This window comes from Pseudomonas sp. GW823-FHT06B06 (assembly GCF_058795195.1).
This window is the reverse complement of sequence record NZ_JBXAHO010000044.1, coordinates 1-51,874: the sequence shown is the minus strand read 5'-3', so window position 1 is coordinate 51,874 and position 51,874 is coordinate 1. Positions and strand designations below refer to the sequence as shown.

The 51,874-nt window shown below is 60.8% G+C and carries 44 protein-coding genes and 1 tRNA gene; 26 read left to right on the top strand and 19 right to left on the bottom strand.

Going from position 1 to position 51,874, the window contains the following annotated elements; genetic code table 11:
- Positions 1 to 290: 290 nt before the first annotated feature.
- The gene (locus AC1Q8Q_RS27830) at positions 291 to 488 is read right to left on the bottom strand and encodes a YbdD/YjiX family protein (RefSeq protein WP_020801269.1); all 198 of its coding nucleotides are present in this window, start codon (positions 486 to 488) and stop codon (positions 291 to 293) included.
- Entirely contained in the window at positions 478 to 2,547 is a 2,070-nt protein-coding gene (locus AC1Q8Q_RS27825) for a carbon starvation CstA family protein (RefSeq protein WP_168757916.1), read from the bottom strand. The genes AC1Q8Q_RS27830 and AC1Q8Q_RS27825 overlap by 11 nt, the downstream gene beginning before the upstream one ends.
- 382 nt (positions 2,548 to 2,929) lie before the next feature.
- On the opposite strand from AC1Q8Q_RS27825, the gene AC1Q8Q_RS27820 reads away from it, so the two are divergent.
- The 3 genes from AC1Q8Q_RS27820 (at position 2,930) to AC1Q8Q_RS27810 (ending at position 5,470) form a co-directional block, all read left to right on the top strand.
- A complete protein-coding gene (locus AC1Q8Q_RS27820) occupies positions 2,930 to 4,297 on the top strand; it encodes a cache domain-containing protein (RefSeq protein WP_020801266.1) in 1,368 nt (455 codons plus the stop codon).
- Between the two features lie 28 nt (positions 4,298 to 4,325).
- Complete coding sequence (locus AC1Q8Q_RS27815) at positions 4,326 to 4,958, top strand: response regulator (protein WP_020801265.1); 633 nt, start codon at positions 4,326 to 4,328, stop codon at positions 4,956 to 4,958.
- Positions 4,959 to 5,068: 110 nt separating this feature from the next.
- Positions 5,069 to 5,470, top strand: coding sequence for a hypothetical protein (locus AC1Q8Q_RS27810; RefSeq protein WP_083348885.1), 402 nt, complete (start codon positions 5,069 to 5,071; stop codon positions 5,468 to 5,470).
- Between the two features lie 357 nt (positions 5,471 to 5,827).
- Here AC1Q8Q_RS27810 and AC1Q8Q_RS27805 read toward each other — a convergent pair whose 3' ends face one another.
- Genes AC1Q8Q_RS27805 through AC1Q8Q_RS27795 form a run of 3 tightly spaced genes read right to left on the bottom strand, consistent with a single transcriptional unit; the run spans position 5,828 to position 9,067 of the window.
- A complete protein-coding gene (locus AC1Q8Q_RS27805; RefSeq protein WP_020800969.1) occupies positions 5,828 to 7,174 on the bottom strand; it encodes a glutamine synthetase family protein in 1,347 nt (448 codons plus the stop codon).
- A gap of 23 nt (positions 7,175 to 7,197) precedes the next feature.
- The gene (locus AC1Q8Q_RS27800; protein WP_020800970.1) at positions 7,198 to 7,752 is read right to left on the bottom strand and encodes a helix-turn-helix domain-containing protein; all 555 of its coding nucleotides are present in this window, start codon (positions 7,750 to 7,752) and stop codon (positions 7,198 to 7,200) included.
- A gap of 25 nt (positions 7,753 to 7,777) precedes the next feature.
- Positions 7,778 to 9,067: an NAD(P)/FAD-dependent oxidoreductase gene (locus AC1Q8Q_RS27795; RefSeq protein WP_492615770.1), complete on the bottom strand. Its 1,290-nt coding sequence runs from the start codon at positions 9,065 to 9,067 to the stop codon at positions 7,778 to 7,780.
- Positions 9,068 to 9,420: 353 nt separating this feature from the next.
- On the opposite strand from AC1Q8Q_RS27795, the gene purU reads away from it, so the two are divergent.
- The 7 genes from purU (at position 9,421) to AC1Q8Q_RS27760 (ending at position 17,570) form a co-directional block, all read left to right on the top strand.
- Entirely contained in the window at positions 9,421 to 10,287 is an 867-nt protein-coding gene (purU, locus tag AC1Q8Q_RS27790) for a formyltetrahydrofolate deformylase (RefSeq protein ID WP_151142470.1), read from the top strand.
- Positions 10,284 to 11,180 carry a bifunctional methylenetetrahydrofolate dehydrogenase/methenyltetrahydrofolate cyclohydrolase FolD gene (folD, locus tag AC1Q8Q_RS27785; protein ID WP_020800973.1) on the top strand — a complete coding sequence of 299 codons (897 nt, stop codon included), beginning with the start codon at positions 10,284 to 10,286 and terminating at the stop codon, positions 11,178 to 11,180. The genes purU and folD overlap by 4 nt, the downstream gene beginning before the upstream one ends.
- Entirely contained in the window at positions 11,162 to 12,403 is a 1,242-nt protein-coding gene (locus AC1Q8Q_RS27780; protein ID WP_033042854.1) for an FAD-dependent oxidoreductase, read from the top strand. Before folD ends, AC1Q8Q_RS27780 begins: the two co-directional genes overlap by 19 nt.
- Positions 12,404 to 12,416: 13 nt before the next feature.
- A complete protein-coding gene (locus tag AC1Q8Q_RS27775) occupies positions 12,417 to 12,716 on the top strand; it encodes a sarcosine oxidase subunit delta (protein WP_033042852.1) in 300 nt (99 codons plus the stop codon).
- Positions 12,713 to 15,610, top strand: coding sequence for a 2Fe-2S iron-sulfur cluster-binding protein (locus tag AC1Q8Q_RS27770; protein ID WP_492615769.1), 2,898 nt, complete (start codon positions 12,713 to 12,715; stop codon positions 15,608 to 15,610). Before AC1Q8Q_RS27775 ends, AC1Q8Q_RS27770 begins: the two co-directional genes overlap by 4 nt.
- A 3-nt stretch (positions 15,611 to 15,613) precedes the next feature.
- A complete protein-coding gene (locus AC1Q8Q_RS27765; RefSeq protein WP_492615768.1) occupies positions 15,614 to 16,243 on the top strand; it encodes a sarcosine oxidase subunit gamma in 630 nt (209 codons plus the stop codon).
- A gap of 82 nt (positions 16,244 to 16,325) precedes the next feature.
- Positions 16,326 to 17,570 carry an NHL repeat-containing protein gene (locus tag AC1Q8Q_RS27760; protein WP_033042847.1) on the top strand — a complete coding sequence of 415 codons (1,245 nt, stop codon included), beginning with the start codon at positions 16,326 to 16,328 and terminating at the stop codon, positions 17,568 to 17,570.
- 75 nt (positions 17,571 to 17,645) lie between these two features.
- Here the strand turns inward: AC1Q8Q_RS27760 and AC1Q8Q_RS27755 are convergent, their stop codons facing one another.
- Positions 17,646 to 18,467: an AraC family transcriptional regulator gene (locus AC1Q8Q_RS27755; protein ID WP_080725346.1), complete on the bottom strand. Its 822-nt coding sequence runs from the start codon at positions 18,465 to 18,467 to the stop codon at positions 17,646 to 17,648.
- Between the two features lie 96 nt (positions 18,468 to 18,563).
- Between AC1Q8Q_RS27755 and AC1Q8Q_RS27750 the strand changes: the two genes are divergently transcribed.
- The gene (locus tag AC1Q8Q_RS27750; RefSeq protein WP_042955904.1) at positions 18,564 to 19,781 is read left to right on the top strand and encodes an MFS transporter; all 1,218 of its coding nucleotides are present in this window, start codon (positions 18,564 to 18,566) and stop codon (positions 19,779 to 19,781) included.
- Here the strand turns inward: AC1Q8Q_RS27750 and AC1Q8Q_RS27745 are convergent.
- Positions 19,778 to 20,515: a DUF72 domain-containing protein gene (locus tag AC1Q8Q_RS27745; RefSeq protein ID WP_492615767.1), complete on the bottom strand. Its 738-nt coding sequence runs from the start codon at positions 20,513 to 20,515 to the stop codon at positions 19,778 to 19,780. The genes AC1Q8Q_RS27750 and AC1Q8Q_RS27745 overlap by 4 nt on opposite strands.
- A 192-nt stretch (positions 20,516 to 20,707) precedes the next feature.
- Between AC1Q8Q_RS27745 and AC1Q8Q_RS27740 the strand changes: the two genes are divergently transcribed.
- On the top strand, positions 20,708 to 21,358 hold the full coding sequence (locus AC1Q8Q_RS27740) for a glycosyltransferase family 2 protein (protein ID WP_492615766.1): 651 nt from the start codon (positions 20,708 to 20,710) through the stop codon (positions 21,356 to 21,358).
- Here AC1Q8Q_RS27740 and AC1Q8Q_RS27735 read toward each other — a convergent pair.
- Genes AC1Q8Q_RS27735 through AC1Q8Q_RS27725 form a run of 3 tightly spaced genes read right to left on the bottom strand, consistent with a single transcriptional unit; the run spans position 21,344 to position 23,750 of the window.
- The gene (locus AC1Q8Q_RS27735; RefSeq protein WP_454865737.1) at positions 21,344 to 21,958 is read right to left on the bottom strand and encodes an SAM-dependent methyltransferase; all 615 of its coding nucleotides are present in this window, start codon (positions 21,956 to 21,958) and stop codon (positions 21,344 to 21,346) included. The genes AC1Q8Q_RS27740 and AC1Q8Q_RS27735 overlap by 15 nt on opposite strands.
- Positions 21,955 to 22,725 (bottom strand): PIG-L deacetylase family protein, encoded by a 771-nt coding sequence (locus AC1Q8Q_RS27730; RefSeq protein ID WP_492615765.1) that lies wholly within the window; start codon positions 22,723 to 22,725, stop codon positions 21,955 to 21,957. Before AC1Q8Q_RS27730 ends, AC1Q8Q_RS27735 begins: the two co-directional genes overlap by 4 nt.
- The gene (locus AC1Q8Q_RS27725) at positions 22,722 to 23,750 is read right to left on the bottom strand and encodes an acyl-CoA dehydrogenase family protein (protein WP_492615764.1); all 1,029 of its coding nucleotides are present in this window, start codon (positions 23,748 to 23,750) and stop codon (positions 22,722 to 22,724) included. The genes AC1Q8Q_RS27730 and AC1Q8Q_RS27725 overlap by 4 nt, the downstream gene beginning before the upstream one ends.
- Before the next feature lie 209 nt (positions 23,751 to 23,959).
- Here AC1Q8Q_RS27725 and AC1Q8Q_RS27720 point away from each other — a divergent pair, with 209 nt between their 5' ends.
- A complete protein-coding gene (locus tag AC1Q8Q_RS27720; protein WP_151142477.1) occupies positions 23,960 to 24,484 on the top strand; it encodes a cupin in 525 nt (174 codons plus the stop codon).
- Between the two features lie 82 nt (positions 24,485 to 24,566).
- Positions 24,567 to 24,722, top strand: a complete 156-nt coding sequence (locus AC1Q8Q_RS27715) for a hypothetical protein (RefSeq protein ID WP_191994402.1) — start codon at positions 24,567 to 24,569, stop codon at positions 24,720 to 24,722.
- Between the two features lie 12 nt (positions 24,723 to 24,734).
- On the opposite strand, the gene AC1Q8Q_RS27710 is transcribed toward AC1Q8Q_RS27715, so the two are convergent.
- From AC1Q8Q_RS27710 to AC1Q8Q_RS27695, 4 genes are all read right to left on the bottom strand, one after another.
- The gene (locus AC1Q8Q_RS27710; protein ID WP_492615763.1) at positions 24,735 to 25,679 is read right to left on the bottom strand and encodes a methyltransferase; all 945 of its coding nucleotides are present in this window, start codon (positions 25,677 to 25,679) and stop codon (positions 24,735 to 24,737) included.
- Positions 25,680 to 25,696: 17 nt separating this feature from the next.
- Complete coding sequence (locus AC1Q8Q_RS27705) at positions 25,697 to 27,079, bottom strand: iron-containing redox enzyme family protein (protein WP_492615762.1); 1,383 nt, start codon at positions 27,077 to 27,079, stop codon at positions 25,697 to 25,699.
- A gap of 48 nt (positions 27,080 to 27,127) precedes the next feature.
- Positions 27,128 to 27,337: a hypothetical protein gene (locus tag AC1Q8Q_RS27700; protein WP_020800991.1), complete on the bottom strand. Its 210-nt coding sequence runs from the start codon at positions 27,335 to 27,337 to the stop codon at positions 27,128 to 27,130.
- Between the two features lie 230 nt (positions 27,338 to 27,567).
- On the bottom strand, positions 27,568 to 27,888 hold the full coding sequence (locus AC1Q8Q_RS27695) for a DUF6124 family protein (RefSeq protein ID WP_020800992.1): 321 nt from the start codon (positions 27,886 to 27,888) through the stop codon (positions 27,568 to 27,570).
- A 520-nt stretch (positions 27,889 to 28,408) separates the two neighbouring features.
- Between AC1Q8Q_RS27695 and AC1Q8Q_RS27690 the strand changes: the two genes are divergently transcribed.
- The 3 genes from AC1Q8Q_RS27690 to AC1Q8Q_RS27680 all read left to right on the top strand — a co-directional run bounded on the left by AC1Q8Q_RS27690 (position 28,409) and on the right by AC1Q8Q_RS27680 (position 33,620).
- The gene (locus AC1Q8Q_RS27690; protein ID WP_492615761.1) at positions 28,409 to 31,117 is read left to right on the top strand and encodes a glycoside hydrolase family 19 protein; all 2,709 of its coding nucleotides are present in this window, start codon (positions 28,409 to 28,411) and stop codon (positions 31,115 to 31,117) included.
- Between the two features lie 71 nt (positions 31,118 to 31,188).
- Positions 31,189 to 32,382, top strand: coding sequence for a hypothetical protein (locus AC1Q8Q_RS27685; RefSeq protein ID WP_141195470.1), 1,194 nt, complete (start codon positions 31,189 to 31,191; stop codon positions 32,380 to 32,382).
- Positions 32,383 to 32,507: 125 nt separating this feature from the next.
- The gene (locus AC1Q8Q_RS27680) at positions 32,508 to 33,620 is read left to right on the top strand and encodes a hypothetical protein (RefSeq protein WP_492615760.1); all 1,113 of its coding nucleotides are present in this window, start codon (positions 32,508 to 32,510) and stop codon (positions 33,618 to 33,620) included.
- Positions 33,621 to 33,765: 145 nt separating this feature from the next.
- Here AC1Q8Q_RS27680 and AC1Q8Q_RS27675 read toward each other — a convergent pair whose 3' ends face one another.
- From AC1Q8Q_RS27675 to AC1Q8Q_RS27660, 4 genes are all read right to left on the bottom strand, one after another.
- Positions 33,766 to 35,442, bottom strand: a complete 1,677-nt coding sequence (locus AC1Q8Q_RS27675; RefSeq protein WP_020796412.1) for an MFS transporter — start codon at positions 35,440 to 35,442, stop codon at positions 33,766 to 33,768.
- Between the two features lie 331 nt (positions 35,443 to 35,773).
- Positions 35,774 to 35,848 (bottom strand) — tRNA-Gln (locus tag AC1Q8Q_RS27670).
- A 121-nt stretch (positions 35,849 to 35,969) separates the two neighbouring features.
- Complete coding sequence (locus AC1Q8Q_RS27665; RefSeq protein ID WP_083348878.1) at positions 35,970 to 36,968, bottom strand: bile acid:sodium symporter family protein; 999 nt, start codon at positions 36,966 to 36,968, stop codon at positions 35,970 to 35,972.
- A 227-nt stretch (positions 36,969 to 37,195) separates the two neighbouring features.
- The gene (locus AC1Q8Q_RS27660) at positions 37,196 to 37,588 is read right to left on the bottom strand and encodes a GFA family protein (RefSeq protein WP_020796415.1); all 393 of its coding nucleotides are present in this window, start codon (positions 37,586 to 37,588) and stop codon (positions 37,196 to 37,198) included.
- A gap of 216 nt (positions 37,589 to 37,804) precedes the next feature.
- On the opposite strand from AC1Q8Q_RS27660, the gene AC1Q8Q_RS27655 reads away from it, so the two are divergent.
- The 5 genes from AC1Q8Q_RS27655 (at position 37,805) to AC1Q8Q_RS27635 (ending at position 46,003) form a co-directional block, all read left to right on the top strand.
- The gene (locus AC1Q8Q_RS27655; RefSeq protein WP_020796416.1) at positions 37,805 to 39,178 is read left to right on the top strand and encodes a glutamine synthetase family protein; all 1,374 of its coding nucleotides are present in this window, start codon (positions 37,805 to 37,807) and stop codon (positions 39,176 to 39,178) included.
- Positions 39,179 to 39,185: 7 nt separating this feature from the next.
- Positions 39,186 to 40,577 carry an aldehyde dehydrogenase family protein gene (locus tag AC1Q8Q_RS27650; protein ID WP_492615759.1) on the top strand — a complete coding sequence of 464 codons (1,392 nt, stop codon included), beginning with the start codon at positions 39,186 to 39,188 and terminating at the stop codon, positions 40,575 to 40,577.
- Positions 40,578 to 40,580: 3 nt separating this feature from the next.
- A complete protein-coding gene (locus AC1Q8Q_RS27645; protein WP_432669444.1) occupies positions 40,581 to 41,744 on the top strand; it encodes an iron-containing alcohol dehydrogenase in 1,164 nt (387 codons plus the stop codon).
- 265 nt (positions 41,745 to 42,009) lie between these two features.
- Positions 42,010 to 43,563 carry an amino acid permease gene (locus AC1Q8Q_RS27640; protein WP_168757902.1) on the top strand — a complete coding sequence of 518 codons (1,554 nt, stop codon included), beginning with the start codon at positions 42,010 to 42,012 and terminating at the stop codon, positions 43,561 to 43,563.
- Positions 43,564 to 43,876: 313 nt separating this feature from the next.
- Positions 43,877 to 46,003 (top strand): TonB-dependent receptor family protein, encoded by a 2,127-nt coding sequence (locus AC1Q8Q_RS27635; RefSeq protein ID WP_492615758.1) that lies wholly within the window; start codon positions 43,877 to 43,879, stop codon positions 46,001 to 46,003.
- Between the two features lie 271 nt (positions 46,004 to 46,274).
- On the opposite strand, the gene AC1Q8Q_RS27630 is transcribed toward AC1Q8Q_RS27635, so the two are convergent.
- A complete protein-coding gene (locus AC1Q8Q_RS27630) occupies positions 46,275 to 47,060 on the bottom strand; it encodes a FadR/GntR family transcriptional regulator (protein WP_033043139.1) in 786 nt (261 codons plus the stop codon).
- Positions 47,061 to 47,222: 162 nt separating this feature from the next.
- Between AC1Q8Q_RS27630 and AC1Q8Q_RS27625 the strand changes: the two genes are divergently transcribed.
- The 4 genes from AC1Q8Q_RS27625 to otnC are packed head-to-tail and all read left to right on the top strand — an operon-like array spanning position 47,223 to position 51,461.
- The gene (locus AC1Q8Q_RS27625) at positions 47,223 to 48,533 is read left to right on the top strand and encodes an MFS transporter (RefSeq protein WP_020796424.1); all 1,311 of its coding nucleotides are present in this window, start codon (positions 47,223 to 47,225) and stop codon (positions 48,531 to 48,533) included.
- 15 nt (positions 48,534 to 48,548) lie between these two features.
- Positions 48,549 to 49,523, top strand: a complete 975-nt coding sequence (denD, locus tag AC1Q8Q_RS27620) for a D-erythronate dehydrogenase (RefSeq protein WP_168757900.1) — start codon at positions 48,549 to 48,551, stop codon at positions 49,521 to 49,523.
- Between the two features lie 10 nt (positions 49,524 to 49,533).
- Entirely contained in the window at positions 49,534 to 50,826 is a 1,293-nt protein-coding gene (otnK, locus tag AC1Q8Q_RS27615) for a 3-oxo-tetronate kinase (RefSeq protein ID WP_020796426.1), read from the top strand.
- Complete coding sequence (otnC, locus tag AC1Q8Q_RS27610) at positions 50,823 to 51,461, top strand: 3-oxo-tetronate 4-phosphate decarboxylase (RefSeq protein WP_492599175.1); 639 nt, start codon at positions 50,823 to 50,825, stop codon at positions 51,459 to 51,461. The genes otnK and otnC overlap by 4 nt, the downstream gene beginning before the upstream one ends.
- Positions 51,462 to 51,874: the final 413 nt, after the last annotated feature.

The window sequence follows — 51,874 nt, the reverse complement described above, 5'->3', positions numbered from 1 at the left end:
AGGGGCAAGAGCCCTTGGTTACTTGGGGCCGGGCGGCGTTCCGTTTTTCCAAGTGACTCGCCGTAAGGGCGAAACCCTAAGTGGCCGTTACCGCAGCAACGGATATGTACACCTGAAAGACAATTATCGCCTGCCAGGACGCCTTCGCCGGCAAGCCTGGCTCCTACAGTTCAAATAACAGGTCCGGCTGTCAGGCCACCTTCGCGAGCAAGCACCCACATCTGAACTGAACACGCGAAATCCCAAGCAAAAAACCCGGCTTTTTCAGCCGGGTTTCTTGATTCATTCATTCAACAACACTTCGGTCCGGACTTGCTGCCGTAACGGGCTTCCTGGCGTTCCCGAAAGAACGCCTCGTAATCCATCACCGGCTTGTCCGGGTGCTTGTTTTGCATATGCTCGACGTAGTTGTCGTAATCGGGCATACCCACCATCAGGCGCGCGGCCTGACCGAGGTATTTGCCCAGGCGACTCAGGTCATTGAACATGATCAGGCATCGGCAGCGCTTGGAACGGTGCTTCCTTGTCCGTTCGTTCCTTGGTGCCCCAGGCGGCGATACCGACCTTGAGTGCGAAGAACAGGATGCTGAACACCACGAACAGGAACAACGCGGTCAGCGTGGCGTTGGTGTAGGCGTTGAAGATCACGTGCTGCATCTGGTCAATGCTCTTGGCCGGCGCCAGCACCTGACCGTTGGCCAGGGCATCGCTGTATTTTTTAGCCAAGGCCAGGAAGCCAATGGCCGGGTTGGCATCGAACAGTTTGATGAAACCGGCGGTGGTGGTGCAGATCAGCAGCCATACCGCTGGCAGCAGAGTCACCCACACATACTGCTGACGCTTCATTTTGATCAGCACCACGGTGCCAAGCATCAGGGCAATACCCGCCAGCATCTGGTTGGAGATGCCGAACAATGGCCACAGGGTGTTGATACCCCCCAGCGGATCGATCACGCCCTGATACAGCAGGTAACCCCACATGGCCACGCAACCGGCGGTGGCGATCAGGTTGGCGGTCCAGGATTCGGTGCGCTTGAGCGATGGTACGAAGGAGCCGAGCAAATCCTGGAGCATGAAACGCCCGGCACGAGTACCGGCGTCCACAGCGGTCAGGATGAACAGTGCTTCGAACAGGATCGCGAAGTGGTACCAGAACGCCATGGTGTTCTCACCCGGCAGCACGTGGTGCAGGATCTGCGCGATACCCACGGCCAGCGTCGGCGCACCGCCGGCACGGGCCAGGATGGTGGTTTCACCGATGTCCTTGGCCACTGCTTGCAGCGCCTCCGGAGTAATCGCAAAGCCCCAGCTGCTGACGGTCTGAGCAACCGAAACAGCATCGGAACCCACAATGGCCGCAGGACTGTTCATGGCGAAGTACACGCCCGGATCGATCACCGAGGCAGCCACCATGGCCATGATCGCCACGAACGATTCCATCAGCATGCCGCCGTAACCGATGTACCGGGCATGACCTTCGCTGGCGAGCAATTTTGGCGTGGTGCCAGAAGCGATCAGCGAGTGGAACCCCGATACCGCGCCACAGGCGATGGTGATGAACAGGAACGGGAACATACCGCCCTTCCACACCGGTCCCGTGCCATCGACGAATTGGGTCAGTGCCGGCATTCTCAGCTCGGGCATGGTCACCAGGATACCGATGGCCAAGGCGACGATGGTGCCGATTTTCAGGAACGTGGAGAGGTAATCACGGGGTGCCAGGATCAGCCAGACCGGCAGAACGGCAGCCACGAACCCGTAACCGATCAGCATCCAGGTGATCTGGATACCGGTGAAGGTAAAGGCCTTGGCCCACACCGGGTCAGCAGCAATCTGCCCACCCAGCCAGATCGAGCCCAGCAGCAGGAACACGCCGATGATCGAGATTTCACCGATGCGGCCCGGACGGATGTAGCGCATGTAGATGCCCATGAACATCGCGATCGGGATGGTCGCCATGACCGTGAACATGCCCCACGGGCTCTCGGCCAGGGCCTTGACCACGATCAGCGCCAGCACCGCGAGGATGATGATCATGATCAGGAAGCAGCCGAACAGCGCGATGGTGCCGGGGATGCGGCCCATTTCTTCGCGGACCATGTCGCCCAGCGAACGGCCGTTGCGGCGGGTGGACATGAACAGGACCATGAAGTCCTGCACGGCACCGGCCAGCACCACGCCGGCAATCAGCCACAGCGTGCCGGGCAAGTAGCCCATCTGCGCCGCCAGTACCGGACCGACCAGCGGCCCCGCGCCGGCGATGGCCGCGAAGTGGTGACCGAAGAGCACGTGCTTGTTGGTCGGCACGAAGTCCAGACCATCGTTGTTGAGCACAGCGGGCGTGGCGCGATTGGGGTCCAGTTGCATCACTTTGTTGGCGATGAACAGGCCGTAGTAGCGGTACGCAACGAGGTAGATGGCGACGGCTGCAACGACGATCCACAGGGCGTTGATCGCTTCGCCGCGGCGCAGGGCCACGACACTCAGCGCAATCGCTCCCAGGACAGCCACGGCAAACCAGGCGAGGTGTTTAGCCAGACGGGGCATAGAGGGTCTCCTGCCGACAGCTCGTGACTGCGGCGGTAATTTTTATAATTGTGTCCGCTGTGCGGAGCTGGGCCAATATCCGCGCATGTCGTCCACAAATAAATCCGCGTTACTACGTACGCGGCGTCTACGTAGTTCTACGTAGACGCCGCCGATCTTTCTGTGTGGCGAGCCTTTGTGGCGAGGGGATTTATCCCCGTTGGGGCGCGCAGCGGCCCCAAAAAATCGAGACTGCTACGCAGTCCAACGGGGATAAATCCCCTCGCAACAAAGGCTTCCACAGATCGTGGATTACCCCCGTCAGTCATTCCGTCCAGCAACGCTACAGGTCTGGCGTATCTTTGGCATATGATGCCGGCCCCTCGCGCGGGCAGGAGCAACCATGCAGCTCAAACACAAGATCGTCGCCCTCGGCATTTTGCCGCTGGTGTTGGCCATTGCCGTCATCTGCGCCTTGGTGATTTCCCTCAATCGCCAACTGGGTGATCAACAGGCGCAGCTGATCGAAGACAGCATCCTGATGAGCAAGCGCGCGGAACTGAAAAACTACGTCGAAATGGCGAAAAGCCTGATCGAGCCGCTGTACGACAACGGCCAGGGCGACGCTCGCGCCCAGCAACAGGTGCTCGAGGAACTGCGCAAGCTCAGCTTTGGCATCAATGGCTACTTCTTCGTCTACGACCATGAAGGCCGCAGCCTGATGCACGCGCGACAGTCGGAACTGGTGGGCAAATACCTGTGGGACATGAAAGACCCGCACGGCCTGCCGGTGATCCAGGCGCTGCTCAAGAGTGCGCAATCGGGCGAAGGTTTCCAACGCTACGCCTGGAACAAACCCTCCTCCGGCCAGGTGACCGACAAACTGGCCTATGTGGTAATGCTCGATCGCTGGGGCTGGATGCTCGGTACCGGCATTTACCTTGAAGATGTCGAGCGCGCCACCCAGCAAGCACGAGCCGAAGTGGCCCAGGGCATCCGCAAGACCATGGTGGCAATTGCCGTGGTGGCGCTGGTGGCGGTGCTGTTTGTCTTCGCCACCGGCATGACCCTCAATGTCAGCGAACATCGCCTGGCGGACAAGAAACTGCAGCGCCTGACCCAGCGGATTGTCAGCCTGCAGGAGGAAGAGCGCTCGAGGGTGTCCCGCGAGCTGCACGACGGCATCAGCCAGGTGCTGGTCTCGATCAAGTTTCAGTTCGAACTCGCCAGCCACTTGCTGGAAAGCGGGCAAAACCACGACAAGGGCCTGGGCGCGTTGAGGGATGCCACCGCGCGCCTGGGTGATGCGATTGGCGAAGTGCGCAGCCTCTCCCACGACTTGCGCTCATCGTTGCTCGATACCCTCGGCCTGTCGGCGGCAATCGGTCAATTGGCCGCTGAGTTCGAACAGCGCAGCGGCCTTACCGTGACCTATGACGACAATGAATTCGACTGCCAACTGGTCGACGGCGCAGCGGTCTCGTTGTTTCGCATCGTCCAGGAAGGCCTGACCAATATCGAGCGCCACGCCCGGGCCAGGCACGTATCCATTACGCTGCGCGGCTGCGAACAATCGGTGCGGCTGACGGTGGTCGACGACGGAGTCGGTTTCAACGTCGCCCAGGTCGAACGTCGCCACGTCGGCATTGGCTTGCGTAATATTCGTGAACGCGTCGAACATTTTGGTGGCCGCTTCGAACTGATCTCGACGCCCGGACGCAGTGAGCTGGATGTTCTGCTACCGATGAAGCTGCCTGCCAGCAAACGCTGATGCCCCAAAAACAAGAGTGAAGCCTGCAATGAACCTGCCCTCCCCGATCCGCGTCGCCTTGGTCGACGATCACGCCCTGGTCCGTGACGGAATAAAGGCGCTGCTGTCCGTCATGGCCCCCCTGGAAGTGGTTGGCGAAGCCGAAAGTGGCGCCGAAGCCATCGAGATGGTCGGACGCTGCCAGCCCGACCTGCTGCTGGTCGACATCAGCCTGCCGGACATCAACGGCCTGGAACTGACCCGCGTGCTGCGCAGCCAGTACCCGTCGCTAAAGGTATTGGTGCTGAGCATGTACGATAACTATGAGTACGTGAGTGAATCACTGCGCTCGGGCGCCAGTGGCTACGTGTTGAAGAATGCCCCTTCACGGGAAATCATCGCGGCCATCGAAGCCATCTCCAGCGGCGGGACCTTCTACAGCGCCGACATCGCCCAGCGGCTGATCGCCGACAAAAACACCGACAACGAACTGACCCCCCGTGAAAGCCAGGTTTTGTCGAAGATGGCGCAAGGGCTGAACAACAAGGAAATGGCACGGGAACTGGATATCAGCGTGCGCACGGTGGAGACACACCGCTTGAGCATTCGGCGCAAGCTCAACATCGACAAGCCGGCAGCGCTGGTCAAATACGCGATCGATCACGGGCTCATTTCGCGCTAGCGATCATTGACTGCGTCAATAGTCACCATTAACTCAATGAAGTTCTCTTAAAAATTCCACGGCGTAACATCAGCTCCATACCAACCAACAACACCCCGGAGCACACGATCATGAAACGCCAAACCCTCCTCAGCATCGCTTTCTCGGTTTTCGCAATTAACGCTTTTGCCGCAACCTCTGTTCAGCCTGTCGTGGCGGAAGGTGGCTCGGATCGTCTGATTGAAAGCCGAGTGGCTGAAGGTGGTTCGGATCGTTTGATCGAGAATCGTGTAGCTGAAGGCGGTTCGGATCGCCTGATCGAGAATCGCGTCGCTGCCGATGGTTCGGATCGCCTGCAAGGCAACACTGTCGCCGCCGATGGCTCTGACCGCCTGCAAGGCAACACCGTCGCCGCCGATGGCTCGGATCGCCTGCAAGGCAACACCGTCGCCGCCGATGGCTCTGACCGCCTGCAAGGCAACACCGTCGCTGCCGATGGCTCGGACCGCCTGCAAGGCAACACCGTCGCCTGAACCCATCGCTTCACCGCACCCACAAAAAGCCCGGCCTGATCAGCCGGGCTTTTTTACGTCTGCGCCGCAGGTATCCCGCGTCATCGTTGACGTCCATCGTCGGAACGCCGCCCGGAGCATGCTCGCTCCTACAGAGAAACCAACTGAATGACACCGAATTTCAGGCAAAAAAAATCCCGGGCAGCTGATGGACGCCCGGGACTTAAAAATGCATAAACCGTGGTGGTGAACGCGGGGCGGATATTACGCAATGTTTCGCCCTGTAACAAGATATTTTGATTAACCGTTCAGTTACTAAAATCTGTAACCTGTTAAATAACCAGATATTTTTTACGGTTAACCTCGAAATAACCTTAACTACAGGAACCAGCGATATTCCCGTGCACTGATGTCGTTCAGGAACGCCAAGTGGTCCTGCCGCTTGTTCTCGCAATACACATCGACGAATTCCGCGCCCAAACCTTCACGCAGTTTTTGATGGCCTTGCATGGCTCGCACGGCGTCGAGCATTTCCAGCGGAAAGTCGATGCCGCTGTTGCGGTCATCGTTGAGTGGGGCGATCGGCTCGCGCTCCTGTTCAAGGCCTTGCTCCAGGCCCACCAGGATCGCGGCGAGCACCAGATACGGGTTGGCATCGGCGCCAGCGAGGCGATGTTCGACCCGCAGGTTCCTGGCGTCAGACTCCGGCACCCGCAGGCATGCGTCTCGATCCTCGAAACCCCAACTGGCGCGCGAGGCGACGTTGACCGTGGCGCTCAAGCGGCGCAACGCGTTGTGGTTTGGCGCGAAAATCGGCATGCAGTGCGGCAACACATCCAGGCAACCGGCCACCGCATGGCGCAACGCGCGTTGCCCGTTCGCCGCCAGCAGGTTGTTGCCGGCCTTGTCGTAAAGACTCACGTGCACATGCATGCCGCTGCCGGGGTGCTGCAGGTAAGGCTTGGCCATGAAACTGGCGCGGTAGTTGTGCTTGAGTGCCACGCCTCGCGTGCTGCGGCAGAACAACGCAGCCCAGTCGGCAGCGCGCAGACCATCGTCCAGATGACCGAAATTGATCTCGAACTGACCGGGGCCCAATTCGGCGGTGATCACCGTCGCATCGATGCCTTGCGCACGCGCGGTCTCGACCATTTCGTCGAGCACCGGGGCAAATCGCGAGAGGCGTTCAATGTGCATGTTCGGCTGATCGTCCGCATCGCCGGTCAGCGGGTCGCGGGCAAACTGCGGCAAGCCATCGCGCAACTGACTGTCGAACAGGTAGAACTCAAGTTCGAACGCCACCACCGGAAAAATGCCTTTGCTTCCAAGCCGCGCCAACACCTGCGCCAGGACTTCACGGGGTTCGAAGACGATCGGTTTTTCCGTGCCATCGGAAGTAATCAACATCTGCCCCAGCGGTTGCTTCTCCCAACTCACCAACTTGAGCGTGCCCGGTACCAGGCGACGCAGCGCGTCCGGATCGCCATCGTTGAAGCAGTAGTCGCCAATCTTGAACAGCCCGCCCTGGGTGCCGAGCAACACGCAGTTTTGCGGCAACTTGAGGGCGCTGCCGGCGGCGACTTTTTCGAGCATTTCGATCGGGTAGCGCTTGCCGTAGAAATGCCCCGGAATGTCCAGGGATATCAGGTCGACGAAGCGCACATCGGGGTAGCGCTGACGAAACCCACGCACTTCGGCCAACAAATCAGAGCACACAGCATCCATCGTTTTGTTCCTTGTTGTTTTTATCAGGTGTAGACCCAAAGTACGCGGGTCATTTGGTCTGAGAGGTTGCCGTAGCGGCAGTGGGCATGACTGGCCAGTTGAAAACTGTCGCCAGCGTGCAGGGTCACCGGTTCGTTCTGGTCGAGCCACAAGGTCAGTTCCCCTTCCAGCACATAGCCGCCCTGCTCCGAGCTGTCCTTCATGTGCCGGTCGCCGCTGCTGGCACCGGGCTCCAGCTGGCTTTCGAGCATGGAAAAGGACGCACGCATCTTTGGCGAGACCATGATGTCGGTGATGCCATCGGCGTAATACAACGTGCGGCGCTCATCCGGCCGGGTCACCCACGGTAGGGCCATGGGTTTGGGCAGGCTATAGAAATAGGTGGTTGGCACGCCGAGGGTCTCGCTGATGGCGGTCAGGTCCGCCACCGTCGGGCGGGACAAGCCGCGTTCGACCTGGGAAAGAAAACCCACGGATCGGCCGATCTTGTCGGCCAGATCCTTCAAGGTGTACTTCTTGTGCTTGCGCAGATCCTGGATCAGGATCGCCAGCGCCGAAATTTCTTCTTGCATGTCCATCTAAAGGCTTCCAGAAGTGGCCGATTCAAATGCTGTCGCGCAGCCTGTACCAGGCTTTGCCGATGGCTTCCAGCGGTGCTGCCATGTATTTGCCGCCGGGAAAACTGGGGTTGGTCAAACCCTGGTACAGCCCCAGCTCATCCGGCTGGCCGAGAATAGCGTCAGACACCGCCCGTGCCCCGGCCAGGGTCGGCAGCACGCCGTGCCCGGAATAGCCCTGCAACCAATACAAGTCACCGCGCCGACCGATGTCGGGCGTGCGTTTGAGCGTCAGGTCGATGTGACCGCCCCAGGCAAACTCCAATTCAATGCCTTTCAATTGGGGGAACACCCTTTCCAGGCACGGCCGTGTGGCACCGGCGATGTCCTTGGGCATGCCCCCCAGATAGGTGCAACCGCCGCCGAACAGCAGCCGGTTGTCTGGCGTGCGGCGGAAATAGTCGAGCACGAACTGGTTGTCGGTGACGCAGACATTGCTGGGTAGCAGAACGGCTGCCTGGGCCTCGGACATCGGCGCCGTGGCCACCTGATAGGTACCAACGGGTAGTACGCAACTCGATAGCTGTGGGTCGAGCCGGTCAAGATAGGCATTGCAGGCCAATACCAGGACATCGGCGCGAATGTGTCCGCGTTCAGTCGTCACCACGTAGCCGTTCGAGTCCTCGCGATAATTCAACGCCATGCTTTGTTCATGAATCACACCACCGGCCTGCTCGATCGCGGCGGCCAGTCCCAGTGCCAGTTTCAGCGGGTTCAAATGCCCGCCTTCGGGGTCGTACAAACCGGCCTGGTAACGCTCGCTGGCCACCCATTCGGGCAACTGGGCGCGCTCGATGAAGCGCAAACCGTCATGCCCCCATTTGTGGCTGGCCTCGTGCTGCCACTCGGTCAACAACCCCACCCGCCGTGGCATCACCGAAGTCCAGAGGTGCCCGGGCCGGTAGTCGCAATCGAAACCATGGCGCCTGGGCAATTCGCGCACCTCTTTTGCCGCCCAGCGCATGCCGTCCCACAACCGCCGCGCGCGCTCATGGCCCAGTGCGGCTTCCAGCGGCGGCATGTCGCAGGACCAACCGAGTATGGCCTGGCCGCCATTACGTCCCGACGCGGCCCAGGCGACCCGGCTGGCCTCCAGCAGTGTCACGCGCTTGCCGGCCAGGGCCAGGCGCAACGCCGTGTGCAAACCGCTGAAGCCGGCACCGATGATCAGCACGTCGGTGTCCTGCTCGCCCTCCAACGCCGCTCGATTGACCAGGCGATCGGCGCACGTATGGGCGTAATAGCTGGCGACATGCTGGGTGGATTGCTGAAACATACCGGCTCCATGAAATTTTATAGTTTTAATTTCATGAAAAAATACAGGTTTAATTTCATGCGCGCAAGCGGTGTGGCCAGGGTGGTTGTGAGGAGCCTGACGCCCCGCGGTGTTCTCGGGTTTTTCGCGAGCATGCTCGCTCCTACAGGGCACGTCGGGTTGCCCAATAAAATTCCCAGCAGTTAAAAAACTTTCACAAAACCTCTGGACGTGCCCCCTGCATTTCCCCTATAAAGCCACTAACAGGAATATATTATTCCTGACAAGAAACCGCGCTCATGGAATGAGCCTCGCTGTCCGCTGACATTTTTTCGCTATGCGATGAGCTGCCGCCATCATCCCGAGGACGTGTCATGCAACACGAAAAAAACCATTTCATCATCAAGATCACCTGTCCCGCGGTGTCCGGCATTGTCGCTGCCGTCACCACCTACCTGGCGGACAACAGTTGCTACATCGGGGAGATGGCGCAATTCGACGACGATTTCAGCGGGCGCTTTTTCATGCGTGCGGTGTTCCGTTTCAACGATGGCCACGCAGGGGATATCCAGCAGATCAAGGACGGTTTCAGCGATGTCGCCCAGGCCTTCGACATGCGCTGGGAACTGCATGACACTCGCGAACCGATGCGCGTGCTGCTGATGGTGAGCAAGTTCGACCACTGCCTGACCGACCTGCTCTACCGCTACCACAAGGGCGAGATGGACATGACCATCACCGCCATCGTCTCCAACCACCTCGACCTGCGGCCCATGGCCGAGCGCGAGGGCATTCGCTTCATCTACTTGCCAGTCACCAAGGACACCAAGGCCCGCCAGGAAGCCGAGCTGATGAAGGTGGTCGACGACACTGGCACCGAGCTGGTGGTACTGGCGCGCTACATGCAGATCCTCTCCGACGACCTGTGCCGGCAACTGTCCGGTCGGGCAATCAACATCCACCATTCGTTCCTGCCCGGTTTCAAGGGCGCCAAGCCGTATCACCAGGCGTACCAGCGCGGCGTGAAGCTGATCGGCGCCACCGCCCACTATGTCACCAGTGATCTCGATGAGGGGCCGATCATCGAACAGGAGGTGCAGCGCGTCGATCACGTCTACCTGCCGGATGACCTCGTGGCCACCGGGCGTGACACCGAGACCGTGGCCCTGTCCAAGGCGGTCAAGTACCACCTGGAGCACCGGGTTTTCCTCAATCAGGACAGAACGGTGATTTTCCGGTGAACACACCCCGACTGATTGACGGCAAAGCCGCCGCCGCGCGGGTGTTGATCGAGGTTCGCAAGGACGTCGAGCGCCTGCGCGCGCAAGACATCCAGCCGGCCCTGGCGGTGATCCTGGTCGGCAGCGACCCGGCCAGCCAGGTGTATGTGCGCAACAAGATTCTGCGCGCAGAAGAGGTCGGCATCCGCTCCCTGGAACATCGGCTGGGCACAGACACCAGCACCGAACAGCTGCTTGACCTGATCGCCAGGCTGAATGCCGATGGCTCGATCCACGGCATTCTCCTGCAATTGCCGCTACCGGCCCAGGTCGATGAACTGCGGGCACTGCAGGCGATCGTCCCAGGCAAGGACGTCGACGGCTTCCACAGTGAAAACGTAGGTGGCCTCAGCCAGGGACGCACCGTGCTCGCGCCCTGCACACCCAGTGGCTGCCTGTACCTGCTGGAGCAGACCTGCGGCGATCTGCGCGGCAAGCATGCAGTGGTGATCGGCCGATCGAACATCGTCGGCAAACCCATGGCGGCGCTATTGCTCAAGGCCGACTGCTCGGTGACGGTCTTGCATTCGCGCAGCCCCGATCCGCAGGCGCTCTGCCGTCAGGCAGACATCGTGATTGCCGCCGTGGGTCGTCCGCGATTGATCGATGCCAGTTGGCTCAAGCCCGGTGCAGTGGTGATCGATGTCGGCATCAATCGTATCGACGACGCCGGTCGCAGCCGCCTGGTCGGCGATGTCGACTTCGACAGCGCCCTGCCCCAGGTCGCGGCGATCACCCCGGTACCCGGTGGTGTCGGGCCGATGACCATTGCCTTCCTGATGAAAAACACCGTGACCGCAGCCCTTATGCAACAGCACAGCCTATCGGAGGCCGTATGCCATTCAATCTCTTGAAGTACGGGCTGAGTTCCGAGTACCCGGTGGAAGTGGATTTGCCGCCGCCGCGTGAATTGAAATCAAGCTATGACGTGGTGATCATCGGTGCCGGTGGCCATGGCCTGGCCACCGCTTATTACCTCGCCAGGTATCACGGCATCACCAACATCGCCGTGCTGGAAAAGTCCTACCTGGGCGGTGGCAACACCGCGCGCAATACCGCAGTGATCCGCTCCAACTACCTGACCAGCGAAGGCGTGCGTTTCTATGCCGAATCGGTGCGAATGTTCCAGGGCCTGTCCAACGAATTCGACTTCAACATCATGTACTCCGAACGCGGCCAACTGACCCTGGCCCACACCGATGCCACCGTGCGTTCGTTCCGCCAGCGGGCCGAGGTCAACAAGCACTTCGGCGGTCGCACTGAAATGATCGACCGCCAGCAGATCCGCGAACTGGTGCCCAGCCTCAACCTCGACCCCGGCCACCTGCCCGTGATCGCCGGTCTCTGGCACATCGACGGCGCCACCGCGCGCCACGACGCGGTGGCCTGGGGCTACGCCAAGCAAGCGGCCAAGCGCGGGGTGGAAATCCATCAGCTCACCGAGGTGCAGGACCTGATCATCGAGAACGGCGCCATCACCGCCGTGAAGACCAACCGCGGCACCATCAAGTGTGGCTGCGCGGTGCAGGCGATTGCCGGGCACAGCTCACTGCTGATGGCCAAGGCCGGGATTCGCTCGCCGATCCAGACCTTCCCGCTGCAAGCCATGGTCACCCAGCCCTTCAAACCCTTCCTCGATCCACTGGTGAGCTCGTCGGCGCTGCACTGCTACGTGCAACAGACCAGCCGCGGCGAAGTGGTGTTCGGCGGTGGCTCCGATCCGTACCCGCTGTTCAACACCCGATCGACCCTGGACCTAAAGGAAAGCCTGCTGGCCCACGCCATCGAAATGTTCCCGTTCCTGGCCAACGCCAAGCTGATGCGCCAGTGGGCCGGGATCACCGACATGACCCCGGACTACAGCCCGATCATGGGCCTGTCGCCGGTGAAGAATTACTACCTGGACGCCGGGTGGGGCACCTGGGGCTTCAAGGCCACGCCAGTCTGCGGCAAGACCATGGCTGAACTGGTGGCCAGCGGCGGCAAGGTACCGGAGTTGATCAAGCCCTTCGGCCTGGAGCGCTTCTCGACCTTCCGGCAAGTCAACGAAATGGGCGCCACGGCGGCCAGTCACTGAGGCAGAGCGGACCATGAAAATCATCAATTGCCCGCTCAACGGGCCACGCAATATCAGCGAATTCACCTACGGCGGCGAATTCAAGCCGATGCCCGATGCACTGCGCTGCAGCGATGCCGAGTGGGCCGACTACGTGTTCAACACCGACAACCTCGCCGGCGTGGTGCGCGAATGGTGGATGCACACGCCGTCGAGCTACTGGTTTCTCGCCGAACGCCACACCGTCACCGACGAAATCCTGCGCACTTTCGACCCTAAAGAATTTTTCACTGCCCGCGTCGACTTCAACGCCGCCAAGGAGATCGCCGGATGAACCGCCTACCCGCCCCGATGGGCCTGCTGATCGACCGTAACCAGCCGCTCGATTTCAGTTTCGACGGCCAACCCTATCAGGGCTTGCAGGGCGACAGCATCGCCAGCGCCCTGCTCGCCAACGGACGTTTCCTGATTTCCCGCTCGTTCAAGTACCACCGCCCACGAGGCCCGTTGACCATGGCCGGGCAGGACGCCAACAGCCTGGTGCAATTGCCCCAGGAACCCAACGTACTGGCCGATGCCCATGCGCTGGTTGCCGGCTTGCAGGTGGCGGCGCAGAACGTCAACGGCTCGCTGGACAACGACCGTGATGCCTACCTGGGCAAGTTCTCCAGATTCATGCCGGTGGGCTTCTATTACCGCTCGTTCTACAAGCCCAGGGGCATGTGGAAAGTCTGGGAACCGATCATTCGCAAGAAGGCCGGCCTGGGCGTACTCGACCTGACGTTCAAGCCCGAGTACTACGACAAGGCCTACCTGTTCACCGACCTGGCCGTGATCGGCGCCGGTCCTGCCGGACTGCACGCGGCCCTGACCGCGGCCAATGCCGGGGCCAAGGTATTGCTCATCGAGCAACAGCCGGTCCTCGGCGGTTCGCTAACCTATGCCCGCTTCGACATCGCCGGCATTCGCGCCGACGCCTTGCGCCGCGAACTACTCGCGGCGGTGCAACAGCACGCCAATATTCGCATCCTCACCGAGGCGACCTGCAACGCCTGGTTCACCGACAATTACCTGCCGGTGATTCAAGGAAAACGCATGTACAAGGTGCGCGCCCGACAGTGCCTGGTGTGCAGCGGGGCGTTCGACCAGCCGGTGGTGTTTCGCAACAACGACTTGCCCGGCGTAATGCTGACCAGCGCCGCGCAGCGCTTGATGAAGCTGTACGCGGTCAAGCCGGGCAAACGCGCGGTGGTGCTGACCGGCAACGATGACGGTTACCTCGCCGCGCTGGACTTGTTTGACCAGGGCGTCGAAGTCGCCGCGGTGGTGGACATGCGCCAAGGCCCGGGCGATGAGGCCCTGCTGGGCGCGCTGGCGCAACGCAAGATTGCCTGCCAGCTCAACAGTACCGTGTATGAAGCGCTGCACGAAAAAGGCCTGCGCCATGTCAATGGCGTCGACGTGCGCAAGATCACCGCCCAGGGCCAGGTCGCCGAGAGCGGGCAACGCCTGGATTGCGACCTGTTGTGCATGTCCGCCGGCTACATGCCGGTCTATCAACTGCTGTGCCAGGCCGGCGGCAAGCTGGCCTACGACGATCAGCGCGCCGAGTTCACCCTCAGCGGACTGCCGCAGAACCTTGCGGTCGCAGGCTCGGTGAATGGCCGTCACCGCCTCGACAACGTGATCGCCGACGGCGTCAACGCCGGTGCCGACGCCGCCGCTGCGCTGGGGCTGGCAGTTGGTGTGCACCGGGCGTCCTTGGGCAGCGAGGTACGGGTCAACTTCAACTGGCCGATCTTCCCCCACCCCAAGGGCAAGGACTTCGTCGATTTCGACGAGGACCTGCAAGTGGCGGACATCGTCAATGCCACGCGCATCGGTTATCGCGACGTGCAGCTGGTCAAGCGTTATTCCACCGTGGGCATGGGCCCCTCGCAAGGGCGTCACTCGGCCCTGCCGACCGCGCGCCTGGTGGCCTGGGCGACCCAGCGCAACATCAGCGAAACCGGCGTGACCACCGCGCGCCCGCCCTTTGTCGCGGAAAAACTGGCCCATGTGGCCGGTCGCGCGTTCGATCCGTATCGACAGACACCTATGCATGCCCGGCACCTGCAAGCCGGCGCGAAGATGATGCCGGCCGGCATCTGGCAGCGTCCGGCCTACTACGGCAATGCCCGGGACCGCGAGGCATGCATGCAGGCCGAAGCGCTGCATGTGCGCAACAAGGTCGGGATCATCGACGTCTCAACCTTGGGCGGGCTTGATGTGCGTGGCCCGGACGCCGCCGAACTGCTCAACCGGATGTACACCTTCGCCTTCCTCAAGCAGCCGATCGGTCGCTCCCGCTATGCGCTGATGACCAATGAACACGGAGTGGTGATCGACGATGGCGTCTGCGCACGTTTCGCCGACAATCACTTCTACGTCACCGCCACCACCAGCGGCGTGGATCGCATCTACCAGCAGATGCTCAAGTGGAACGCGCAATGGCGCCTGGACGTGGATGTCGCCAACGTCACGGCGGCGATCTGCGCGGTCAATGTCGCCGGTCCCGACTCGCGCAAAGTGCTGGAGAAGGTCTGCACCGACCTCAACCTGAGCGCTCAAGCGTTTCCCTACCTGGGCGTGCGTCAAGGCACCGTGGCCGGGATCAAGGCGCGGCTGTTGCGAGTCGGTTTTGTCGGCGAACTGGGTTATGAAATCCACGTGCCGGCGCGCCATGGCCTGGCGCTGTGGGACGCGCTGATGGAAGCCGGCAAGGCCCATGACATTCGCCCTTTCGGCGTGGAGACCCAGCGTTTGCTGCGCCTGGAAAAAGGCCATGTGATCATCAGCCAGGACACCGATGGCATGACCCATCCCATGGAAATCGACATGGGCTGGGCCGTCAATCGCAACAAGCCGTTCTTCGTCGGGCGGCGCTCGGTGGACATCCTCGAAGCCCAGCCGCAAACACGCAAATTGGTGGGTTTCACCTTGCCCAAGGGCAGCGCGCAACCGCTGGAAGGTCATCTGGTGCTCAACGGCCCGGACATCAGCGGCAACGTCACGTCCTGCGAGTACTCGGCGAGCCTGGGCAAGATCATTGGCCTGGCGTACGCCGGCATCGACCAAAGCACACCTGGGCAACGGATTGCGATCCGTGTCGAAGGTGGGCGTGTGGTCCATGCCGATGTGGTGCCGTTGCCCTTTTTCGACCCTTCCAACCTGCGCCAGGAGCTTTGAGCCATGACCAGCCTGAGACAACAACACAGCGCCGGGCAGCCGGCCCTCGCCCTCCTGCCCACCTGTGCGCTGACGGATCTGACCGACCTGCCCCGGGTCGGATTTCGCGGCGCCGACAGTGCGCGCTATTTGCAGAGTCGGGACTTCGTGCTGCCAGACGCGCCCAACCACGCCGTCACCCAGGTTGACGGCAGCTACGCCGTGCGTTTGTCCCAGACCGAATACCTGCTGCTGGGCAGTGCGCAAGACCAGGGCCAACGCATCGCCGACGAAGAGGCCCGCTGGGAGTTGGACCATCAAGCCAACTACCTGCTGCCACGCCAGGACAGCCATGCCTGGTTCCAGCTGAGCGGTGAACAATTGCCCGAAGTCATGGCCAAACTCTGCGGCGTCGACATGACCCCCCAGGTGTTCGGCCCCGGTGCCGTGGCGCAAACCTCGGCGGCGCGCATCAACGTGATCGTGGTCAATGCCACGTCGTCGCAACAGCCACGCTTGTTCATACTCTGCGACCGGGCATCGAAGGCGTACTTCCACGCGGCGTTGCTGGATGCCATGGAGGAGTTTTCAGGGTCGCCTGGCGCTGGCGAAATAGGCTGCGAAACATCGCAAACCTGTCATTTGTGTCAGTAGGCCCTCCGATTCATCTCCGATTAAATGGCTGGGGCTTGAGTACCCATCGGGGGTGCTTGAGCCTCACTATTGGAGAAGCATCATGTCGACTCTTACCTCCCCTGCCGGTCATCTGGATCGCAGCTTCGGCACTGACGGCACGACAATCCTGGAAGGATCCGACGTAAAAGCCATCGCCGTCCTGAAAGCCCCCGGCCCTCACCAAGGGAAAATCATTGGCGTGTTGGCGGACGGCAACGACTTCAAACTGTTCCGATTGGAAAAAAACGGCCTGCTCGACACCTCATTCGGTACAGGCGGATATCTGCGTTGGGGGTTCGCAGGCAGCCCAGTCCGGTCCACCCCTACCGGCATCACTGAGCTGAGCGGCGATAAATTGCTGGTGACGGGCTACGTTCAAGAAGGAAGCCCGGCAACCCTCTACTACCCTGCGGTAGCTCGCTTCAACGCTGGCGGCTCCATTGATCTTCTTTTCGGCAATGACGGGGTATATGTTTTCAAGGAACCACTGCCCACCGCGCAACCATCATCGGATATCACCCCACAGCAAACCAGCGATGGGGCTAGCGTCTATGTCGTCGACGCCAACGACGACCGAATTCTCTTTGCCTTCAACAGCGGGACATTTCGCCCCTACGCCAATCAAGGCTTGTTGATTCAACTGACGCCTGCCGGCCAGTTGGACACACGCTTCAACGAACAGGGCTATGTGTTCTTCCAGTTCGATGCGCAAAACACCGCATCCATCGGGCTCGCCGTTCGGCAAAACGGAAATTTCATTGTTGTCGGCACTGCCCCCAATCGTGCCTTTCTCGCCGCGTTCACCCCGACCGGGCAAATCGATTCGTCGTTTGGAACCGACGGTTTTGCCGTGCTTGCACAAGCTGCCGGGCCGGTGACACTCACGCAACTGCTCCTGCAACCGGACGACAAGCCGGTTGCGGTCGGCTGGTTCTCGGTGGCGTCTACCCGCAAGGGCTATGTCACACGCACCTTGGCCGACGGCAAGCCGGACAACACGTTCAACAATGCCCTACCCGTGACCATTGAACGCCCGTTCCAGAGTCTGCACCTCAAAAGCGCCCGACTGGACGCCGAACAGGCCATCGTCGTGGCCGGTGAACTGAACACCCGCGCACTGGGCCTGGTGGGAAGGGTAACGCCCCAGGGTTTAATGGACCGCACATTCGGTATTGATGGACTCTCCGATACCGGCATCGACGGCATCCTCAATTACACCAACAGCATGGCCATTCAAGAAGCGGGCGGGATTGTTGTGGCCGGCAGCAAAAACCCGATGGCCGCGGTATGTCGTTACCACGGCTGACGTCTTGCCATTCATTCTGCACGTTGGCGCCAAAAGCATCTGAGTGCATTGGCGGCTGAAAAAACCGGCAAGACCTCACCTGAAGAAATGACTGGGGGTCTTGCCGAACTGTTTCTTGAACATGCTGGTGAACGCACTGGGGCTGTCGTAGCCCAGTTCCCCGGCAATGTCGATGATCTTCTCGCCCACGGCGATGCGCTCCAGGGCCAGTAGCAACCGCGCCTGCTGGCGCCATTGGCCGAAGGTCATCCCGGTGTCCTTGCGGAACAGGCGCTGGATGGTTTTCTCATCGAGGTCCAGGCGTGCGCTCCAGTGCGCCAGGGTCGAACAATCGCCGGGATCGCGTTGCAACGCTGAACACACCACCTTGATCCGTGGGTCCGAGGGCTGAGGCAGATGCAGCGGCAAGGTGGGCAATATCCTCAGTTCATCGAGGATCAGGCGCATGACCCGGCCTTCGCGCGAATCCGCGTCGTAAGGTGAGGTGATAGCCACCGAGACCTTGATCAACTCACTGAGCAACGCCGAAATACTCACCGCCCTGGGTTCAGTCGGCATGTCCGCAAACGCTTCGGGACGCACGAACAGGCTGCGCATCTTCAACGGGCCGACGCAGCGAATCGAGTGAATGTGCCTGCTCGGCATCCATATCCCGCGGCTGGGCGGTACCGTCCACTGGCTCAATCCCGAGTGCACCACCATCACGCCCTCGATAGCGTAGATCAACTGGTGGGCTTGATGGGAGTGCGCTTCGATCACCCAGTTTTCCGGGTAGTCGGTGGCGCTGCTGCTCACATCGCAGACTCGGTCGTCGATCTCTCTGAGGAATTCTTCCAGCGACTTGATCATGACGCCCTTTTTACGATAGTCGACTCCCGAATTGCGCGAGACAGGCAATCGGACGGTCCCTAGGATAACGCCAAACCCTGAAATGGGCAGCGCTTTTGTGCCTGGCACCGAGCCCCCGTCTTACGTTTTTTCTGGAAGGATCCCATGTCCATCAGTACCACTACTTCCCCCACGGCGACAGCTTCAGTGGCCAGCCAAGCCAGCCCGCTGGTGATGCGCGTCATCGGTGCCTGTGCCCTGGCGCATCTGATCAATGACCTGATCCAGGCCGTGCTGCCGTCGATCTACCCGATGCTCAAGGCCACGTACGGCCTGACCTTCACCCAGGTCGGCCTGATCACCCTGACCTTTCAATTGACCGCCTCGCTGCTGCAACCCTGGGTTGGTTACTACACCGACCGCCACCCCAAGCCGTGGCTGTTGCCGGCCGGTATGGTCTGTACCCTGGTCGGCATCCTGATGCTGGCAATGGTCGGCAGCTTCGGGGCGATTCTCATGGCCTCGGCGCTGGTGGGCATTGGCTCGTCGACCTTCCACCCGGAGACTTCCCGGGTTGCGCGCCTGGCCTCGGGTGGTCGCTACGGCCTGGCCCAGTCGACCTTCCAGGTCGGGGGTAATGCCGGCAGTGCTTTTGGTCCACTGCTGGCAGCGGCCATCGTCATCCCTTATGGCCAGGGCAACGTCGCCTGGTTCGGGCTGTTCGCAGTATTCGCCATTCTCGTGCAATACGGCCTGAGCCGCTGGTACCGCAACCATCTGAACCTGTTCAAGCTCAAGCAGGGCACCAAGGCAACCCATGGCTTGTCGAGACAACGGGTGAGTTTTGCCCTGGTGGTCCTGGCATTGCTGGTGTTCTCCAAGTACTTCTACATGGCCAGCTTCACCAGCTACTTCACGTTCTACCTGATCGAGAAGTTCGACCTGTCGGTGGCCAGCTCGCAACTGTACCTGTTCCTGTTTCTCGGCGCCGTGGCAGCCGGCACCTTCTTCGGTGGGCCGATCGGTGACCGGATCGGGCGCAAGCAAGTGATCTGGTTCTCGATTCTCGGAGCGGCGCCCTTCACCCTCGCCCTGCCCCATGTCGACCTGTTCTGGACGGGCGTGCTGAGCATGGTCATCGGCTTCATCCTCGCCTCGGCCTTCTCGGCCATCGTGGTCTTCGCCCAGGAACTGGTGCCCGGCAACGTCGGCATGATCGCCGGGGTTTTCTTCGGCCTGATGTTCGGTTTTGGCGGCATCGGCGCCGCGCTGCTCGGGCACCTGGCGGATATCCACGGCATCGAATACGTGTATACGCTGTGTTCGTTCCTGCCGCTGCTGGGCATCCTGACGATCCTGTTGCCGTCCACCAAAGGGGTTTAGTGCGGATCCAGGCATTGCGCCAACGTCAAGGCATTGCCCAGTGCCGCGCCGCTGGCGGTGTTGTCGAAGATGCACCAGGCTGACTGTCCTTCGGCAGTGGCTGTTTGCAGCTCGACCCCCAGGCGTTCCAGGCGTGGCAATTCATAAGGGCTGTAGTAGATGCGCGGCGATCCATGCAGGCGCCAGTATTTGAGCCCCGGCCATCCCCGTGGTGTCGAGTCAGTGCTGATACGCGAAGGGTCCACCGCAACCTGCGCGATGTGATAGTGCACCAACAGTGCCTCGGCACCGGTCCAGGACTCGTGTCGGGGCTCGAGCACCACAGGTCCTGGAAAGCACCGCCTGAGGCTGATGAAAAATGCTTCGACGACCGACTCGTCAAATGCCAGCGACGGCGGTAGCTGCACCAGCAGGCAGCCCAGGCGATCACCCAGGCCGGAGCATTGCAGCACGAACTCATCGAGCGCCTGATCACAGGCCTGCAGGCGCTGCACATGGCTGATCAGCTTGGGCACCTTGACACTGAAACGAAAACCGACCGGCACGCTGGCCGCCCAGCGCTGGTAGGTTTGCTGGCGATGCGGGCGATAGAACGAGCTGTTGATCTCGGCGCAGTTCAGTCGCGCCGCATAGCGCTGCAAGTGGGTGCCTTCAGCTGTAAAGGCGGCTGAATGTTCCCTGCCCAGGCTCCAGCCGGCACACCCGGTGAAAATCGTCCGTTCGTTCACGCCCATTGCCTCTACCAGTGCTTATGACTAAGGGCGCAGCACAGATGCGGCGGTTCATTTTTTCATCGACGGCACCTGATCGATGGTTGCCCGCCATCGGTGATTACCTTTGTGCACAAACAGTTGCAACCAATGGCCATTGATCCCGGTCGACATCGAAAAGCCAGGTTACGGTGAACCTCCCATGGAGAGCTGCAGATGATAGGAGTGATTGTCCCGGTGCATAACGAGGAACAGCGTCTTGAGGAATGCATCGAGTCGCTGCTGGCGGCGGCTTTTCACCAGGACCTGGACCGTGAAGAAGTCAGGATCCTGATCGTCCTGGATGACTGCACGGACACTTCCCTGGACATTGCCCAGGCCTACGGCGTGTGGACGTTGAGCTGCACCCACCGCAACGTTGGAAAAACCCGTGCGCAAGGCGCCGAACACCTGCTGGCGGCGGATGCACGCTGGCTGGTCTTCACCGATGCCGACAGCGTCGTGCCCGATTCCTGGCTGGTTGAGCAGATCAGGTTCAACGCCGATGCGGTCTGTGGCCTGGTCGAAGTCAACGACTGGTCCGAACATTCGGAGCGAGTGCGCGAGCGCTATCACGCCAATTACCGCCCCGTTGAGGGCCATCGGCATATCCATGGGGCCAACCTCGGCGTCTCTTCTGCGGCGTATCGCAAGGCGGGCGGATTCCAGGCCTTGCCCACCCACGAAGATGTGCAGCTGGTCGCCGACCTGGAACGCAGCGGCGCGCGCATCATGTGGACGGCCGGCAACCCGGTCACCACCAGCGCTCGACAGCATTGCCGGTGCCGGGAAGGCTTTGGCGACTACCTGAAGTCACTGGCCGGGTGACGACTGGCAGGTTTCGGCAAGGTCGATCGAGGTTGCTGTTCGGCTCCAGTATTCGAGCAGGAAATCCGCTTCCTCATGGCGTACCAGAGGATGCAGGTGCAGGCGTTCGGCAAGCGCCGCATGAACATCGCGACCGTCCTGCGAACAACCTTCGATCGGATGCAACCAGTGACAGGCCAGTACGCCGCCCGCCGGGCCGAGGCTGCGCAAGGTGTTTTCGATGACCTGGTGCCACTCGTCCACATCGAGGAAGTACCCCACTTCGCTGAGCACGATGAGGTCAAAGTCACCGTCCGGCCATTGCCGGGGAATACCCGCCTGCTCGACGTGGACATGATGCAGTCCACTCAAGCGCTGGCGCGCCAGGTCGACCGCCTTCGCGTTCAGGTCCTGGCACAGCAACGCGTCGCAGCGCCCGGCCAACTGTACGCTGAGTTCACCGTTGGCACAGGCTGGCTCGAACACACGTTGATAGCGCTGGCGCGGCAGGCTGGCCAGCGTCAGCTCGCGCTTGCGCTTTTCGTACCAGCGGGTCCGGAAGGACCAGGGGTCATCGCTGGCCCCGAACAGTTGTTCGAAGTAGTCGGGGGATACGCTCATAAAAACACCAGTTCAAAAGGCTGCAGCAATCGTTCGAGGGTTTCACCGCTCAACACCGCGGGTGTCTGACCGTCGCGGCTGACCTGCGACGCATGGGCCGCGATGGCCTGGCGCTTGCGCGCCAACACGTGTGGGGCCAGCAGGTATTTGTGCGCCCGCGCCCAAGGGACTCGGGCATCGTTGGGGCGCGCCCAATGCCATGCCCAGACCGGCACTTCAATCAGGCAAGCCTGGTGGCGGGCTACCGCGCAGGCGGTCGCGCGGCCGGTCGCCTCATGATCGCAGTGTCCGTCCCGGCGCCAGGTGGTGATCACACGATCGCCCGGGCGAATCAATGCCGCCAGCCGCTCGACCAACCACGCCTCCTGCGTTTCTACAGCGCTGTCGGGCAACGCCAGGCGTTGCCAGTCCTGCAAATCGACATCGAGCCCCATGCGGGCGAGCGCGAGGGTACTTTCCATCGGGCGCTGCCGTCGCAGGCGTGTCGGCGTCCAGTGCCGCGATTGCGGGTGGCTGGCTTCGCCATCAGTGACCGCAATCATCAGGACGTCGGCCTCGTTGCCCTGCATTCCCGCGAGGATGCCGGCGCACCCGAGGACTTCATCGTCAGGATGCGGGGCGACGACGACCAGGCGCCGCCCCGCAGGCACCAGTTGTCGATGAGTGATGGTTGGCACCTGCGCCAACCCGTCACTGGCCTGCCATTCGGCCAGTGTTGTCCCCTTCCCCTGAATCAGGTTTTCTTGAGAAGCCGGCCCGGCGATCACAGCGCCCACCCATCGAGCGGCTGCGCGGCGACCTGCTGCCCAAGCTGCGCCAGGTCCTTTTCGGCATGGCTCTGTCGCAGGAATACCGGCAAGTCGGCGGCGAGCCTGGCGAAGTGACTGTCACGACACAATGGCGTGGCACCCAGCCCGCGTGCGACATGTGCAAGCACGCTGTCGACGGCCGCTTCTACTTGGGCACGCAGTCGGCGGACAGGAAGTTGCGCCGAGCGCCGGGGGTTTTCATCGATCCAGAGGGCCGTTTCCCGAAGCGCAGCCCGGGCGCAGCACAATGCCGCATCGACGGCCCCCAGATGCGCCTGGGCATGGGCGTCGCAGTACGGCTGCGTACAATGTTGGCGAAGGTAATCGGCAAGCGCACAAGCGGCGCCGTACCAGCACGCCGCAATCCCGGCCCCACCGTGCCAGAAGCCGGGTCTGTCGACATATTGCCCAGGCAAACCGACACAACGGCCCTGCGCACCCTCGAACAGCACGTCGACGCTGGCCGTAAGGCCCATGCCAACCGCTTGCCAGCCATCGTCGAGTAGCCTGATTGCCGGCTGCTGCAACGTGACCGCCACCAACTGCGGTTGCATCTGCTCATCCCACGCTGTCACCAGCGCCCGATCGAGTATCGCCGCGCCAGAACACCAGGCCTTGCGGCCCTGCAAGTAAACGGTTCCGGCCTGGCGGTCGACAATATTAAGCCGGGCAAAGGCCGGTTCGGCCGCCCAAGTGCCCCATGTGCCCGCAGCCGGTGGCGCGTCGGGCTCGAGCTCGGTCATGATTGCCAGCGCATCGGTATGACCTTCGAACAGTTTGGCCAGTGCCAGATCGCTGGCCGAGACGGCGGCCAGGGTGCGCCAGCGATCCAGGGTTCGGCCTTGCCCAGGCAGAGGCAGGTCGGTAAATCCATCGCTGACGAGCTGTTGCATCAGCGGTTGCAGTGCGGCGTCCGCAATGCTTTTCGTCGGCCGACAAGCAAACCGTTGCAGCAGACGTTCGAGGGTTAACGCGTTGCTCATGGCCCTTTTTTCCTTGATCGCGACTCAATGCTCTTGATCTTCAGAGCTTGAAATTCAGCGCTTGAAGTTCTGAGCCGGGCAGCCTCCAGGAGTTCATTGCACAAGCACCTGCGAGTTTTTAGAACCACCCCTATCCAGGCAATGTCACTCAACAACAGGTCCCTGCAATAGCCTGCCTTTAAAACGCCGGGCAAAGACGGAGGTCACAGATGAACAGGTCGAAAGCGGATGCTCCCGCGCAACAAATGATGTTCCAACACAATGGCTGGGTGCCGAACAACCCTCGCCTGCCGGTGCTGGTCTATCCCAAGGCCATCGCTGTCAAGGGCGACGATCCGGCGGCCCTGTTCGAACAAACCTTCAGTGCCAACGGCTGGCCACCACAATGGCGCTACGGCATTTATGACTTCCATCACTATCACACCGAAGGCCATGAAGTGCTTGGGATAGCCAGCGGTCATGCCCGCCTGATGTTGGGCGGACCTGGCGGCCACGTGCTGCAGGTCAGTGCCGGGGATGTGCTGTTGTTGCCGGCTGGCACCGGGCATTGCAACCTGGATTGCAGCGACGACTTCCTGGTGGTCGGCGCCTATCCACCGAGCCAGCATGCCGACATTTGCCGAGAAGCGCCGAGCGCTGCGCAGTTGCAAAACATCGAAACGCTGCCATTCCCCGACCAGGATCCGGTGCAGGGTGCACACGGCGCGATCAGCGAGTATTGGTGCAAGGGCTAACTTGCGTCAGGCATGGCTGGTGAAAATCTCGAACTCGTAGCGAAGGCCCCGATCCAATGAGTACACACCGGAGGCCAGTACCATGAACAACGATGACCACATCACCCCTGCCGACACCCCGTCCACCGAAGAGGATGACGCCCTTGCGACCCCTCCCCCCGAAACCACCGAGGAGGAAGCCGAGGACCTCAGGCGCAAAGTTGCCGAGATCGAACGCAAGGTAGCGGATGGCAATTGAACCGGCGGTGCATCAATAGCGCCGGGTGACGGTCAACGCGACCACGGCAATGCGCTCCACCCGTTCATAGCCGGGCTTGAGCAGTTCCTCGCCGAACACGTCAGGGTCCAGTTCGCGATATGTCCAGGTGAACCTGTCGTCGCCAAGCAGTGGCTGGATGGATTCGAGAAAAGGATCCGTCCCGGCCACCATCGCCACTCCTGTATACAGCAGCAGGCTGCCGCCTTTGTCCAGGCGCGGCAGCGATTCGCGCACGATGCGCACCGACAAGGCTTCTCCCAGTACGCCACCGCCATGACGATACGCCCGTTGCTGGCTGTCGTTCATGTAGGGCGGGTTGGCGATGATCAGGTCGAACAGCCCTTCGACACTGCCCAGCACGTCGCTGTGGTAAGCGCTCACATTCCTGGCTTGGGCCAGCTCGGCATTCACCGCCGACAAGCGCAACGCCCGTGGATTGATATCCACCGCCAGCACGTCGGCGTCCGGGCGGGCGCGGGCGACGACCAGTGCTCCGATACCGCTTCCGCAGCCAATGTCCACCGCGCGCCGCACGGGCTCGGAGCGCTGCTGCAGATGCGCTTCGATCAATTGCGCGAAGCGGTAGCTGTCGGGCCCGAAAAACACCGCGTCACTCTGCATCGTCGGGTACGCCGAGTGGGCAATCAACAAGGGACCAAGGCTTGACCAACGTACCGTGCTCCGCCACAGCGAGCCGTCTTTTTCGACGATGGCCGCCTGCTCCAGGTCAGCCAGTTCCTGCGCTGGAAACAGCGTGTGCTCAAAAGGCATCGACCAGCCGAATACGTCACGCCGGTCCTTGGCCAAGGGCGGTTCAATGCGTTGGCATACGCGCTCATGGGTCAAGGGCGTCGGGGTGATGAAACGGTAGGCCTGGGCAGCCAGGCGCTTGCCGAGCTCCAGCAAAGTACGTTCGGCAATCTGTTGTTCTGACATGCATGACACTCCTGGAATCAGCGCAAACGGGCCACGCATTCAATAAAGCGACGGGTTGCATAGAGCCCGGCGGGACGACAATGGCGCTGTGCGCAGAGCCAAGGGATCAGCAGTTGCAATTGCTGTCGCGGTGACTGGTCGTGCAGGGCGTCTTGCAAGGCCTTGAGCTCGGTATCGTTCGCCCAGGCGCCATCGGCGAAGGCATCATCGGACGGCACCCGGCGTATCGCCCGTTGCTGTTGCGGCGCTTGCCAGTCACCGGCGATCCAGTCGTGCAGCAGTTGTTTTTCGTAGCCACTGAACACGCCGAACATGGCCGCCGTGTCGCCCTCGATCAACTGCCAGAAGCGGCTTTCCCCGGGTGGGCCATGCCGTTTTATCCAGCCCTTGCGTTGCAGGGCGCCGAGAAAATCTTCGGTCTGGCCAGGGGTTGCCAGCCATTGATTGACGGTCTGGCCTTCGATCTGGCAGTAATCGGAATGCATGTGCTGTCCATAGGTGCGTTTGCGCTCGAGCATGGCAATCACTTCCTGCTGCAGATCGAAACCTGCAATCACCGCCGTCGAGCCCGGCCCCAGGTCATTGAGTCGATAGCCGACGGCAACGCGCCGATAGAACTCGTCCCGCCCCTGCTCCATGGGCATCAGGTCGAGCAGCGCTTCAATAGCCTTGCGCCCGTGACCGCTGCTGATGTTGTCGATGGTCACGTGCAGGGTGAAATAGTAAGGATCGATCCCCAGCTCACGCAGTTCATAGGCACTGATCAGCAAGTGCAGTGGCAGTTGTTCATAGCCGAGGTTGTAGCCGATCACCTCCGGCATGAACATCGCGCTGCACTGCCCCAGTGCCAGCTGGATTGCGCCTTGGCGAAAATGTTCGTCGAGCAGCCCCTGCCTGTCGCCACAGTCGTGGGCGGCCAGCAGCTTGCGGTAGATGACCACGTGATTCTGCCGCGCATCGCCGTTACCCAATTCTTCCAGATAGGTGCTCAGCAGCCCGTCATAGCGCATGTCCTGCCAATGCTCCAGCACCCCGGCCAGCCATGCACCGTCGACTTCCTTGGTCGGGGCAACACGTTGCAGGAAATACAGGGCATGGGCCTTGTTCGAGAAATACCGACGCGCCCCACCCTGCTTTCGCGCCTCAAGATAGAGGGCATAGTCACGCGCCACATCGGCACAATGTTGTTCCGTCCATGACGACAACTGGCCTGGCTCTTCAGGCAGATCACAGGGGAGTTCGGCGGCGAGGGCCAGTTGCTCGCGCAGGAACTGTTCGCCCCGCGTGGCTGCTTGCGGGTCGTTGCTGTACAGCAAACCATAGAGTTCACGGTAAGGGCCATCGACGCCGGCATCCGAAAGCGCCGAAGGCGAACCCGACAAGGGCGTGAATAGTGTCATTGGCTGTTCTCCTGGGCAGTGCATCGGGCTATCGCCGGGCGCCTGCGTTTATCGCCTGTCGTCGGACAAAGGTGTTTGTTCATCTGCCTCGGGAAGTTTCCTGTCGCGCTCATTCCAATCCTGCGCGCCGTCGTCATCTTCGAGGTCGGGCTGGGTCAGGGGATCGTATTTACCCGGATCGTCCGACGCAGGTTTTACAGCGCCCTGTGACTTGTCCGGGTCTTGCCCTTTATCCTGGAAGATCGTTTCGCTGGACATGTTTCACCTCACCACGTAGTTCCGGGTTTTCCGGGCCGTACTGGTTTGAAGGTGTCCAGGGGAAAGTGTGCGTTCGAATAGACGAGCGGCATGTGCACTTGTAGGAGCCAGCGGTGCGGCGATCCGACTTGCCGGCGAAAGCGTCATTGAAAATCGCCTTCGTCGGCATGCCGGGTTCCACCAGGTTTTGCGTTCCCCTGAGCCGCCACAGGCTGCGATGTTTTGATCTTCTATTCCCGGGGATCAATTCGATCCAGCGCGCGGTTCACCGCCAACTCCCCCAGCATGATGACTTGCGCAATACCCAACAGGACATTGCGACTCGCCCCCTGCGTGCGATCCGCCAGATCCAGGGCCATGACATTAGCTGAAGCCAGTGACTCACAGGCGTGGGCCAGGAGGGTTTCGGTCTCGAGTTCAGGGTTGACGATGAACATGGTGCAGGGTTTGCGTGGGGTGGCGTTGATGTCGGCGGCTGAGGAGATGGGGTCGTTGCGATTGTTTAAGTCGGTGGGATCAATACGCGGGGGATCGGGAGTGACCTTGGACATATCTCAGGTTCCTAATGGTATGCCACCCTCCTGCTGCTAAACGAAAAGGGAGGCAGCTGCACGCAGGTTAGCAGACCGGGGAACCTAAGAAGCCGGCGCGCCCAAGGGCGCCCTGCGCACAGCCACCATCAAAATGCAGGCGTAAACCTGACTGATGAAAGCGTCATGCGACTTAGGTTATCGCGGGCTGCTAAACCCGATCACTGATGTGCAGTGACACGAATCAAGTTACCGAGCGACCCCAAGGCGCACAAGCCGGCGGATTCTGGCGTAACCGTAGGCAACGACGCAAGACGCTGTGGCTTTCGGGAACTAGCGTAAGGGCCTTCTTACAAACACTCAGAAGCATCCTACGCGTCCATCAGAAACGTCCTATTTCCACCTCGACCCAACTTCGTGAAGGCTTGCGAGGCTCGCGCGCGGATGCTCATAAAAATCCTTTTGCCCGTGCGTGCGCCAGCCCTCTGAAGCTGACCATTTCGCTGCCTGCTCCCCTTTCGTTACAAGGAACGTACACGCCATGGCAACGCTGCTCGACTGGATTTTTGGCCGTCACTACGATTCAAGCACCCCCAGGGTCTGGCCAACCCCTGCCACCCAACCCACTTCGCCAGCGACGACTCCCGAAGCCGAACGCTTGCCGCCGCTGAAAAACTGGTGCCACCCGTTCAAGGACGCGCGCGACCCGTTACAACAGCTGACCCACCTGGCCAACGCCACCGCCGGTTACTACCCTCTGGGCCGCAATGGCCTGTGGCACGGCGGCGTGCATTTCGACAGCGGTACCGCTGCGGGCCTGAAACAGCAGTCCCATGTGCACTGCTTGGCCGACGGCGAAGTGGTGGCTTACCGCATCGATACGTATTCGCCGAAAACGACCTACTTCGTCAATGAAGAAGTTGAAAAACCCTTCTCGCGCAACTTCGTGCTGGTCCGTCATCACCTGCAGCCGCCGAAGCTTGAGGGCAGCACCGATCAGCCACCGAGCTTGATCTTCTACAGCCTGTACTTGCACCTGCAGGATTGGGTGAAGTATGACGACGATCCGAACTTCGCACGGCCGGGATTCTGGCGCGAAGTGCACCGGGTCAAGGCCACGGCGAACGATCCCGATCCTGACGATCCCGAACAACGCGGCGTGTACGTTTACTACCGCCCCCGGTCCGACAAGGTCGCTGACTTCTTGCCCTGCGGCGCCGAGCTGAGCATCAGCGGCGACGGCGAGTACCGACGTCTGGAAAACCGCCTGGGCCCGGCCAGCCTGAGCAACGCCGATGGCTCGCTACGCGGTTACCTCGCGTCCCGGTTCCTGCAGTCGGTGGTGAACGGCGAGCATCGCATCGAAACGGCTAGAGATGCACTCAAGGTGCGCCCGGAAGCGAGCCTGCACCGCAAGGAAATCAGCGAGTTGCCCAAAGGTACGGTCGTCACCGTCAGCGGTGAAGGCGAATTTCGCAAACTGGAACGGGTCACGCAGTGGGTACAGTTCGCTGCGCTGCAAAGCGTGCTGGAACCACTGGCGACAGATCGGATAATGGTCCTCGACACCCCCGTCGCGATCAAGGCCGGAGACTTGATCGGCCACCTCGGCCTGTATCAGGACTGTGACGCGGATCAGCCGGAACAGAAGCTGCACCTGGAAACGTTCAGCGGTGATGACGTCGAGGCGTTCATCGAAGCCAGCCGGGCTTGGGCGCAGCACCTGCCGGAAAAAGACAGGACCTGGCTGAAGCTCGCCAAGGGCACACCCGTGGTGGCGCCAGAAGGACATACCGCTGCGCAAATGCAGATGGCCAGTGATTCCAGCCCGCGCAGTGCGGCCGACCTGTTGATCCCCAAGAAGCTGCTTGATGACCTGCCGGCGGATCGAAAAATCCAGGTGCCTGCGAACCCGACCCGCAAAGCGCGCACCTGGTATCACCTGGAAAACCTGCTTCACGACGCCGACAACAATCTTCTCGATGGCTGGGTGTGTGAAGAGATTGGCGTAACGCCCTGGGTCAGTCCCTGGGCCTGGGAAGGCTATGACGTCATCATCGACTACAGCCGACCCAAACACTTGATGGCCTCTTTTCTCAGCGCAATCGACAGTTTCAGCGACGCGCATCGCGAGCGTTATCGCCCCTTTGCCGAAAAAGACGATAAAGGCCCGATGAAGAACCGGTTGTACGAGATCATCGATCGCAACCGCGACGGCAAGATGACAGCCACTGAACTGCAAGCGGCCCTTGAGCTGCCGGCGCATGCGCAGTCGATTTCGCAGATGATCCTGTATAAGGAAAGCGAATGGTTTCAGCAGCCGAAGATATGGGACGCACTGGATGAATTGCTCGGCCATAGCGGCTCGACGCCGCACTTGAACTGGCTGGCGGAGAAGCAGCGGATTGCAGAGCTGGGGTGGTGGAGGGACGTCGCGGAAAAGGTGGGGCTGCCTTCATGGGGGAGTGCCTATCACTTTCATCCGGTTGGTTTGATGGGGAGTTTTAGTGGTGACCGATTTAAGTTTTCCCTTGAAACTATGAAAAGCATTTACCCGAAGCTTGGTGAAGATCGAAACGGTGATTTGCAAAAAATCGCTGACGAATTAAACGCAAACCTCGACTTCTTCAAGTTAAATACTCCATTGCGAAGAGCTCACTTTTTTGCACAGATAAAACAAGAAACCGGGGAGGCTTTATCGATAGATGAGAGTTTCGCATATAAATCCAGCACATTGATTGACTTGTTCAGTTACTTTCGGAATAACCCGGAAGAAGCAAGGCGATACGGGTACAAAATCAAGACAGGAAAAATCAAAGAAAATGGTGTCTCTATGGGTCGCGCCGATTATGAGGCTATTGCCAATGGGGCATATGGGGGGCGCACCGAACTCGGCAGCCGAGGAATTTCAAGCGGGGATGGTTGGAGGTATAGAGGGCGAGGTTTAAAACAGCTGACAGGATTGCACAATTACACACTATTTCAACGTTGGCACACAAAGCATTCGGCGCAGTGGCCAAACGATTATGCAGACTTTGTTGTGAATCCTGACTTGTTGTTGGAGGTGAAATATGCGGTTCGGTCGGCTGCGAGTTTTTGGCTGAACAATGAGTTATATAAAATAGCAGATAAAGGTAGCGCTTTGGAGGTTGTGGATTCAATAACCACTGTCGTAAATAAACATACGGCAAGCCACCCAGATAGAAGGGGGCACTTTGTTGATCTATTGAAAAAAGGGAATTTAAATTGAAAAAAATACTGATAGTTTGTTTGGCTATTGGATCTTTTGTGAACCCTAAGTCCTGGGCAAAGGATCGATACGTGGACAAAAATTCAACATTATGTGAAAAGGGTGAGGATGTTTACATTAGCTGTGCATTCAACTCCAGTTTGGATCAAGACAACTACTTGGGGAAGGTTGCTTCCATTTGCGCGAAGAACAATACATCTCCTGACAGTGGCTATGTACAGTATCGTTTTGGAAAACCGTCCTACGGTGTTGGTCCGGCAAGAATAGAACTGCAGTATCCAGAGCAAAAAATACCACCAAAGGGAATATTCACAATTTACAATTCGAGCAACTCTGAAAGTACCGGGGTCGCTCTTCGCTTTGCACGTGGCGAATACCTTTATTCATTCGAAAGCCTTAACTCCTTCGGCTACAACGTTGTTGCCAGAAAACAAGACAAAAAAGTTTTTAATAAAAACTGTGACCTTCCTGGGTTAGACTATTTAACCGACGATGCGTATCAAGGCATACAAACAGTAGAACTTGGCACAACAAAGATATCCGATGCGAATAAATGCAGCAGCATTGGTCTTCGGGAAGCTTATAGCTCTATGGATGTAGAACGGGTGAATGCATGTATTGTCTACACAAAAACGGATTTGCAAGCCAATGCGAAACCAACCCGTAAACCTGATGGAATATCCCTTTATTCAGTTATTCCATCTGAAAGCCCAAAGCTTGTTTATGAATTTCCATACTTGGGTACGGAAGGGGTTATCACTGACGCATTTTTTCTTCCCGTTGATGATGGGGGAGAAGAACTATTGTTCGTCGTACATCGCATGGAAATACCAAGGGCGTGGGATCCGGCAAGCGATATTTACGATGTTAGTGTTTTTAGATTGGAGGCGGACACATTACTTCTGGACAAAAAGCTCACTCGTTTTTTTCATTTGGGTGGAGATGAAGTGGATAAGCAGGGAAGAACAACATATGCGTACCCGTATAAAGACAAAAAAAGTGTTGAGAAAACGGTAAGCTCGCCTTTGTTTCACGCCATCCATACTGGCAAAATTATCACCGGCTCCATTATGGAAAAAGCATATCTTTATGAGGGCGGCTCGGAGCCGTTGCTACAATACGCGCCAAATATGTATTTAATTAAGGGGGACAAAGTTTTAGCGGAGGATTCGTGGGGTGGATGGTGCAGGGTTTCATATAAAACAACAATAAAAAAAATCACGAAATGGACACAGTGCAAGTCAATTAATTTTTCAGAGAGTTAGGTGAAAACATGCCAATCAGACTGGATAAACTCCCTCCTCCCGCACTATGCCCTCAACCACCTCGTTTTTTGCTTTGGCTCAGCCTGTTGTTGCTGTTCTGTTTGCTGGGCACAGGAGGAACGCTGTTGCTCGGCGATGAAACCTTACCTCAACGGCCTACGGAGTTCTGGCGCGCGGCCTTGGTCTTTCCAATCCTGAGTTGGTTTGTACTGGGTTTCGGACGAGCGCTGTTATACGTCGGCGAACACGGTGCCGCCGAAGGTTGGGATGAAGCGCGTGAAGAAGACCTGATCCGCAAGACTCGACAGGGCCGCCGCTCGCAACAGGTGTTGGGCGTGAGTTTGCAGACGGTGCTTCAGCAGCCTGGCGATGAGGCATCAACACAACTGGAAGCTCTCCTGAGTGGGACGACGGCGTTGAAGTCCCAAGCGTCCAGAATGGATGGAGCAATACTTCGCCATAGTTGTTTATCGTGCGATGCCGATGAAAATCCGGAAGCGCTATTGCTGAGTATATGGGCGCAGACGCTCGCCGACCTGGCGCCAACGTTGGCGCAATTGCCTGCTGATCAACCGCTGGCCCTGTTGCTGGACGTCGACAGCGGTTTGCCGGAGAGCCAGTGGCGCCGAGTCTGGCGGCAGGCGTGGCGCGAATCCGGTATTCGCCAGCTCGTTACCCCTGTCGATGGCAGCGGACTGACTGCAATGGACCTGTGGCTCGACCGGCGTATCCGCGATCGGGCGTTGCTGTTGGTGGTGGCTGTGCAGTTTGCACCGCAGCAGCCTGAAGGCAAGGCAGAAGCCGCCGTCGGGTTGTTGTTTGGCAACCGCCTGACGCAAACCACCTTAGCGCCGATAGCTTTTCTTCACCGCCCGGAACAGGAGCGCACGCCCTCCTCCGATGACCTGTTTTATGCCACGCGCCAGGCCCTTGATTGGGTGCCGCTTGAATCGACATCGATCGAGCGGGTTTGGCGAGTGGGTATCAACGCGCAACGGGCTGTGGATGTTGCGAGCGTACTGAGTAAAGTCCCCATGCCAGTCAATAAAACGGGATTGTGCGACCTCGATGCGATGTTGGGTCATCCAGGCTGTGCGTCACCTTGGCTAGCCATCGCAACTGGGACGCAGGCGATTGCGCGTGGCGCAGGACCGCAATTCATCTTCAGTGGTGGTGCTGCCGCGGCGGGTCTGTGGGGCACGGTGTTGATGCCAGTATCAGCCCCCTTGAAAGCGTAAGCACCGAAAGTCAAAAGATCGCCGCCTGCGACAGCTGCTACAGAGTGAGCAGGCGGCGATCCAACTTGCCGGCGAAGAACGATAACATGGTGCGGCAGATGCACCGCACCGCCGGCTCCTACAATATTTCCGCGCATTCCAGGTTTCAGGTGTGATGAATCTCCCGATCCTTGGTTTCCGGCAGGAAGAAGGTGCCCAGGATGGCCGTCATCACTGCGATGACGATCGGGTACCACAGCCCATAGTAGATATCGCCGGTGGCCGCGACCATGGCGAAGGCCACGGTCGGCAGGAACCCGCCGAACCAGCCGTTGCCGATGTGATAAGGCAGCGACATCGAGGTGTAGCGAATGCGCGCCGGGAACAGTTCCACCAGCCAGGCGGCGATCGGACCATAGACCATGGTCACGTAGATCACCAGGATGGTCAGCAGCAAAAGCACCATCGGGTAGTTGGTCTTGGCCGGATCGGCCTTCTCGGGGTAGCCGGCGTCCTTGAGGGCGGTGCCGAGGGTCGCGACGAAGGCGTCGTTGCGGGTCTTGAAGTCGGCGGCCGGCATGCCGGTGCCTTCGAAGCTTGGGATGACTTTGTCGCCGATGCGCACCTGCGCGACGGTGCCCGGTTCGGCCTTCTCGTTCTTGTAGGGGATGGCCCTTTTCGCCAGCACGGTCTTGGCCAGGTCGCAGGAGCTGGTGAATTTGGCCTTGCCGACCGGGTCGAACTGGAACGAACACTCGTCGGGATCGGCGACCACCGTGACCGGGTTCTTCTCCTGCGCAACGAACACGTCGGGATTACCGTACTGGGTCAACGCATTGAAGATCGGGAAGTAGGTCACCGCTGCGAGGATGCAGCCAGCCATGATGATGCCCTTGCGTCCGATGCGGTCAGACAGGCTGCCGAAAATGACAAAAAATGGCGTACCGATCAACAGCGAACCGGCAATCAGCAGGTTGGCTGTCTGCGCGTCGATCTTGAGCGTTTGCAGCAGGAAGAACAACGCGTAGAACTGCCCGGTGTACCAGACGACGGCCTGGCCGGCGGTACCGCCGAGCAACGCCATGATCACTATCTTGAGGTTCTCCCAGCGGGCGAAGGATTCAGTCAGCGGCGCCTTGGAGGACTTGCCTTCGGCCTTCATCTTCAAGAACACCGGCGACTCGCTGAGCTGCAGGCGGATGTAGACCGAGATGATCAACAGCAGGATCGACAGCAGGAAGGGAATCCGCCAGCCCCAGGCCTCAAATGCTTCGTTGCCGAGGACTGTACGGCAGGCCAGGATCACCAGGAGCGAAAGGAACAGGCCGAGGGTGGCGGTGGTCTGTATCCACGAGGTGAAGTAGCCACGCTTGCCTTTGGGTGCATGTTCGGCCACGTAAGTCGCTGCGCCGCCATACTCGCCACCCAGGGCCAGGCCTTGCAACAGGCGCAGGGTGATCAGGATGATCGGTGCCGCCACGCCAATGGTCGCGTAACCGGGCAAAAAGCCCACGACGGCGGTAGAGATACCCATGATCACAATGGTGATCAGGAAGGTGTGCTTGCGCCCGATCATGTCGCCCAGACGGCCGAACACGATGGCGCCGAAGGGGCGAACGGCGAAGCCTGCGGCGAACGCGAGCAAGGCAAAGATGAAGGACGTTGTCTCGTTGACGCCAGCAAAGAAGTGCTTGGCGATAATCGCGGCAAGAGAGCCGTAGAGATAGAAGTCGTACCATTCGAACACGGTGCCCAGGGACGAGGCGAAAATGACCTTGCGCTCCTCCTTGGTGATCCCGCGGTTGGGCGCGCTGCCCGTGGTTGTGTTGTCGATTGCGGCCATGAGTCTTCTCCGTCTTGCTCTTGTTATAGGCCGGAGTACCCACTGTCTTATAGCCGCACCCAGGCCCTAGGGCTGAAGTCATCGGATTACGGATTGCGCAAAGCATGCACACAGGCTGACGGCCTCGCATCGCTGCAAGGTTTCTAGAAGCATAATCGGCTTCTTGCAGATATCCACTCGTCATCATGGGCAAACGGGATCGAGCGAACGAGCTGTCGTGAGCCTGCGAAGGAGACACTGTGCAGTGGGAAGGTATTTTGTTGCGGGGAGAGGATATTCAGAATGCAATCAGCCGCGCTCGTGCAATGCACGAGCGCGGCTGATCAAAAGATGGCAGGGGCGGCTGGATTCGAACCAACGCATGGCAGGATCAAAACCTGCTGCCTTACCGCTTGGCGACGCCCCTGTAGCGGCTACCTGGAGAGCCGTGGATGGCCCCCTGCAGGAATGGGCGGCAATTTATCAACTTTCTTGCCGCCTGGGAACCCCCCTGCATCATTATTTTATTTTAAAACAGCGACTTACCATCAAGGATCGACCTGTGCCATCAATTCAGGCACCGATTCAGGGCGATTGGCGAACCGCTGGGCCAGCACCGCACAGACCATCAACTGAATCTGGTGGAACAGCATCAGCGGCAGGATCAACACGCCGATGGTGCTGCCGGCGAACAGCACCTGGGCCATCGGCACACCTGTGGCCAGGCTTTTCTTCGAACCACAGAAGAGGATGGTGATGCGGTCTTGCTGGTTGAAACCCAAGGCCTTGCCCAGCACGGTGGACGCCAGCAACACCAACCCCAAGACCACACAGCAGGCGACCACCAGCCCGGCCAGATCGCGCAATGGAATCTGGTGCCAGATGCCTTCGATCACCGCTTCGCTGAAAGCGCCGTACACCACCAGCAGGATCGAGCCCTGATCGACAAATTTAAGCCAGCTCTTGTTACGCGCCACCCAGGCACCGATCCAGCGGCGAGCGATCTGCCCGGCAATGAACGGCAGCAGTAACTGCACACTGATTTTCACGATCGCGTCGAGGGTCGAGCCGCCCTCGCCATGCACGTCCAGCAGCAAGGTCACCAGCAATGGCGTGAGAAAGATCCCGAACAGGCTGGACGCTGCCGCACTGCAAATCGCCGCCGGAATGTTGCCTCGCGCCAACGAGGTAAAGGCAATCGCCGACTGCACGGTGGCTGGCAGCGCGCAGAGGTAGAGCATGCCCATGTACAGGTCGGCGCCGATCATCGGCGACAGCACAGGCTTGAGCGCCAGGCCGAGCAGCGGGAACAGGACGAACGTCAGGCCAAAGACCAGCAAGTGCAAGCGCCAGTGGCCGGCGCCGGCAATGATCGACTCGCGGGACAGCTTTGCGCCGTGCAGGAAAAACAGCAGCGCGATAGCGCTATTGGTCAACCAGCCAAAGCCCACGGCCACCTGGCCACTGGCGGGCAGGAGGCTGGCGAGAAGGACCACGCCGATCAGGGTCAGGGTGAAGTTATCGGGCAAGAAACGGGGGCGGGTCATCGGGATCATCCAGGCGGCCGGGAACGTGCGACCACAATAGCGCGCGCCCTGATTGCCGGCTAACGCTAACAAGCCAGGAGATATCGCCTAACGGACAGGACGACACGCTGATCTTCTGTAGGAGCGAGCATGCTCGCGATGAACCTGAGAGCACCGCTGGGTGTCAGGTTGCCAGCGTTATCGTTGACGTTCATCGCGAGCATGCTCGCTCCTACAAGCCATATCATTTAGCCATCACATCGGCCGGTGCCTTCTCGATCATGCTTGTAGTGCCGTGCGAGCGGGAACGCCGGCAACCAGGACTCGCGCCGCACCGTCCAGCTTTCATAGGTTGGCTGCAACTGGTCAGGGGCATCGAGCGAGCCCAGGTTCACTTCGATTTCGTCGTCGCTGCGGGCAAACACCGACGAGCCACAGCGCGGACAGAAATAGCGCCCGGCGTAGTCGCGCGTTTCGCCCTCGATCGTCACCGCGTCCTCAGGGAAGATCGCCGAGGCGTGAAAGAGCGCCCCGTGGTGTTTGCGGCAATCGAGGCAATGACAGAGGCCAACCCGGTAGGGCTGCCCCGACGCCGTAATCCGCACATTGCCGCACAGGCAGCCGCCAGTAAATCGTTGCATGCCTCGCCTCCTCTTCAAAAGTTTGAAAGTAGCCGTTCAACGACTGTAGAGGCTCACAAACCCTGCGCAGCAAAAACTTGCGAAAAGCGACAGTAGGCTAAGCTTACGTCAGCTTATTGCCTACGATGCTCGCGGCGGCAGTTGTTGGTTTTATCTGGAGAGCGTCTGCAACAGCTATCTCAGACAGGCCCAAACAATTTGCGCAGGATTGCCGTGATGACCGAGCCGTTCCTCAGTTTTGACCAACTCAAGCGTGCTGCCGCCTCTGGCGAGATCGATACCGTACTGGTGTGCATGGTCGACATGCAGGGGCGCCTGGTTGGCAAGCGCTTCCAGGTCGAGTTTTTCATCGACAGCGGCCATGAAGAAACCCACTGCTGCAATTACCTGCTGGCCGACGACATCGACATGGAGCCGGTGCCGGGCTATGCCGCCGCCAGTTGGAGCAAAGGCTACGGCGACTTCGTGCTCAAGCCCGACATGCGCACCTTGCGCAAGGTGCCCTGGCTTGAGTGCACGGCGCTGGTCCTGTGTGACGTGCTGGACCATCACCATCGAGAGGACCTGCCCCACAGCCCGCGGGCGATCCTGAAAAAACAGGTCGAGCGCCTGCGTGAACGCGGCTACACCGGCATGTTCGCTTCAGAACTGGAGTTCTACCTGTTCGACGAGAGCTACGAGGCCATCCACAAGCGCAACTACCACAAGCCGAAAACCGCCGGGCACTACATCGAGGATTACAACATCCTGCAGACCACTCGCGAAGAGCCGGTGCTGCGGGCAATTCGCAAGCATCTGCAGGCCAGCGGCATTCCCGTGGAAAACTCCAAGGGTGAATGGGGCCCGGGCCAGGAAGAAATCAACATCCGTTACGCCGACGCGATGACCATGGCCGACCATCACGTCATCATCAAGCATGCGTGCAAGGAGATCGCTCAACTGCAGGGCAAGGCGATCACCTTCATGGCCAAGTGGCGCTATGACGCCGCCGGCTCCAGCAGCCACATCCACAATTCGCTGTGGGACAAGAACGCCAAGAAGCCGCTGTTCTTCGATGCCAAGGCCGAGTTCGGCATGTCCAAGCTGATGCGTGCCTGGGTGGCTGGGCAGCTCAAGTACGCCAACGACATCACCTGCTTTCTCGCGCCCTATATCAATTCCTACAAGCGCTTCCAGGCCGGCACCTTCGCCCCTACCCGCGCAGTGTGGAGCCGGGACAATCGCACCGCGGGCTTTCGCTTGTGCGCCGAGGGCAGCAAATCGATCCGAATCGAATGTCGCATTGGCGGTGCCGATCTCAATCCTTACCTGGCCTTCGCCGCCTTGATCGCTGCCGGGCTGGCGGGCATCGATGAAAAGCTCGAGCTCGCCGCGCCCTTCGAGGGCGATGCCTACGTAGACGAGCATTTGCCCGAGGTCTCCAAGACTTTGCGTGAGGCCAGTGCCGCATTGCAGAAGTCGAGCATGTTGCGCGAGGCCTTCGGTGACGAGGTCATCGATCACTACGTGCACACCGCCGAATGGGAACAGAAGGAGTACGACCGGCGGATTACCGATTGGGAACTGCAGCGCGGTTTCGAGCGCTATTGAGATTGCCATGACCAAGACGATTCAACTCATCTCCCCGGTCGATGGCCGGGTTTATGCTGAACGTCCCTGCGCCGATACCGGCCAGCTCTATCGGGCACTGGCGGCGGCGGCCGATACCCAGGCGCAGTGGAAACGCCGGCCGCTGAACGAACGTGCGGCCATTTGCAGCGCAGCGGTGGACGCAATGCTGGCCATGAAGGATGACATCGTCCCGGAACTGGCCTGGCAGATGGGTCGACCGGTGCGCTTCGGCGCCGGCGAACTGCGTGGTTTCGAAGAACGTGCGCGGCACATGATCGCCATTGCGCCTGAAGCTCTGGCAGCGGTGGAGCCCGGGCCTGTCGCGGGTTTCAAGCGCTATATCAAGCGCGAACCGCTGGGCACGGTGCTGGTGATCGCCCCGTGGAATTACCCTTATTTGACGGCAGTCAACTCGGTCATTCCGGCGCTGATGGCTGGCAACAGCGTCATCCTCAAACACGCTTCGCAAACCCTGCTGGTGGGTGAGCGTTTCGCCGAAGCTTTTCGTCGGGCGCATCTGCCTGAAGGGTTGTTCCAGAACCTGGTGCTTGACCACGCCTCGACTGCGCTGGCCATCGCCTCCGGCGACATACAGCAGGTGAATTTCACCGGCTCGGTGGAGGCCGGCAAGATCGTCCAGCAGGCGACACTCACAGGCTTCATTGGCACCGGCCTGGAGCTCGGCGGCAAGGACCCTGCCTACGTTCGGGCCGATGCCGACCTCGAACACGCGGTGGAAAACCTGGTGGACGGCAGCTTCTTCAACTCGGGACAAAGTTGTTGCGCCGTGGAGCGCATCTATGTCGATCAGACAATCTATCCGGCCTTCATCCAGCGTTTCGCCGAATTGACCCGCCGGTACGTGCTGGGCAATCCATTGGACCGCGCCACCACCCTCGGACCGATGGTGAATCCACAAGCGGCCGATTTCGTGCGCGGGCAGATCGCCGAGGCATTGAGTGAGGGCGCCAGGGCGCTGATCGACGCGTTAGCCTTCGCCTCCGATGTGCCCGGCAGCGCCTATCTGGCTCCACAAGTGCTGGTGGATGTGAACCATCAGATGTCGGTGATGCGCGATGAAAGCTTCGGGCCAGTGGTCGGCATCATGCCAGTTGCCGGCGACGACGAGGCCGTTGCCTTGATGAACGACAGTGAGTTCGGGCTCAGCGCGTCCATCTGGACCCGGGACCTGGCCGCCGCCGAACGCCTGGGCGAGCAGATCGAAACCGGCACCCTGTTCATGAATCGCTGCGACTACCTGGACCCGACCCTGGCTTGGACAGGGGTCAAGAACAGTGGCCGCGGCGTGACCCTTTCCCGCTTGGGATACGAACACCTGACCCGTGCCAAATCCTTCCATCTGCGCCACGAGATCTGAGCCATGAGCCTGACTGGAAACTGGAACTACCCCACGAGCATCCGCTTCGGTGTCGGCCGCATCGCGGAACTGGCCGAGACCTGTCGCAGCCAGGGTATCCAGCGCCCGCTGCTGGTCACCGACAGCGGCCTGGGGCGTGCGTCGATCACCACGGCTGCGCTGGATGCCTTGCGCGATGCAGGGCTGGGCGCCGCGCTGTTCTGCGACCTCAAGCCCAACCCGGTCGAAGCCAACCTGGCAGGCGGGCTCGACGCCTGGCGCGCGGGCAACCACGATGGCGTGGTGGCCTTTGGCGGAGGCAGCGGCCTGGACATGGGCAAGCTCATCGCCTTCATGAGTGGCCAGACCCGCCCGGTCTGGGATTTCGAAGACATCGGCGACTACTGGACCCGCGCCGATGAAAGCCGCATTGCCCCGGTCATCGCGGTGCCGACCACCGCGGGTACGGGCTCGGAAGTGGGGCGCGCCGCGGTGATCATCGACGATCGCACCCACACCAAGCGCATCATCTTCCACCCGAAAATGATGCCGCGCGTGGTCATCAGCGATCCCGCCCTGACCGTCGGCATGCCGGCCAAAGTCACCGCAGGCACAGGCATGGACGCCTTGGCGCACTGCCTGGAGTCCTACTGCGCCCCTGGTTTCCACCCCATGGCCGATGGCATTGCGGTCGAAGGCATGCGCCTGGTGAGCAATGCCCTGGTGCGTGCCGTCCACACCCCTTCGGACCTCGATGCACGCGGGCAAATGCTGGCGGCGGCGGCGATGGGCGCCACTGCATTCCAGAAAGGCCTGGGCGGGATGCACGCCCTCGCGCATCCGATCGGCGCGCTGTACGACACCCACCACGGCATGACCAACGCCACACTGATGCCCTACGTGCTGAAGTTCAATCGTCCGGCCATCGAGGAACGCATCACACGCCTGGCGGCGTACCTGCACCTGCCCTCCCCGGGCTTCGACAGCTTCCTGGCCTTCGTCCTCAAATTGCGCAAGGACATCGCCGTGCCGCATACGCTGTTCGAGCTGGGGGTGGATGACCAGCAAGCCGACCTGATCGCCGACATGGCGGTGGTCGACCCGTCGGCCGGCGGCAACCCGCTGCCCTTGACCCGGGCCGGTGTAGCGGAAATTTTCCAGGCGGCCCTCCACGGCCGCCTTCTGTAGGAGCGAGCACGCTCGCGATGGACGCCAACGATTACGCGGGGAACCTGACTGTGGGAGCGAGCCTGCTCGCGATGAACCTCAACGATAACGCGGGGAACCTGACGCCCCGAGTAATCGTTAACCTCCATCGCGAGCATGCTCGCTGCTACACAAAAGCAGGCAGGTTTCACCGATAGGAAACAGGAGCAGTACGACAAGGGGTTGAAAGCCAATCCATCCGGAGCGCCGGATGGCTGCGTATCAAAACCTGAAGGGGCACACGACAATGAACCCAGCAAGCCAGCCCGGCACCGACGCGCACGACGATGACGTCAAGGTGCTGCACAGCATGGGCTACGCCCAGCAGTTGTCGCGACGAATGGGGGTTTTCTCCAACTTTGCGATTTCCTTTTCGATCATCTGCATCCTTTCCGGTGGCATCAACTCACTGGCCCAGGGCACCTCGGGCGCCGGCGGCGCGTCGATCGGTATCGGCTGGCCGATTGGTTGCCTGATTTCCGGCGTGTTCGCCCTGGCCATGGCGCAGATTTCCTCGGCCTACCCCACCGCAGGCGGCCTGTATCACTGGGGCTCGATCCTCGGCAACCGTTTTACCGGCTGGCTCACGGCCTGGTTCAACCTGCTGGGGCTGGTCACGGTGCTCGGGGCGATCAACGTCGGCACCTATTACTTCTTTTTCGGCGCCTTTGGCCCCACGCTGGGCATGGAAGACACCACCACGACCCGGGTGATTTTCCTGGCGATCCTCACGGGTCTCCAGGCCCTGTGCAATCACCTGGGGATCGGCCTGACCGCCAGGCTCACCGATTTCTCCGGCTACCTGATCTTCGCCACCGCACTGGCGCTGACCATCGTCTGCTTGATATCAGCCCCCAGCTACGAGTTCTCCCGGCTGGTGACCTTCGGCAACTACTCTGGCGCGGCGGGTGGCGGCGTCTGGCCGGAAGTCTCCAACAGCTGGGTCTTCATGCTCGGCCTGCTGCTGCCGATCTACACCATCACTGGCTACGACGCCTCTGCCCACACCTCGGAGGAAACCCGCAATGCGGCCATGTCGGTGCCGCGGGGAATGGTCATGTCGGTGGTCTGGTCGCTGCTGTTCGGCTGGGTGATGCTCAGCGCATTCGTGCTGATGTTGCCGAGCATGGACGAAGCGGCCAAGCAAGGCTGGAGCGTGTTCTTCTGGGCCATGAATACCCAAGTTAACCCGCTGCTCAAGGACGGCTTGTACGTGGCGATTTTCATCTCGCAGGTGCTCTGTGGCCTGGCGACCGTGACCTCGGTTTCACGCATGATCTTCGCGTTTTCCCGCGACGGCGGCCTGCCTTGCTCCAAAGCCCTGGCCTCGGTTTCGCCAACCTTTCGCAGCCCGGTGGCAGCCATTTGGACCGGTGCCACACTGGCGGTGCTGTTCGTCTGGGGATCGTCGGTGATATCGATCGGAGAAACGCCGGTGTACACCATCGTGGTCTCCTGCACGGTGATCTTCCTGTTCTTCTCCTTCATCATTCCCATCGTGCTGGGCCTGTTTGCCTACGGGAGCGCAAAATGGCCGACCATGGGGCCGTGGAACATGGGGCGCTTCTGGTACACGGTGTTCGCCCTGCTCTCGGTCGTGTCGATGGTGATCATTTTCGTCATCGGCATCCAGCCACCGAACGACTGGGCGTTGTACATCACCATCGGCTTCCTGGTGTTGACGGCCATCGTCTGGTTCGGTTTCGAAGCGCGACGCTTCCAGGGACCGCCGGTGGGCGACGTGATCCTCAAGCGCCAGGCTGAAATCGCGGCGGCGGAAGCAGCGTTGAACAAACGCTGAAACAACCGCGACTGCCTACCTGTAGGAGCGAGCATGCTCGCGAAAAACCAGAGGGCGCTGCGGGGCATCTGGTTCAACGTGTTATCGTTCACGACCATCGCGAGCATGCTCGCTCCTACAGTGAACCTTGCGCCTGTTCGACAGTAGGCGCCCTCCCGCAGCGCGACGACATGGACGGTCGCCATTTCACGCCAGGCTCGCCCCTGCCGATAAGCCTGTTCCTGGCGCAACAGCAAAATCATCATGTGCTCCGTTCGTTCTTTCATACGTCGCAGACTTCACTGCCCGTATCCCCCTGTCTGGAGTTTTCTCAATGCCCTCGCCCCAATCCCTGTCCGCCGCGTTGCTGGGCCTGGCCCTTGTTTGTCCGGCGATCGCCCAGGGCCAGGGCCTGGAGTTGGGGCAAGTGCTGATCGGGGCCGACAACCCGAGTGACGAGGACCAGGGGATCGAGGACGCCAAGGCGCGGCTCGACCAGGTACCCGGCGGCACCAACGTGGTCGACATGCGCCGCCCCCTGCAGGGCCGGGTAGCGAGCAATCAGGATGTGCTGGCTTATCAGCCAGGCATCTATGCCCAGTCGGCAGGCAATGAAGGCGTGAAGATCTCGATCCGCGGGTCGGGCATCAACCGTGCGCCGGGCGCCCATGCCTCGGGCCTGTACGCCATGCTCGACGGCCTGCCGCTGACCGGTCCCGGCGGCACGCCCTATGAGCTGCTGGAGCCGCTATGGCTTGACCATGTGGAGGTGCTGCGCGGCGCCAACGGTTTCGACCGCGGTGCCCTGGCCTTGGGCGGGGCCATCGATTACGTCAGCCATACCGGCTACAACGCACCACGGTTGCAGGTGCGCTACGCGACGGGCAGCCACGGTTATCAGCAGCGCCAGGTCAGCTCCGGGCAGGTGCTGGGGGACTTCGACTACTACCTGGCCCTGACCGACGCCCGTTCGGACGGCTACCAGGATCACTCCGCCAGCGAGAGCCAGGGCGCCATCGCCAACTTCGGCTATCGCTTCAACCCGAACCTGGAAACGCGCTTCTACCTGCGCTACCGCCAGACCGACAACGACCTCGCCGGCCGGGTCACCAAACACTCCATCGAGCACGACCCGCGCGCGGCCAACCCCGCCTACGTGGCGCGCGACGATCGCCGTGAACAGCCGGGCAGCACCTTCATCGGCAACAAGACCACCTGGTTCATCGATGACGATTCGAGCATCCTGGCCGGCCTTGCCTACCATGACTACCCCATGGACTTGCGCGAAGGCCCCAACCGCCTGAAGGTGGCGTACACGGATGTCAGCGGCACCCTCGACTACAAGCGTCGCGACACCCTCTGGGGCCTGCAAAGCCAGAGCACGCTGGGCCTGCGCGTGACCAAGCACCTGCCCAACGCCGGCGCCAGCGAGCAGGTGCGCATCCCCACCGGCAACACGGCCGGTTATGCGCCAGGCACGCCCATGCGCAACTTCACCTACCAGGGTTCGGACAGCGTCCTGCATGCGGGCAATGACCTGGAGATTGCAGACGACCTATGGCTGACCACGGGCCTGGCAGCCATCTACACCCGCCGGGAAAGCGCGGTGACTTACCCGCAAGGCGGTGGCAAGACCAGTCAGGGCGACTGGGACTATGCCCCGCGCCTGGGGCTGCGCTACCAACTCACGCCCGACCTGCAACTGTTCGGCAACCTCAGTCGCTCGGTCGAGGCGCCGCACCCCTGGTCGCTGATCTACAGCTCCAACATCCGCTTCCCGGCAGGCAGCGGCCCCGCCACCGGCACCCAGCGTGATCCAGTCGAGCTGCAAAACCAGACCGCGACCACCCTGGAACTGGGCGGTCGCGGCGACAGCGCGATGGGCCAATGGAGCCTGGCCTGGTACTACGCCCAGGTGCGCCACGAACTGCTCTCGGTATTGCCGGATGCCAACGCCACCACGCCTTACGAACTCAACGCCAGCCCCACCGTGCACCAGGGCGTGGAAGCCAGCCTGTCGAGCAACCTGTGGTCGGGTAACGATGGCGGTCAACTGAGCCTGCGCCAGAGCTACACCTTCAGTGACTTCCATTACCAGGACGACGAGCGCTTCGGCGACAACCGCCTGCCGGGCCTGCCGATGCACTACTACCAGGGCGAACTGCGCTACGACTGGCCCCAGGGATTCTTCGCCGCGCTCAACACGCAATGGGTGTCCAAGGTGGCGGTCGACTACGCCAACAGCTACTACGCCGATCCCTACGCGCTGTTCGGCGCGACCCTGGGCTACAACGCGCCCAAGGGTGACTGGCAGACCTGGGTGGACATGCGCAACCTGACCGACAAGCACTACGCCGCTACCGTCACGCCGGGCTACGACGACAAAGGGCTGGACGCGGCGCGGTCGACGCCGGGTGAAGGTATGGGGGTGTATGTCGGGGTGTCGTGGAGCCTGCTGTAAGACATAGGCAGGAAATCCGGCACCCAAGAGTCAACGCCCTGCGCAGATTTTGTAGGAGCTGGCTTGCCAGCGATGAGGCCAGACAGGTAAATGCAATATTCGAGGTCGCCTTCGCCGGCAAGCCGGGCTCCTACAGGCCAGTGGTGATCACGACGCCTCGCCCGGTGCAAACAAACACCGAAGGAGCCAGGCTTGCCGGCGAAGAGGGCCGAAAGGTCAGCGCAACATTCTACGCAGCCTTCGCCGGTAATCCGGGCCGTTACAGATCAGGCTAAGAGGTTCTCGCCCCCGGATTCTGCCAGAACGCGGGATCGGCACTCTTGAGCCGCTCGACCGCATTGTTGATGTGGTTGAGCGCGGCATGGCGCGCGCCTTCGGGGTCTCGTGCGGCGATGGCCTCGTACACGGCGGAGTGTTCGACATGCACCGTCCTGGCCAGGTCGTGGCGACGCTCTTCATTGGAGCGGGTGATGCGGATCGCTTCCTTGATGTACTGCGCGATGAACTCGTGCAGTGACGGGTACAGCGGATTGCCCGTTGCCCTGGAAATGGAGTGATGGAACGCCAGGTCTTCCTCGACGCCATCGCGCCCCGCCTGCTCGGCGGCATCGATGGCCTTGAGCGCCTGGTGGATGGCCTCCAGTTGCGCCGGCGAATGCCGCTGTGCCGCCAGTGCCGCAGCCTCCCCTTCTATACCGCGACGCAGTTCGGTGACCCGCAATACCGCCTCGATCGAGCCGCTGACGTCCAGGTCGATGGTGAACGCCTTGATGTGCGCACCTTCGCTGACGACGGTGCCGCTGCCTTGGCGGACCTCGACCAGGCCGGCTGACTTCAGGCGCGAGATCGCCTCGCGGATGACCGTCCTGCTCACCCCGAAACGCTCCGAGAGCACGGGCTCAGTGGGCAGGCGAGCACCCGGCAGTACTTCGCCGTTGGCGATATAGGCCTTCAGGGCCGCCGTCACCTGATCGGACAGCGTGCCCTTGGCGGAGTCCTTCAGAACGGCCAGTGCCTCGGCGGAACAGGGGGATTTGTCAGGAGTGGGCATAGGCATCTCTGGGCTCAAATCGGTGAACGGTACTGCATTTTAGACCCGTCGTCCTCTTTGGATTCTACGCCTTGAATTCGTATGACGTATTATGATAAAAAACCGCTGCTCATGTAAATCCGACAAAAACAACGTCACCCACTACAAAAATAAGGATGGGGGAAACACATGACTGAATCAGTGATTCAAACCGGTGCCATCGCGCCCGCCGATCGCTTCGAGGACCTTGCGTATCGCAAAGCCGCGTGGCGTATCCTGCCGCTGTTACTGCTGTGCTACCTCGTCGCCTATCTGGATCGGGTGAACGTGGGTTTCGCCAAACTGCAGATGTCCGACGATCTGCAGTTTTCCGAAGCCGTCTACGGTCTCGGCGCAGGGATCTTCTTCATTGCCTACTTCCTCGTGGAAATTCCCAGCAACCTGATCCTGCATCGCGTCGGTGCGCGGTTGTGGATCGCACGCATCATGATCACCTGGGGCATCATCTCCTCGGCCATGGCCCTGGTCAGTACGCCGATGTCCTTCTACATCATGCGCTTCCTGCTGGGCATCGCCGAGGCCGGGTTCTACCCGGGTGTCATCCTCTACCTGTCCTACTGGTTCCCGACCCATCGCCGCGGCAAGATGTACGCCCTGTTCGCCACGGCAGTGCCGCTCTCGGGACTGATCGGTGCGCCCCTGTCCGGCTGGATCATGAGCGCCTTCAACGGTGACCACGGGTTTGCTGGCTGGCAATGGCTGTTCTTTCTCGAAGGGTTGCCTTCGATCGCCGTCGGTATCCTGGTGATCTTCTGCCTCAGCGACCGCATCTCCAGTGCCGGCTGGCTCACCCGGGAAGAGAAAACCCTGCTGCAAACCCGCATCGACGCCGAAACTGCAGGCCATCAAACCCACAGCCTCAAAGAGGTGTTCCTGCAGCCGCGCATCTGGCTGCTGACGGCGATCTATTTCTGCATGATCGCCGGCTTCTATACCGTGGGCTTCTGGTTGCCGACGCTGATCCGCCAGGCCGGTGTCAGCGATGTCTTGCAGGTCGGCATGCTCACCGCCATTCCTTATGCCGCCGCCGCAATGACCATGATCCTGGTGTCGCGTAGCGCCGACCGGTTGCGCGAGCGTCGCTGGCACCTGGCGCTGACCGCGGTGCTGGGCGGTATCGGCCTGTTCATCTCCGCCACCTGGAGCGACAACTTCACGATTTCGATGATCGGCCTGACCCTGGGTTCCATGGGGGCCATGAGCACCCTGCCGCTGTTCTGGAGCCTGCCTACCGCCTTCCTCGGTGGCACCGCCGCGGCCGCCGGCATTGCCCTGATCAACTCCTGGGGCAACCTCGCGGGTTTCGTCTCGCCGTACCTGATGGGCTTCCTCAAGGACACGACCCACAGCACCACGATCGGCATGTATGTGATGGCAAGCGCGTTGTTCCTCGGCGCCCTGCTGGTCTTCCGAATTCCCGGAAAACTCGTCAACCGTTGACGTTTGGAGTAACTCATGAAAATTCTCGTGACCGGTGCAGCCGGCTTCCTTGGCCGCCGTCTGATCGAAGCCCTGCTGCTGCGCGGCTCGCTGACCGACCGTGCAGGCCAGCCCCAGCCCATCGGGCAAATCGTCGCCTTCGACAGGGTCGCGCTCGAGGGCATCGATGATCCGCGGGTAACGGTGGTGTGTGGCGATATCGCCAACCCTGAAGTGCTGGACAGCCTGATCGACGCCAGCACCGACAGCATCTTCCATTTGGCTGCGGTGGTTTCCAGCCAGGCGGAGGCCGACTTCGAACTGGGCATGCGCATCAACTTCACCGCGACCCAGAACATGCTCGAACGCATTCGCTTGCTCGGTACCTGCCCAAAATGGGTGATGACCAGCTCCGTCGCGGTATTCGGCGGGCAACTGCCGGAACGCGTGCGCGATGATCAGGTGTGGGCACCGCAGAGTTCCTATGGCACGCAAAAAGCCATGAACGACCTGCTGCTCGCCGACTACAGCCGACGCGGTTTTGTCGATGGCCGCAGCCTGCGCATGCCGACCATCGTGGTGCGCCCGGGAAAACCCAACCTGGCCGCTTCCAGCTTCGCCAGCGGGATCATCCGCGAACCGCTCAACGGCCAGCCCAGCGTGTGTCCGGTGCCCCTCGATACGCGGCTCTGGCTGATGTCGCCAGCGCAGGCGATCGCCAACCTGATCCATGGTCATGAGCTGGCCGGCGAGCAGATGACCGAGGGTCGGGTGATCAACATGCCGGGCCTGTCGATTACCGTCGAACAGATGATCGATGCCCTGCGCGAGGTCGCTGGTACGGAAGTGGCCGCGCGGATCAGCCTGGAGCGCAATCCGGCGATCGAGCGCATCGTCGGTTCGTGGCCGGGGTCCTTTTGTGCCACCTATTCCCGGGACCTGGGCTTCACCGCAGATGAAGATTTCCGCGCTGTGATCAAGCAGTACATGACTGATTATCTGCCCGGATGAGGAACCCGACATGTTGAATGCCCCTGCCCGCCCTCTGCTGGGCTGCATCGCTGACGATTTCACCGGTGCCACGGACCTTGCCAACATGCTGGTGCGCGGCGGCATGCGCACCGTGCAAAGCATCGGCATACCCGGCGCCGAGGTTGCCGAACACCTCGACGCCGATGCGATCGTCATCGCCCTGAAGTCTCGCACCGTGCCGGCCGCCGACGCCGTTGAGGCGTCGCTCGAAGCGCTGCGCTGGCTGCGCGAACGTGGCTGCGAACAGATTTTCTTCAAGTACTGCTCGACGTTCGACTCGACCGCTGACGGCAACATCGGCCCGGTGAGCGAAGCCTTGCTGGAAGCGCTGGACAGTGATTTCACCCTGGCCTGCCCCGCCTTCCCGGAGAACGGGCGCACGGTCTTTCGTGGGCATTTGTTCGTGCAGGACCAGTTGCTCAGCGAGTCGGGCATGCAGCATCACCCGCTGACACCGATGACAGACGCGAACCTTGTTCGGGTGCTGCAAGCGCAGAGTCAGGGCAAAGTCGGCCTGCTGCGCCATGACACGGTGTCCAAAGGCGTGGAGAGCATTCGCACGCGCATCACGCAGCTTCGCGCCGAGGGTGTGCGCATGGCGATCGCAGATGCGGTGACCGATGCCGACCTGCATCTGCTGGGCGAAGCTTGCGCCGGTCTTGCGCTACTGACGGGTGGTTCAGGGCTGGCGCTGGGCTTGCCGGATAACTTCCGACGGGCTGGCAAACTTCGCGAGCTGGACGCCACCCTGGTACCAAAAGTCGACGGCGGCGAAGTGGTGCTCGCGGGCAGCGCTTCGCAAGCCACCAATGGGCAAGTGGCGAGCTGGCTGCAGGCCGGTCGCCCAGCCTTTCGGATCGACCCTTTGGCCTTGGCGGCGGGAGCGCCGGTCATCGAACAGGCACTGGCCTTCGTCGCTGACACGGCGGAAACGGTACTGATCTACGCCACCAGCTCCCCGGATGAGGTCAAGGCCGTACAACGTGAACTGGGTACCGAGCGCGCGGGGAATATGGTCGAGCAGGCCATGGGCCGGATAGCCAGCGGGCTACACCAGGCCGGGATACGGCGCTTTGTGGTCGCCGGGGGAGAAACCTCCGGGGCCGTGGTGCAAGCCCTGGATATCCAGCTGTTGCAGATCGGTGCGCAAATTGATCCGGGGGTGCCCGCTTGCGTCAGCACGCCCGGCGAACCACTGGCCCTGGCACTCAAGTCTGGCAACTTCGGTGGCCCTGACTTCTTCGCCAAGGCTCTGAAACACCTGGCGGGAGTTCAAGCATGAGCAACGAAAACGCCCTGCGCGAAGAAATCTGTGACGTCGGCAGCCAGTTGTACAGCCGTGGCTACACGGTAGGCAGTGCCGGCAACATCAGCGCCCGGCTCGACGATGGCTGGTTGATCACACCCACGGACGCCTGCCTGGGCCGTCTGGACCCGGCCGCCATTTCCAAGGTCAACCTGGCCGGGGAATGGGTCAGCGGCGACAAACCGTCGAAGACCCTGGGCTTGCACCGTGAGGTCTATGATCGCAACCCGGGTGTCGGCGGCGTGGTCCATACCCATTCCACGCATTTGGTGGCGTTGACGCTGGCCGGGGTCTGGCAGCAGGATGACATCCTGCCGCCGCTGACGCCCTATCAGGTGATGAAGGTCGGGCATATCCCGTTGATCGGCTATGAACGTCCCGGCTCGCCGAAGGTAGCCGAGCGGGTGGCGCAACTGGCCAACAGCGTGCGCGGGGTGATGCTCGAACGCCTGGGTCCGGTGGTGTGGGAAAGCTCGGTGTCGAAGGCCAGTTATGCCCTGGAAGAGCTGGAAGAAACCGCACGCCTGTGGCTGATGAGCAACCCCAAGCCGGCCCCGCTCGACCAGGCCGCGCTGGATGAGCTGCGCGAAGTTTTTGGCGTGCAGTGGTAACCCCCCGGGCCTTGCGCTAAATGCATTTGTAGGAGCGAGCCTGCTCGCGATGGACGACAACGATAACGCTGGAAGCCTGACACCCTGCAGCGCTCTCAGGCTTTTCGCGAGCAGGCTCGCTCCTACAAGCAATGCTGTTTACTTAAGCTTGACGTTATATGTATGGATTGGATTGGATTGGATTGGATTGGGAGCTTATCCGTTTGTTCGGTGATGGCGGCTGGCGGTTTCGCTCTTACAGCGACTCACTTTTCCAAACGCCGGAGTGCCGGCCCAGCAAAAAGTAAGCAAAAGGCTTTGCCCCACCACTCGGTGCCTCGCCAGGGCTCGGCATGTCCTCACTCCGGCATTGCTCCGTGGGTCGCCGCGATGGGCCATCCATGGCCCAGCGCGGCTAAACCGGCGTCCTGCCG

Coding starts and splice junctions, on each gene's coding strand:
- AC1Q8Q_RS27715 (WP_191994402.1), top strand. CDS start 24,567: ATGAACAACGATGACCACATCACCCCTGCCGACACCCCGTCCACCGAA.
- AC1Q8Q_RS27780 (WP_033042854.1), top strand. CDS start 11,162: ATGCCATTCAATCTCTTGAAGTACGGGCTGAGTTCCGAGTACCCGGTG.
- AC1Q8Q_RS27705 (WP_492615762.1), bottom strand. CDS start 27,079: ATGACACTATTCACGCCCTTGTCGGGTTCGCCTTCGGCGCTTTCGGAT.
- AC1Q8Q_RS27760 (WP_033042847.1), top strand. CDS start 16,326: ATGTCGACTCTTACCTCCCCTGCCGGTCATCTGGATCGCAGCTTCGGC.
- AC1Q8Q_RS27815 (WP_020801265.1), top strand. CDS start 4,326: ATGAACCTGCCCTCCCCGATCCGCGTCGCCTTGGTCGACGATCACGCC.
- AC1Q8Q_RS27695 (WP_020800992.1), bottom strand. CDS start 27,888: ATGTCCAAGGTCACTCCCGATCCCCCGCGTATTGATCCCACCGACTTA.
- AC1Q8Q_RS27795 (WP_492615770.1), bottom strand. CDS start 9,067: ATGTTTCAGCAATCCACCCAGCATGTCGCCAGCTATTACGCCCATACG.
- AC1Q8Q_RS27825 (WP_168757916.1), bottom strand. CDS start 2,547: ATGCCCCGTCTGGCTAAACACCTCGCCTGGTTTGCCGTGGCTGTCCTG.
- AC1Q8Q_RS27650 (WP_492615759.1), top strand. CDS start 39,186: ATGACCAAGACGATTCAACTCATCTCCCCGGTCGATGGCCGGGTTTAT.
- AC1Q8Q_RS27810 (WP_083348885.1), top strand. CDS start 5,069: ATGAAACGCCAAACCCTCCTCAGCATCGCTTTCTCGGTTTTCGCAATT.
- AC1Q8Q_RS27750 (WP_042955904.1), top strand. CDS start 18,564: ATGTCCATCAGTACCACTACTTCCCCCACGGCGACAGCTTCAGTGGCC.
- AC1Q8Q_RS27625 (WP_020796424.1), top strand. CDS start 47,223: ATGACTGAATCAGTGATTCAAACCGGTGCCATCGCGCCCGCCGATCGC.
- AC1Q8Q_RS27740 (WP_492615766.1), top strand. CDS start 20,708: ATGATAGGAGTGATTGTCCCGGTGCATAACGAGGAACAGCGTCTTGAG.
- AC1Q8Q_RS27820 (WP_020801266.1), top strand. CDS start 2,930: ATGCAGCTCAAACACAAGATCGTCGCCCTCGGCATTTTGCCGCTGGTG.
- AC1Q8Q_RS27735 (WP_454865737.1), bottom strand. CDS start 21,958: ATGAGCGTATCCCCCGACTACTTCGAACAACTGTTCGGGGCCAGCGAT.
- AC1Q8Q_RS27675 (WP_020796412.1), bottom strand. CDS start 35,442: ATGGCCGCAATCGACAACACAACCACGGGCAGCGCGCCCAACCGCGGG.
- AC1Q8Q_RS27710 (WP_492615763.1), bottom strand. CDS start 25,679: ATGTCAGAACAACAGATTGCCGAACGTACTTTGCTGGAGCTCGGCAAG.
- AC1Q8Q_RS27800 (WP_020800970.1), bottom strand. CDS start 7,752: ATGGACATGCAAGAAGAAATTTCGGCGCTGGCGATCCTGATCCAGGAT.
- AC1Q8Q_RS27770 (WP_492615769.1), top strand. CDS start 12,713: ATGAACCGCCTACCCGCCCCGATGGGCCTGCTGATCGACCGTAACCAG.
- AC1Q8Q_RS27630 (WP_033043139.1), bottom strand. CDS start 47,060: ATGCCTATGCCCACTCCTGACAAATCCCCCTGTTCCGCCGAGGCACTG.
- AC1Q8Q_RS27660 (WP_020796415.1), bottom strand. CDS start 37,588: ATGCAACGATTTACTGGCGGCTGCCTGTGCGGCAATGTGCGGATTACG.
- AC1Q8Q_RS27725 (WP_492615764.1), bottom strand. CDS start 23,750: ATGAGCAACGCGTTAACCCTCGAACGTCTGCTGCAACGGTTTGCTTGT.
- AC1Q8Q_RS27645 (WP_432669444.1), top strand. CDS start 40,581: ATGAGCCTGACTGGAAACTGGAACTACCCCACGAGCATCCGCTTCGGT.
- otnK (WP_020796426.1), top strand. CDS start 49,534: ATGTTGAATGCCCCTGCCCGCCCTCTGCTGGGCTGCATCGCTGACGAT.
- AC1Q8Q_RS27635 (WP_492615758.1), top strand. CDS start 43,877: ATGCCCTCGCCCCAATCCCTGTCCGCCGCGTTGCTGGGCCTGGCCCTT.
- otnC (WP_492599175.1), top strand. CDS start 50,823: ATGAGCAACGAAAACGCCCTGCGCGAAGAAATCTGTGACGTCGGCAGC.
- AC1Q8Q_RS27690 (WP_492615761.1), top strand. CDS start 28,409: ATGGCAACGCTGCTCGACTGGATTTTTGGCCGTCACTACGATTCAAGC.
- purU (WP_151142470.1), top strand. CDS start 9,421: ATGCAACACGAAAAAAACCATTTCATCATCAAGATCACCTGTCCCGCG.
- AC1Q8Q_RS27830 (WP_020801269.1), bottom strand. CDS start 488: ATGTTCAATGACCTGAGTCGCCTGGGCAAATACCTCGGTCAGGCCGCG.
- AC1Q8Q_RS27655 (WP_020796416.1), top strand. CDS start 37,805: ATGACCGAGCCGTTCCTCAGTTTTGACCAACTCAAGCGTGCTGCCGCC.
- denD (WP_168757900.1), top strand. CDS start 48,549: ATGAAAATTCTCGTGACCGGTGCAGCCGGCTTCCTTGGCCGCCGTCTG.
- AC1Q8Q_RS27765 (WP_492615768.1), top strand. CDS start 15,614: ATGACCAGCCTGAGACAACAACACAGCGCCGGGCAGCCGGCCCTCGCC.
- AC1Q8Q_RS27745 (WP_492615767.1), bottom strand. CDS start 20,515: ATGGGCGTGAACGAACGGACGATTTTCACCGGGTGTGCCGGCTGGAGC.
- AC1Q8Q_RS27805 (WP_020800969.1), bottom strand. CDS start 7,174: ATGGATGCTGTGTGCTCTGATTTGTTGGCCGAAGTGCGTGGGTTTCGT.
- AC1Q8Q_RS27640 (WP_168757902.1), top strand. CDS start 42,010: ATGAACCCAGCAAGCCAGCCCGGCACCGACGCGCACGACGATGACGTC.
- AC1Q8Q_RS27665 (WP_083348878.1), bottom strand. CDS start 36,968: ATGACCCGCCCCCGTTTCTTGCCCGATAACTTCACCCTGACCCTGATC.
- AC1Q8Q_RS27700 (WP_020800991.1), bottom strand. CDS start 27,337: ATGTCCAGCGAAACGATCTTCCAGGATAAAGGGCAAGACCCGGACAAG.
- AC1Q8Q_RS27720 (WP_151142477.1), top strand. CDS start 23,960: ATGAACAGGTCGAAAGCGGATGCTCCCGCGCAACAAATGATGTTCCAA.
- AC1Q8Q_RS27775 (WP_033042852.1), top strand. CDS start 12,417: ATGAAAATCATCAATTGCCCGCTCAACGGGCCACGCAATATCAGCGAA.